Genomic DNA, 57,671 nt, shown 5'->3' with positions numbered 1-57,671 from the left:
GGCACGGCGTGCTGAACGGCGGCAAGCGGCTGCGCCCCTTTCTGGTGATCGAATGTGCGGATCTTCTCGGCGGCAGCTTGGATGCATCCTTGCGCGTCGGGGCGGCGCTCGAATGCGTCCATTGCTATTCCCTCGTCCATGACGACCTGCCGGCGATGGACGACGACGATATCCGCCGCGGCCAGCCGACGGTGCACAAGGCCTTCGACGAGGCAACCGCGATCCTCGCCGGCGACAGCCTGCTGACCTTCGCCTTCGACATCATCGCGGCCCCCGAAACGCTGCTGACGGACGGCCAGAAAGTGGAGCTGATCCTGGCGCTCGGACGCGCCGCCGGCCACGGTGGCATGGCCGGCGGACAGGCGCTCGATCTGGCAGCAGAGAAGTCGCCGCCCGACGAGGCCGGCATCGTGACGCTGCAGGCCATGAAAACCGGCGCCCTCATCCGCTTCGCCTGCGAAGCGGGCGCCATCGTCGCTGCCGCATCGAAAGACGACCGCGCCCGGCTTCGCCACTTCGGCGAAAAGATCGGCCTTGCCTTCCAGCTCGCTGACGACCTGCTCGACCTCACTGCTGACGCGGAGACCATGGGCAAGGCGACCGGCAAGGACGCCGCCCGCGGCAAAGGCACGCTGGTCGCGCTGCACGGCCAGGCCTGGGCAGAGGAGCGGCTGGAGCAACTGGTCGCAGAAGCCGAATCCCTGCTCGCGCCCTATGGTGAGCGCTCGGCCATCCTCATCGAAACCGCCCGCTTCGTCGCCAACCGCAGGAATTAGCCCCGTGAGCAAATACTGGTCGCCGATCGTCTCGAAGCTCAAGCCCTATGTGCCGGGCGAGCAGCCGCGCATCGCCAATCTGGTGAAGCTTAACACCAACGAATGCCCCTACGGTCCCTCGCAAAAAGTGCTCGACGCGATCGGCGCTGCAGCAAGCAGCGATCTCCGCCTTTATCCCGACCCGCTGGCGCTCAAGCTTCGCCAGGCGATCGCCGCGCGCTATGGCGTGACGGCGGAGGAAGTCTTCGTCGGCAACGGCTCGGACGAGGTGCTGGCCCATATCTTCGCCGGCCTCCTGAAGCACGACTCGCCGCTGCTCTATCCGGATATTTCCTACAGCTTCTATTCGACCTACGCGCGGCTCTTCGAGATCGACACGGTCGAGGTCCCGCTCAACGACGCCTTCGAGATCGACATCGCCGACTATGATCGCCCCTGCGGCGCGATCATCCTGCCGAACCCGAACGCTCCGACAGGCATCGGCCTGCCGCTCGCCGAAATCGAGCGGCTCGTCGCAAGCCACCCGGACCAGCCCGTCGTCATCGACGAGGCCTATGTCGACTTCGGCGGCCAGTCGGCAGCAGAACTCGTTTCGAAATACGAGAACCTGCTGGTCGTCCAGACCTTCTCCAAGTCGCGCGCGCTTGCAGGCCTTCGTGTCGGCTTCGCCATCGGCCAGCGGCCGCTGATCGAGGCGCTGGAGCGGGTGAAGGACAGCTTCAACTCCTATCCGCTCGGCCGTCCGGCGCAAGCAGGCGCCATCGCCGCGATCGAGGACGAGGCCTGGTTCGAGGAAACGCGCGCAAAAATCATCGACTCCCGCGAACTGCTTGCGGCGGACCTCACTCAACGCGGCTTCGAGGTATTGCCATCTCAGGCCAACTTTGTGTTCGCCCGGCATCCGGGCCATGACGGCGAGGCATTGATGAAGGCGCTGCGCGAGCGGGCCGTGCTGGTCCGCCATTTCGCCAAGCCCCGCATTTCCGATTTCCTGCGCATCACGATCGGCACCGATCAGGAATGCGCGCGACTGATCGAAGCGCTGGACGAGATCCTCTAGAGCGTCTTTCCGCTTCGAGTGATTCCACCTGAGAGCGGGCTGACGTCGCGGCGATAGGCCCCAAGCCGCGCGCTTCCGGGCGGCAGGAGCCTTGTACGTCGCTTGGAACTGCCCGGAAGAAACCGCCTATTCGGCAGCCGCCTGGCCGCGGCCATAACGCTTCTCGATATAATCGGAAACCAGCGTCTCGAAGTCCGCGGCGATGTTCGGGCCGCGCAGGGTCATCGCCTTCTGGCCGTCAACGAAAACTGGGGCGGCCGGCATTTCACCGGTGCCCGGAAGCGAGATGCCGATGTCCGCATGTTTGCTTTCGCCCGGGCCGTTGACGATGCAGCCCATCACCGCGACCTTCAGGCCTTCGACACCGGGATATTTCTCGCGCCAGACCGGCATGTTGCGGCGGATGTCGTCCTGGATCTTCTGCGCGAGCTCCTGGAACACGGTGGACGTCGTGCGCCCGCAGCCGGGACACGCTGCAACCACCGGAATGAACTGGCGGAAGCCCATGACCTGTAGCAGTTCCTGCGCCACCTGCACCTCGCGGGTGCGGTCGCCACCGGGCTCCGGCGTTAGCGAAATGCGGATCGTGTCGCCGATGCCCTGCTGCATCAGGATGCCGAGCGAGGCCGAGGAGGCGACGATGCCCTTGGTGCCCATGCCGGCTTCCGTCAGCCCGAGATGCAGCGCATGGTCGGAGCGTGCCGACAGCATGGCGTAGACGGCGATCAGGTCCTGGACACCCGAAACCTTGGCGGAGAGAATGATGCGGTTGCGTGGCAGGCCGATCTCTTCTGCGAGATCCGCCGACAAGAGCGCCGACTGCACGATGGTCTCGCGCGTCACCTGCTGGGCCGTCAGCGGAAAGCCGTTCGCCTGGTTCTCGTCCATCAGCCGCGTCAGCAGTTCCTGGTCGAGCGAGCCCCAATTGACGCCGATGCGCACCGGCTTGTCGTAGCGGATCGCCATTTCGACGATCTCGGCGAACTGCTTGTCCTTCTTGTCCTTGAAGCCGACATTGCCCGGGTTGATGCGGTACTTGGCGAGCGCTTCGGCGCAGGCCGGATGATCGGCGAGCAGCTTGTGGCCGATATAGTGGAAGTCGCCGACGAGCGGCACGTCCAGACCGAGGCGCTCGAGCCGCTCGCGGATCTTCGGCACGGCGGCGGCACTCTCGTCGCGGTCGACGGTGATGCGCACCAGTTCCGAGCCGGCCTTGTGAAGGGCGGCAACCTGCGCCACCGTTCCGTCGATATCAGCGGTATCGGTGTTGGTCATCGACTGGACGACCACCGGCGCGCCACCGCCCACTATGACCCCGCCGACATCGACGGCGACGGACGCACGGCGGGGCTGCGGATCAAAATCGAAGGCGGCAGACATAAAGGCCTCTTGGTCCCCAGGTCACGCCAGTGACCTGGTCTCATCGTTTCAGCGCGGGATGCGGGCGGAAACCGCATGGACTTCTGCCGTCCCGCTCTTGCTTTTCGTCCATCAGGTGGATGAGGAAAGCACCGTTGTCAACGGCGACATCATGCCCTGACGGCGATTTGATGGCAGGCGGCCGGCATCAGTGTCCCTTTGCGTGGTCGGCATGATGAGCATGATGCGACAGCATCAGCACCACGATGAACAGCACCGGCACCGAGGCAAAGACGATGGCAAAGCCCGTATGCTCGGCGACGAAGCCGATCACCGATGGCGCAAACAGCATTCCCGAATAGCCCATGAAGGTCGCGACCGAAAGGCCGATGCCAGGCTGCAGGCCCGGCATGTTGCCGGCCGCCGAAAAGGCGATCGGCACCATGTTGGAGATGCCGACGCCGGCAATCGCAAAGCCGAGGATGGCGATATAGGCATTCGGCGCCGTGCCCGCGATGATCATGCCGATGAGCGCGGTGACCGTGCAGATGCGCAGCGTCTTCTTGGCACCGAAGCGGTCGCGCACGAGGTCGCCAGCAAAGCGCATGGTCGCCATGGTGGCGGAGAAAGCGGCAAAGCCGAAGCCGGACAGTTCCACCGAGGCACCAAGCTCGTTGCGCAGGTAGAGCGCGCCCCAATCGAGCACCGTGCCCTCCGGCACCATCGAAAACAGCGCCATGATGCCGATCAGCCAGGGTAGCGGCGTCATCGGCAGGCGGAGCTTTTCCTTGGCGGCGGCCGGATGTGGCTTGTCGGCAAGGATCATCGGCCAGGCAATCGCAATCAACGTCAGGCAGATCACGGTGACGACGAAGACATGCGGCAGCACGCCGACGCGCGCCATGAGGAATCCGCCGATGCCGGCGCCGATCAGGCCGCCGAGGCTCCAATAGGCGTGGCAGGAGGACATGATTGCCCGCCGCATCGATTTCTCGACCTCGACCGCATTGGCGTTCATGGCGACATCCATCGCGCCGACGAAACCGCCGAGCACGAACATGCCGATCGCTGCCGCCCAGACGTTTGGCACCAATGTCAAAAGCAGAAGCAGCGGCGACAGGATGATGGCTGTGACCTTGACCACCTTCTGCGAACCGACGCGGGCGATATAGCCGCCGGCAATCGGCATCAGCACCAGGGAGCCGATGCCAAACATCAGGATCAGGAGGCCGAGTACGCTTTCGCTGATGCCGAGCCGGTCCTTGAACTCGGGGATCTTCGGCGCCCAGCTGCCGGTGACGAAGCCATTCATCAGAAAGAGCAGGGAAACCGCCAGCCGGTTGCGGGTCATATAGCCCTGGCGGACGGTTGCAGTGGGAGAACGTTGGTCCATGGTATTGCCTCTGTGCCGGATCGGGCCGGCTCAAACAGTGATTTCGATCAGATTTCCATCGGGGTCGCGTAGGACCGCCTCGTAGAAGCCGTCGCCGGTCCAGCGCGCCTTCGCGACCAGAATGCCTTCAGCCTCGGCGCGCGCAGCCATGGCATCGACCGCCTGCTCGCTGCCGAGCGACAGCGCCACATGGGCAAGGCCCGTGCGCTCTTGCGCCGGATCGCCCGGAGCAACCCAAGGGCCCTCCATGATCTCAATCGCTGGTCCGTCGCCAAGCCTCAGGAAGCGTGAGCGGAAGCCCGGCCGCCGCCGGCTTTGATAGACCTCGCCGACTTCAGCACCGAAGAACGTCGACCAAAAGCCGGCAATCGCCTCAAGGTCTCGGGTCCACTGCGCCACGTGGGTAATCGTCATCGTTCGGGCCCTCCCGCCATCAAGACTTCCGCCCCGGCCGCCTCGAATGCAGTACGATGCGCTGCCGGGGCATCAGCCTCCAGGACCAGCACCGCCCTTTCGTCAATACCGACGATCGCGTGGGCCGCCGCCGTCCCGAGCTTGTCGCTGGTGATGGCAACAACGAGACGCCGGCTGCGCAAGGCGACGAGCCGCTTGAATTCGGCGTCCTCGAAATAGATCGCCGTCAGGCCCGCTTCGGCATCGGCGCCGCAGGTGCCGAGAAAGCAGAGATCGGGCCTGAGCAGTTCGGCGTCGCGCTGCGCCCGCGCGCTGATGGCCGCACCGACCGCACGGTTGAGTGGCCCGCCAAGCAGGATGAGATCGACGCCAGGCTTCTCCATCAGCGCTGCAGCGATCAGCGGCGTATTGGTGACAATCGTGACCTGGAGCTCCGGCTCGATCAATTGCGCGATGGCGAGGTTTGTGGAACCGGCATCAAGAAACACGGTCATGCCCGGCTTGATCAGTCCGACCGCCGTGCGGGCAAGTGCTGCCTTGCGCTCCGGCGCCATCGCCACCCGCTCGCTCAAACTGCTGTGTGCCGCGGGAACGACCGGGAGCGCGCCACCATAGACCCGCTCGCAAAGCCCCGCTGCCGCCATTTCGCGCAGGTCACGGCGGATCGTGTCTTCGGAAACATTGAGCTCGGCAGCGAGATCCGCAGCCAGCACCCGGCCGTTGGCCTTCAGCCGCTCCTGGATCAGCGTCTTTCGCTCACGAAGTAAGAGATCGCTCGACATTTTTGCCAATCGTGCATAAACGTGCATAAATCGCTATGAATGTGCATAACGACTTTTGAAACCGATTTCAAGTCGCGGAATAAGCCAAATCACCGCGGGCCAGCAATTCGAGCAAACCGTGCCTTTTGCGCGTGACCGACGCCATTTCGAGGAAAATTCTTCATCAAAACGCTCGGGAATTGGTGTTTTATACGCTCAGATCGCCAATCTTTTGTGCGATTGTCCGCTCAATCCGGACGACGGGCCGGACCACAAAGAAGATGGAAAATCACGATGAAGCTCCTCCCCACGCTGTTCGCCGCCGCTCTGATGCAGGTTGCCGCCCTCGCCTCCGCTGAAGCCGGCGAGAATCTCGACGCGGTCAAATCCGCCGGCGTCCTGAAGATCGGCACCGAGGGCACCTATGCGCCCTTCACCTATCACGATGCCTCCGGCGCTCTTGTCGGCTTCGACGTTGAGATCGGCCAGGCCGTCGCCGAGAAGCTCGGCGTCAAGGCCGAATTCCTCGAAGGCAAGTGGGACGGCCTGATCGCCGGCCTCGACGCCAACCGCTACGACACGGTCATCAACCAGGTCGGCATCACCGAAGAGCGCAAGAAGAAGTACGACTTCTCCGAGCCCTACATCGCCTCGAAGGCCGTGCTGATCGTCAAGACCGACAACGAGGAGATCAAGGGCTTCGCCGATCTCAAGGGCAAGAAGTCGGCTCAGTCGCTGACCAGCAACTTCGGCAAGCTCGCAACCGCCTCCGGCGCCGAACTCGTCGGCACCGACGGCTTCGACCAGTCGATCCAGCTCGTGCTCACCGGCCGCGCCGATGCCACGATAAACGACAGCCTCTCCTTCCTCGATTTCAAGAAGAAGAAGCCCGACGCGCCGGTAAAGATCGCGGCCGAACAGGCTGACGCCGACTTCTCCGGCATCATCATCCGCAAGGACGAGCCGGAACTCTTGGAAGCGATCAACAAGGCGCTCGGCGAGATCAAGGCCGACGGTACCTACGACAAGATCTCGCAGAAGTACTTCGGCGCCGACGTCTCGAAGTAACCCCTGTCCCGAGCGCCGGGTCGGTTTCTCCGCCGGCCATTCTCGGTTATGAATCGCGATCCGTTCCGGACACCGGGGCGGATCGCGCTTTTTGAAAGGCCCGCCCCTTGCCCACCTGGCTCCAACTGATGCTGGATTCGCTGCCGTCCCTGCTCTGGGCCGGCCTCACCTTCACCATCCCGCTGACGCTGCTTTCCTTCATCTTCGGCCTGATCCTCGGGCTCGCAACCGCCGTCGCCCGTCTGTTCGGACCGGCGCCGGTGGTCGCCATCGCGCGATTTTACGTCTGGGTGATCCGCGGCACACCGCTGCTCGTCCAGCTTTTCGTGATCTTCTACGGGCTGCCGAGCGCCGGCATCCTGCTCGACGCCTTCACCGCCGCGCTCATCGGCTTCTCGCTGAACGTCGGCGCCTACACCTCCGAGATCATCCGTGCCGTCATCTCGTCAGTGCCACGCGGACAGTGGGAAGCGGCCTACTCCATCGGCATGAGCTGGAGCCAGGCGATGCGCCGCACCATCCTGCCGCAGGCGACCCGCGTCGCCGTGCCGCCGCTGTCGAACACCTTCATCTCGCTGGTGAAGGACACTTCGCTTGCCGCCGCCATCACCGTGCCAGAGATGTTCCAGACCGCCCAGCGCATCGTTGCCACCACCTACGAGCCGCTGATCCTCTATATCCTGGCGGCGCTGATCTACCTCGCCATGAGCTCCGTGCTGTCGGCTCTGCAGGTCAGGCTGGAGCGGCGCTTCGCCCGCTATGGCGGCTTCCTGGAGGCACGCGCATGATCGAGCTCTCCCACATCGAAAAGCGCTTCGGCGACAATCTTGTCCTCAAGGACATCTCCGTCACGCTCGCCGAGGGCACGGTGACGGCTTTGGTCGGCCCATCCGGCGGCGGCAAGAGCACGCTGCTGCGCTGCATCAATCTGCTGGAGATCCCAACGTCCGGCGCAATCCGGCTTGGCGACGAGACGCTCGAATTTTCGCCCGGCCGCAAGGTCGGCTGGGCGGCGATCCAGCGCCTGCGCCGGCAGACCGGCATGGTGTTCCAGAACTTCCAGCTCTTCCCCCACCAGACCGCCCTCGGCAATGTCATGGAAGGTCTCGTCACGGTGCTGAAATGGCCGGCCGACAGGGCGAAGACGCGCGCGATGGAACTCTTGGAAAAGGTCGGCATGGCGCACAAGGCCGACGCCTGGCCGGCGACCCTTTCCGGCGGCCAGCAACAGCGCGTGGCGATCGCCCGCGCGCTTGCCCCGTCGCCCCGCGTGCTTCTCTGCGACGAGCCGACCTCTGCCCTCGACCCGGAACTGGCGGAAGAAGTGGTCGAAGTCCTGAGCCGGCTTGCTCGTGAAGGCACGACCATGGTCATGGCGACCCATGACCTGCGCCTCGCATCCCGCGTCGCCGACAAGGTGATTTTCCTCGACGGTGGTCTCATCGTCGAAAGCGGTGCCCCGAAGACGATCTTCTCGGCGCCCGAGCGTGAGCGTACCAAGAAGTTCATCGCCTCGCTGAGCGCCCCGCACGACTACGAAATCTGAGCGGAGGGGACGACGGATCACAGGACGATCCGGCGGGTGTGGGTCGGGCACCCTTTGCGCCAGCCTTGTCTATCTCTACCGTCATCCTCGGGCTTGATGTTCAGTCCGGGGAGCAGGACGGACGACCCCAGCAGGCTAGACGCCCCCTCTACTTCCAGAAAACAAAACGGCCGGATTCGCATCCGGCCGTTTCTGTTTGTTTGAACTTACCCTCAGGCGCCGAAGACCATCAGCAGATCCTTGGCGTCGATCTGGTCGCCGGCGCGCACCAGCACTTCGGCAATCGTGCCGTCCTTCTCCGCATGCAGCGCCGTTTCCATCTTCATCGCCTCGATCGAAAGCAGCACGTCGCCCGCCTTGACCGCCTGTCCTGGCGAGACAAAGACCGTCGAGATGACACCCGGCATCGGCGCGCCGAGATGGGCGGCGTTACCGACCTCGGCCTTGCGGCGCACCGCGCTCTGAGCGCTGCGGTTGCGGTCCGGCACTTTGATCAGGCGCGGCTGGCCGTTGAGCTCAAAGAACACCTTGACCATGCCCTTCTCGTCCGGCTCGCTCTTGGCCTGGTGCAGGATCACGAGCGACTTGCCCCGCTCGATCTCCGGCTGCAGCTCCTCGCCCGGCGCAAGCCCGTAGAAATAGGCCGGCGTCGGCAAGACGCTGACCGGGCCATAGGTGTCGGCAGCAACCGCATAGTCGGTGAAGACCTTCGGATACATCAGATAGGAGGCGAACTCGAAGTCGTCGACCTTGCGCTCAAGCTTGTCCTCGATTGCCTTGCGCTCAGCATCGAGGTCGGCCGGCGGCAGCAGCGAGCCCGGAACGGCGGTATAGGCCTTTTCGCCCTTCAGCGCCTTCTTCTGCAGCGCTTCCGGCCAGCCGCCCGGGGGCTGGCCGAGATCGCCCTTGAGCATCGAGACGACCGAATCCGGGAAAGCGATGTCCTTCGCAGGATTTTCGACGTCGGCGACGGTCAGGTCCTGGCTCACCATCATCAGCGCCATGTCGCCGACGACCTTGGACGATGGCGTCACCTTGACGATATCGCCGAACATCTGGTTGGCGTCGGCATAGGCCTGGGCGACGCGGTGCCACTTGGTTTCGAGACCGAGCGAACGCGCCTGTTCCTTAAGGTTTGTGAACTGTCCGCCCGGCATTTCGTGCAGGTAGACTTCGGACGCCGGTCCCTTGAGGTCGCTTTCGAAGGCGGCATACTGGTGGCGCACCGCTTCCCAATAGAAGGAGATGCGACGAATCCACTCGGGATCGAGACCCGGATCGCGGTCCGACCCCCGGAGCGCCTCGACGATCGAGCCGAGGCAGGGCTGCGAGGTATTGCCGGAAAGCGCGTCCATCGCCGCATCGATGACATCGACGCCGGTCTCCACGGCGGCAAGCACGGTCGCGGCCGCAATGCCCGAGGTGTCGTGGGTGTGGAAATGGATCGGCAAGTCGGTCGCCTCACGCAGCGCCTTGAACAACACGCGTGCGGCCGCCGGCTTCAACAGGCCCGCCATGTCCTTGACGGCGATCATGTGCGCGCCGGCCTTTTCGAGGTCGGCGGCAAGGGCTGTGTAGTATTTGAGATCGTATTTCGGCCGGGCCGAATTCAGGATGTCGCCGGTATAGCAGATCGCCGCCTCGCAGATGCGATTCTCCTCGGCAACGGCCTCCATCGACACCCGCATGTTGTCGACCCAATTGAGGCAGTCGAAGACGCGGAACACGTCGATGCCGCCTTTTGCCGCCTGGCGCACGAAGTATTTGACCACGTTGTCGGGGTAGTTTTTGTAGCCGACGCCATTGGCGCCGCGCAGAAGCATCTGCAGCAGCAGGTTCGGGGCATCTTCGCGAATGCGGGCCAGGCGATCCCACGGGTCTTCGGTGAGGAAGCGCATGGACACGTCGAAGGTCGCGCCACCCCAGCATTCGAGCGAGAAGAGCTGGGGAAGCGCGCGGGCATAGGTGCCGGCGACGCGGGCGATATCATGGGTGCGCATGCGGGTCGCAAGCAGCGACTGATGGCCGTCGCGCATCGTCGTATCGGTCAGGAACACTTGGCGTTCGCCACGCACCCACTCGGCGAACTTCTTCGGGCCGAGTTCGTCGAGCTTCTGCTTGGTACCGGATTTGATGTCGCCGTCGATGAACGGGACGACGGGCTTTGCCGCATCCGCCGGCGGCTTCGGGCGGCCCTTCGTCTCCGGGTGGCCATTGACCGTGACGTCGGCGAGATAGGTGAGGAGCTTCGTCGCGCGGTCCAGGCGCTTCACCTGCTGGAACAGTTCCGGAGTCGTGTCGATGAAGCGCGTCGTATAGCTGTTATCCTGGAACTTCGGATGGCTGATGATCGCCTCGAGAAAGGTCAGGTTGGTTGCCACACCGCGGATGCGGAACTCCCGCAGCGCGCGGTCCATGCGGCTGATCGCTTCGAGGGGGTTCGGCGCCCAGGCGGTAACCTTGACGAGCAGTGGGTCGTAGAAGCGGGTAATGACTGCACCCGGATAGGCGGTGCCGCCATCGAGACGGATGCCGAAGCCGGACGCCGAGCGATAACCGGTGATGCGGCCATAGTCCGGAATGAAGTTCTGCTCCGGGTCTTCGGTGGTGATGCGGCACTGCAGCGCGTGACCGTTGAGGCGGATGTCCTCCTGCTTCGGCACGCCCGATTCCGGCGTGCCGATCGCCTCGCCGTCGAGGATGTGGATCTGCGCCTTGACGATGTCGATGCCAGTCACGACTTCCGTGACGGTGTGCTCCACCTGAATGCGCGGGTTGACCTCGATGAAGTAGAACTTGCCGGTGTTGGCATCCATCAGATACTCGACCGTGCCGGCGCCGACATAGCTCGTCGCACGGGCGATCATCAGCGAATAGTCGGCAAGCTCCTGGCGCTGCGCATCCGAGAGGTAGGGCGCCGGCGCGCGCTCGACGACCTTCTGGTTGCGGCGCTGGATCGAGCAGTCGCGCTCGAAGAGATGCACGACATTGCCGTGGGTATCGCCGAGGATCTGGCTTTCGACGTGGCGGGCGCGCTCGACCAGCTTTTCAAGATAAACCTCATCCTTGCCGAAGGCGGCCTTGGCTTCGCGCTTGCCTTCCGTCACCTCGCGGATCAGGTCCTTCGGGTCGCGAATGGCGCGCATGCCGCGTCCGCCGCCGCCCCAGGAGGCCTTGAGCATGACCGGATAGCCGATCTCGGCCGCAAGGCGGTGGATTTCCTTTTCGTCGTCCGGCAGAGGATCGGTGGCCGGAACGACCGGCACGCCGACGGAAATCGCGAGGTTGCGCGCGGCAACCTTGTTGCCGAGCTGGCGCATCGTCGCCGGCCGCGGACCGATGAAGATGATGCCGGCGGCATCACAGGCATCGACGAATTCAGGGCTTTCCGAAAGCAGGCCGTAGCCCGGGTGGATCGCGTCGGCGCCCGAAAGCTTGGCGACGCGGATCACTTCTTCGATCGACAGGTAGCTCTCGATCGGACCGAGGTCGCGGGCAAGGTGCTGCCCGCGGCCGATCTGATAACTTTCGTCCGCCTTGAAGCGGTGCAGCGCCAGTTTGTCCTCTTCAGCCCATATCGCGACCGTTTTCAGACCGAGTTCGTTTGCAGCGCGGAAAACGCGGATGGCAATTTCAGAACGGTTGGCAACAAGGATCTTCGAGATAGGCAAGTCGGTCTCCTCAATGACTTGATATTGCGGGAAATGCTGCACCCGCGAAATAAAGTATTAGCGAGTCACCGAGCAGAGCGCAATTTCAGATGCGACAGGAAACCGAAAGCCTTCGACTCTAGGAGATCAGCCCGAGCCGGAAGGCGATCGCCACGACGTGATGGCGGTTCTTGCCCTTCAATTTCTCCTGGATGCCGTTCATATACCAGTCGACCGTATGGCTCGAGATATCGAGCACCTTGCCTATGTCGTTCGAAGTCATGCCGTCGGCGAGATAGTTGAGCGCTTCCATTTCGCGCCGCGTCATCTGCACCTCGACGCGCGAGCCGAGTTCGGCCGAAACCTCGGGATCGGTCAGCTCCAGAAGCTTCCAGAACAGCCGCTTGGCGATGGCGTCGAAGAGGCTGATCTCGACCGGGCTCAAGTCGACGACGCGACCGCCGACCGTCAGGTTGCCGAGCAGGCCGCGCCGGCCGTGCACCGGAAAGATGTAGCCATCGTAGAGACCGTGGTTTCTGGCCTCGATCATCATGCTTTCCATGCGCTTGCGATGTGGATCGGAGCGGAAGGCAAACAGCGTGTCACGCCAGCGGAAGCCGCGCTGCGCATGGCCGAGATAGCGGATGGTCGGATCGATCACCACGAACTTCTTGCGGATGTAGATCTGCGGCCAGCCTTCCGGCCAGCGGCCGGCGAGCAGCAGCCGCAGCGGATTGTCATGCGGTTTCGGCTGCCGAACGACACCGTAGAAGTCGAAGCCGCAGCGATCGAGCAGGCGCTCGAATTCCGGGACGATTTCCTCGCGTGTCTTCATCTCCTCCAGAAGCGCGAGAAACTGTACGAGCAGCGTAATGTTCATGGATCACCTTCCAGGTAGATGCATATGGTCGCATTTCCGAATCCGGACATAAAGGCACCGTTCAGCGACCATTCATGTTGCACCCGCGATAATCCCTCATACCACGCCCGGTCTTATGCGAAATATGCAAGAAATCGGAGTTGGCACGACAGATAGCAGACTATGAATATTCTCGCCAAGCTCGCATGCGAGCGAAACGGGAAAACGAGTGGCTGTCCATGCGTCCGGCTACGGCTTCCCTTTGCCGCAAAAGACCGTCTCAGCGCGGCCCCGAGTGTATGGGGGCGGAGCCCAAGCCCGCCAACCGTAGCTCGAGGACGCGGGTGCATCCGCCGCAGAAGGACTGCGGCGCGTCAAATCCGGTACCCGGAAGGGGTGAGACAGTGTCATTGTTCCAAGTGTATGCAAGAGCGCTCCAGTATCTTGCGGTTCACAAGTTTCGTGTCTCGGCGATCGTCCTCGCCAACGTCGTTCTGGCAGCCATCTCGATTGCCGAACCGATCCTGTTCGGGCGCATCATCGACGCCATCTCGTCGAAGGGCGAGGTCACGCCGATGCTTTTGATGTGGGCTGGCCTCGGCGTCTTCAACACCGTCGCCTTCGTGCTCGTTGCCCGCGAGGCGGACCGGCTGGCGCATGGCCGCCGCGCCACGCTCCTGACGGAAGCCTTTGGACGGATCGTTTCCATGCCGCTCGCCTGGCATAGCCAGCGCGGCACGTCCAACGCGCTGCACACGCTGTTGCGCGCCTGCGAAACCCTATTCGGTCTCTGGCTCGAATTCATGCGCCAGCACCTGGCTACGGCCGTCGCGCTGATGCTGCTCATTCCGACCGCCTTTGCCATGGACGTGCGCCTCTCGCTCGTCCTTCTCGTGCTCGGCGCGGCCTATGTCATGATCAGCAAGGCGGTGATGAGCCGCACCAAGGAAGGTCAGGCCTCGGTCGAGAACCACTATCATACGGTTTTCTCCCACGTTTCCGACGCCATCAGCAACGTCTCGGTCGTGCACAGCTACAACCGCATCGAGGCTGAAACCCGCGAGCTGAAGAAGTTCACCGAGCGGCTGATCTCCGCCCAGTTCCCGGTGCTCGACTGGTGGGCACTGGCGAGCGCGCTGAACCGCGTCGCCTCCACCATTTCGATGATGGCGATCCTCGTCATCGGCACCGTGCTGGTGCAGCGCGGCGAGCTCGGCGTCGGCGAAGTCATCGCCTTCATCGGTTTTGCCAACCTGCTGATCGGCCGTCTCGACCAGATGAAGGCCTTCGTGACGCAGATTTTCGAAGCCCGCGCCAAGCTCGAAGACTTCTTCCAGCTCGAGGACGCCGTGCGCGAACGTGACGAGCCGGCAGGCGCGACTGAACTGCCGCCAGCTGTCGGCGAAGTCGAGTTCCGCAACGTCTCCTTCGATTTTGCCAACACGAACCAGGGCGTGCACAACGTCTCGTTCACGGCCAAGGCCGGCCAGACGATCGCGATCGTCGGCCCGACGGGTGCCGGCAAGACGACGCTCGTCAACCTGCTGCAGCGTGTTCACGATCCGCGTGACGGCCAGATCCTGATCGATGGCAACGATATCTCGAAGGTAACGCGCAAGTCGCTGCGCCGCTCGATCGCCACCGTCTTCCAGGATGCGGGCCTGATGAACCGTTCGATCTCGGACAACATCCGCCTCGGCCGTGACGATGCGACGATCGAGGAAGTCATGGCTGCCGCCGAAGCGGCCGCCGCCTGCGACTTCATCGAGGGCCGGACGGGCGGCTACGACACGGTGGTCGGCGAACGCGGCAACCGTCTGTCGGGCGGCGAACGCCAGCGTGTGGCCATCGCCCGCGCCATCCTCAAGAATGCGCCGATCCTGGTGCTCGACGAGGCGACCAGCGCGCTCGACGTCGAAACCGAGGCCCGCGTGAAGGATGCGATCGATGCCCTGCGCAAGAACCGCACGACCTTCATCATCGCACACCGCCTGTCGACGGTGCGCGAGGCCGACCTGGTGATCTTCATGGATCAGGGCCGTGTCGTCGAAATGGGCGGTTTCAACGAGCTCAGCCAGAGCAATGGCCGCTTCGCAGCCCTCTTGCGCGCCAGCGGCATCCTGACGGACGAAGACGTCCGCATGAGCCACACGGCGGCATAAGACACGCGCTTGAAGTCAAGCGAACGAACCGAACCACCCGCGGTCAAACGCGGGTGGTTTTTTGCTTTTCGGCTTTCTGACAACGTCGCGTCGACCAGCCTTGCCATTCTCGAGATTGTTGGTAGACGGGAATTCCGGCCCCAATTCCAAAGGAATCATCATGCCGGACATCTCCACAATCGCAGTTTTCGCCACAGCAAGCCTCGTGCTCACCGCCACGCCCGGCCCTGACATGCTGCTCATCGCTTCTCGGAGCGTGAGCCAGGGGGGCGCAGCCGGGTTCCTCACCTATGCCGGGATCGCAGTCGGCACCTATTGCCACGCGCTGGCCGCAGCACTCGGTCTTTCCCAGCTCTTCGTCACCTTGCCGGTTGCCTATGAGATCGTGCGCTGGGCGGGCTGCGCCTATCTGCTGTACCTCGCCTACAAGACAGTCCGCTCGAACGCATCGAGCGCGTCACCGGTTTCGACGCTCAAGCGACTTTCGAACTGGCGGATCTTCGGCGAGGGGCTGATGACGAACCTGCTCAATCCGAAGATGGCGCTCTTCGTACTGGCGCTGCTCCCACAGTTCGTAGACCCAAAGAGCGGGTCGATGGTCACGCAGATGCTTCTGCTGGCGACCGTGTTGAACGGGGTCGGCTTCCTCGTGAACGGCTCGGTCATCCTGGTCGGCAGCCATCTGCGCGCGCGGCTCGCTGGCATCAGGCGTTTCCCGAAGCTGCCGCAGTATCTTCTCGCCGGCGTATTCACGGGGCTCGCCTGCCGCCTTGCCCTTGGTTCCAGAAATTAGTCGCCCAGCAGGGGCGGCGTTCTCTTACGCCGCCCGCAGCGGCTTTGCAGTAGCAATGCCGCGCAACCATTCGAGATAATAGGCATAGGCGAAATGCAGCCCGATGCCGACGAGCACGAAGAGGCTGCCGAAGATCGGGTTTCTCCCGGTGACGAACAGCAGCACCTGGCCGGACATCGCCAGGATCGTGCCGAAGATGAAGATCGGCAGCGAGTGTCGCCCGACAACCGCGAGCGGATGATCGCTGTCGAGTTTGGCGAGGTTGCTGATGCGAGGCGTCACGGCGACGATGTAGGCAAGCGCCAGCACATGGAGCAGCCGGGGGCCCGACAGGAAGGTCTTGTCAAAGCCGGTCAAGACCGCTGGAAGACCGAAGGAAAGGTCGATGCTCCAGAAGGAGAAGAGCACCCAGACAGCGGAGACCGCAAGATAAGCGCCCGACAGGACGATCAGCCAGGGCCATCGGGGGAGTGATCCACCATTGCGAACGAAGGTCATCATGACGATGCCGATGACGAACAGGAACTGCCAGGACCAGGGATTGAGGAACCAATAGCCCTCGTCGAGGAAATTCGACGGCACGAACTTGAAGATGCCTGCGGCGAGCCACAGGGCGGCCGACAGCGACAGCAGCAGTTTCTTGCTGACGCCGTTCAGCCAGAGAATACCCGGCAGCATCAGGAACAGCGCCGCATACATCGACAGGATGTTGTTGTAGCCGAGCTGATACCCCAGAAGCACCATGGCGACGATGCCCTGTTCCGTCTGTTCCACCATCGGCCGAATGTTAATCTCGCCGATCAGATCCTGCCGGCCGAAATAGATCGCCCCGGCCGCAAAAATCGCCAGCGTCACGATGCTGGTCATGATGTGGGCGACATAAAGCGCCAGCGCCCGGCGCCAGATTTTCAGCGTCATCGCCAGCCGTTCTCCGGCGGCGAACTTGCCGCCATAGGCGATCCCGACCGACAGGCCGGAGATCAGCACGAAGGCTTCGGCGGAATCGGAAAAGCCGAAGTTCTTGTGCGTCAGATATTCGAGGTACTGTCCCGGAACGTGGTTGACGAAGATCGTCAGCAGGCACAGCGCCCTGAACACGTCGAGGCGTGTGTCACGCTCGTTGGGAACCATTCGGGCGGACGTCGGGTTGACACCACCCTGAAAAGTCTTTTGCAGCATGCGGTCCGTTTTCCAGGATTTGGCGCCCCTGCCCCATCCCTGTTGAAACGGGCACCGACAGCCCGCGCCGTCATTCAAACGCGCGAGATGCCCGGCACCATGAACTAGGTGGGATGAGGAACATGTTGCAGTTCTCCGCCCCATCCCGCTCCGATGATCTAGAGCATCCCGCTTTCAAGTGAAGTCACTGGAAGCGGATAAGATGCTCTGGCTTCAAAGTGTTAGAGCGCCCTTTGTGCGTTCGTCTGAACGCCTGGCGCTCCAAGACACGACACCCGGCCGTCGGGGTCATGCCGCCCGCATTTCCGCAAAGAAAAACCGGCCTTGCCCTTGCGGGAACAAAGCCGGTCTCATCCTGTCTTCAATGCCGGCCGTTACAGCAAAATGCCTTCATGCGCGTTTTTTGTGACACTATTGTTTATGCTGACAATCGGCTCGCCACTTTTCTGGTCGCGCTGCACCGAAATCTTGTGCCGCGCGCCGTTGAGCGTCACTTCTGCGGAGTAGCCGTCCCAGGCCGCCGGCAGCACCGGCCGAATGACCAGCTTGTCGCCCTGTCTGCGGATCCCGAGAATACCTTCGACGCCGACGCGGTAGAGCCAGCCAGCCGAACCGGTGTACCAGGTCCAGCCGCCGCGTCCCGCCAGATCGCCTTCGCCATAGATATCGGCGGCGACGACATAGGGCTCGACGCGGTAGTGTTCCGCCGCCTCGCGGCTCTGCGCATGCGAGACCGGGTTCAGCATCTGGAAGACGCGCCAGGCTTCTTCCGCCCTGCCCTGTTCGGCGAAGGCCAGCGCCACCCAGGTGGCCGCATGGGTATATTGCCCGCCATTTTCGCGCACGCCGGGCGGATAGGCCTTGATGTAGCCTGGATCCTGCGACGTCCGCTCGAGCGGCGGCGTGAACAGCCGCACGATGTGCTGGTCCGGATCGACCAGTTCGGCCATGACCGCATCCATCGCCTTGAGCGAACGCTGCTCGTCGCCTTCGCCTGAGAGGACGCTCCAGGACTGGCCGATCGAATCGATCCGGCACTCGAGCGCCTCGCTGGTGCCGAGCGGCGTGCCGTCGTCGTAATAGCCGCGACGATAGTAGTCGCCGTCCCAGCCGGCGGTGTCGAGCGCCTTCTTCAGGGCTTCGAGATGCGCCTCCCAACGGGTGACGCGTGCCTGGTCCTTACGCTCGCGAGCGTAAGGCAGGAAGCCGCGGAGCGTGCCTGCGAGGAACCATCCAAGCCAGGTGCTGGTGCCCTTTCCGGCAGCACCGACACGGTTCATGCCATCGTTCCAGTCACCGCCGAGGATCAACGGCAGGCCGTTCTCGCCGGTCCGCTTGATCGCGAGGTCGAGCGCACGGGCGCAATGCTCGTAGACGTCGCCGACCTCCTCGGAAATCTCAGGCTTGTAGAAGGCGTCGTGCTGGCCCTCTTCGAGAGCCGGACCGCTGATGAAGGCGATCTGTTCTCTCAGGATGTCGGAGGTACCGGTCACCGAGCAGTAATGCGTAACGGCATGGGCGAGCCAGACGACGTCGTCGGATATCATCGTGCGCACGCCGGCGCCGGTTCCCGGCAGCCACCAGTGCTGCACGTCGCCCTCGACGAACTGACGAGCCGCAGCATTCAGGATCTGCGCCCGGGCAAGCTCCGGCCTGTGGATCAGGAAAGCCAGCGTGTCCTGCAGTTGGTCGCGGAAGCCGAAGGCACCGCTCGCCTGGTAGAAGGCGGAGCGCGCCATGATGCGGCAACCGAGGCTCTGGTAGGGCAGCCAGTTGTTGATCATGGCGTCGAAGGCCGGATCCGGCGTTTCCACCTTCACGATATCGGTGAAATCGCGCCAGAACGTCTTGGCCGCCCCGAGCACCGTGTCGAATGCAGTCTCACGCAACTCACCGAGTACGGCACGAAGCTGATCCTCATTGTCGGCATCGCCGAGAATGAAGGTGACCTGCTGCTCGGCACCGGGTTCGATGGTCAGATCGGACGCAATGACCGCGCAAGGGTCGCCGTCTACGTCGACCGAACCCGAGAGATCGGCACCCGAAAGCACCGCCTGCGGCACGAGGATGCCGCCGAGCGAGCCCAGGAACTCCCGCCGGCTCGCGGTGTAGCCGGCAGCCTGGCCGCCATCGGCGGTGAAGAACGCCGAACGACCGGCATAGTCGATGCTGTAGGGGTTGGTCGCGACCAGCGCCGCTGTCTCCTCATCCCACTTCGAGAGGATGAATGGCGCCGAGCGGGCGCGGTTGTTGCCGAGCACCCACTCGTTATAGCCGTAGAGCCTCAACCGCCGTGCCGTCGTCGCGCGGTTGCGGATCGAGACGCGGATGAGCTTTGCCGGCAGGCTGCGGTGCACCGTATGGGTCGCCTCAATCTCGAGGTCGTCCTGGGTGCTGCGGAAGCTTGAATAGCCGAGCCCATGCGCCGTTTCGAAGACGACGGAGCGGCGACGCGAGAGCGACGCATAGGGCGTCGATACCGAACCACTCTCCATGTCGCGGATGAAGATCGCCTCGCCCGGACGGTTGATGACCGTGTCGTTCGTCCACGGCGTCAACTGGTAGTCGCGCGAATTGCGGCTCCAGGAGAAGGCCGCGCCTTCCGCCGAAACGTGGAAGCCGAACTGCTCGTTGGAGATGACGTTGATCCAGGGCTGCGGCGTCGCTTCGCCGCCACGAAGACGCACGACATATTCGCGACCACCTTCGGCAAAACCACCGAAGCCGTTCCAGAAGGAAAGACGATCGCCCTTGATCTCGGCCGGGGCAACGTCTGCCTTCTCCTGCGGCGCCGCCAAAAGCGGTCCCACGAACTCGCCGCTCTTCTCCGCACCCTTCGCCGGCGCCGGCGAATAGAGCGAGTTGGCGCGGGCGATCTGGTCGGAGATCGTGCCGTTGCGGGCATGGAACACGGCGCGCGAGGCCGACAACAGTGTCGACCAGGTCTCCGGTTCCATCAGGTCGCGGCGCACCGAGAAGATATGCTGGCGCGGGCCGTCCGAAAGGCCGCGAAGCCTCAGGTTCTCGCACATGGAATCCAGCGCATGCTGCATATCCTGCGCATAGGACGAGGCCCGCTCGTTGATGATGACGAGGTCGGCGGTGATGCCGCGGGCGCGCATATATTCCTGGGCGCGCAGCGCTTCACGTGCGATGCCGAGATCGCCGTCGTCGTTGATGCGGAGGCAGAAGATCGGGTAGTCGCCCGAGATCGCCAGCGGCCAGAGCTTCGACTGGGAGTCGAGGCCTGCCTGCACCGTCGCCGTGTCGGCACGCAGATGCATGTCCGGATAGACGAGGTAGCGGCCGAGCATCTGGAAGCTCGCGGCCTCCTGCGATGTCACGCCGACATGGCGCATCTGCACCTGGCTGCGGGTCCAGGCGTGGATGAGTTCCTGGTTGAAGGTCTCCGGATGGCGATAGCGGTCGATCGCGCGATCGACCTCCTCGCGGCTCGGCGCAGCGATTGTCCAGAAGACGACGCTGACCTTCTTGCCGGCGGGCACGCGAACGACGCGGCGCAGCGACATGATCGGATCGAGCGTAAAGCCGTCCGTGCCCGAAAGCACTGCGTCCGTGTCGAACGCGGCAGCTTCGGCAAGCGTCCGGCCCGGGCCGATGAAGCGGCGACGGTCGGCCTCCGCTTCCGTATGGCGATCGCTGCCGGCATTGTCGGTGACGAGATGCGCCACTTCCATGTCCGGGTCGCTGGAGCTGCGCTTGTTGCGGCTGACGCGAATGACGTCGCCGCGGCGGCTGATTTCCGTGCGCACGAACATCTTCGAAAAGGCCGGGTGCGCGCTGTCGGCCTCGTCGATCGAAAGCACCGGCTCGGCATAGGAGGTCACTTCGATGAAGCGATCCTGGGTGCCGGTGTTGAGCAGGATGACCCGGCGCCCTTCGGCGTCGTGTTCGGTGGCGACGATGCACTCGACCTCGCTGGTGAGGTCGCCGACGGTCTTGACGAATTCGGCCTTGTCGTCGCCGAAGCGGGTCAGCACCTTCTCGCCGGCCGCACGGCGCGGCTCCGATGTCGCGGACCACCAATCGCCGGTCGTCGTGTCGCGCAGGAAGATGAAGGTGCCGGTGCGGTCCTCGACCGGATCCGGCTTCCAGCGGGTGACGGACTGGCCGTTCCAGCGGGCATAGCCGGCGCCGTTGGCCGTCAGCATGACTGAGTAATGGCCGTTGGAGAGAAACACGGTCTCCCGGTCCTGTGCCAGCGGGTTCTCGATGATGCGGACTTCCGGACGCAGGAGATCGTCCTGGCCCTTGCCGACCGATTCCGGCTCGCGCTTGGCATTCATGATCGGGATGTCGCGCGGCGCCTTTTCCTGCAGCAGCAGTTCGGCGGCCTCGATCACCGGATCGGCGTGGAACCACTCCCGCAGGCGGCCATTGAAGACGACGTTGGCGACAGCCGCGATCGACATGCCATGGTGGTGCGCATAGTAGTTGCGCACGACCGCGCATTTCTGGCCCTCGGGCACACGCGTCGGAGTGAAGTCTACGGCATCATGGAAGCCGTAGACACCGAGTGCGCCGACCTCGCGCAGGCGTCCGAGGTTGGCGAGCGCCGATTTCGGATCGTACATGCAGGCGAGGATCGAGGCGTAGGGCGCGATGACCGCGTTCTGGCCGAGGCCGCGCTTGAGCCCGAGCGTCGGCACGCCGAAGTTGGTGTACTGGTAGGTGAGCTCGTGGTCGCGCGCGTTGAACGCGGCTTCCGAAATGCCCCAGGGCGTGCCCAGACGGCGGCCGTGGTTGATCTGCTCCTTCACAATCAGATTGTTGGTCTGGTTGAGGATGCCGCCCTGCCGTTCCTGCATCACCAGCGGCGGCATAAGATACTCGAACATCGAGCCCGACCAGGAGATCAGCGCGCCGCGCGCGCCGATCGGCACGATCGGACGGCCGAGCTTGTACCAGTGCTCCGTCGGCAAGTCGCCCTTGGCGATGGCAAACAGACTGGTGAGCCGTGCTTCCGAGGCGAGAAGGTCGTAGCAGGCTTCGTCGAGCTCGTTGGCGTTGACCCGGAAGCCGATGGACAGCAGGCGCCGCTCCGGCCGGAACAGGAAGCCGAAATCCATCGAGAAGGCGATGTCGCGGGCGCGATCCTTCAGCACCAGCAGGCGCTGACGCAGCGATTCGATCGCACCGAGATCGAAGACACCGTCGGAAATATGGGCTTCGCAGGTGCTGACGAGCGCATTTGCCCACTTCGTCACTTCGGTGCTCTGCGGCGTGCGCACCTCGTGATCGAGGTTGACGGTGAGCTTGTGCATGTCGCGCGCCAGCACCGCGAGGTTGATCACCCGGATCGACGCGAACTCGCGCTCGCGCTTGACCGCGGCAAGCGCGTTCTGGAAGCCGACGATGCGTTCCTCGATCAGGCGACGCAGCGGCCGGACCGTCTTGCGGTCGTCGGGCAGATCGCGCAACACCTCCTGGAGGATCGCCACCACGTCGCCGATGCCGTCCAGGCTGCCCTGCACATGCGCCGACGGCGCCTCGGCCCAGTCGCGGCACATCGACGATACGGCAATCAGGTGACCGGCAAGGTTGCCGCTGTCGACCGACGAGATGTAGCGCGGCTCCATGGTGTCGAGCGTGTTCGTCCGATACCAGTTGAACAGGTGGCCGCGATACTTCGGCAGGCGGTCGATGGTGGCGATCGTCTGCTCCAGCCGGTTGATCGTCTCCTCGAAGCCGATCCAGCCGAAATCGCGCGCCGACATCACCGACAGCAGGTAGACGCCGATATTCGTCGGCGAGGTGCGCTCGGCCAGGACCGGCTGCGGCGTTTCCTGGAAGTTGTCCGGCGGCAGGAAGTGCTGCTCGGCGGTCACGAAGGTCTCGAAATAACGCCAGGTGCGCCGGGCAATCAGGCGCATCTCGTCGATCGCTTCATCGGAGACGACGAGCTGGTCCTCGGTTTCGGCCGATTGGCTGACGAACCAGGCGACGGCAGGCGAAAGCGCCCAGAGCAGCGCGAAGGGAATGCCGATGAACGGCAGGCCGGTGTCGGAGATCGCGGCAAGCGCCAGCGAAAGCGCCGAAAGCGCCGGCGCGATCCACATCGCGCGGTAGTAATCGCCAATCGTGCCGTGGCCGGCACTCTGCACCTGCGCGGCCGTGCGCCATTCGAGCATCAGCTTGCGGCTGACGAAGGTGCGGTAGAGCGAGCGCGCGATCGCGTCGCCCATCATCGCCGCATTGTGGGCGATGAAGACGATGCGGAGCGCCACTTGTGCATTGGCGGCGCGGACTTCCGTCAGCACCGCGTGAAGGTGGGCGCGGGCGACGATGTCGTTGCGGCGCGGCAGGAGGCCGTTGATCAGCGACAGGGTCGGAGCCACGAACAAGCTGAAGATCAGGACGATCTGCCAGATCAGCGCCTCGGTCGGCTCCATGTAGTACCAGCCCATCACCGAGGCGACGAGCCAGGCAAGCGGGATCAGCGAGCGACGCAGGTTGTCGTACATCTTCCAGCGCCCGAGCATCGACAGCCCGTTCGAGAAATTGAAGATGTAGGGCAGCAGCTGCCAATCGCCACGTGCCCAGCGATGCTGGCGCGACATCTCGACCTCGTAGCGGGTCGGGAAGTCCTCGACGAGCTCGACGTCGGTGACCAGCGCGCAACGCACATAGGAGCCTTCGAGCAGATCGTGGCTGAGAACGGCATTCTCCTGGATCCGGCCTTTCAGCGCCGCCTCGAAGGCGTCGACATGGTAGAGGCCCTTGCCGGTGAAGCTACCTTCGCCGGCGATGTCCTGGTAGACGTCGGAAACGGTGAAGACATAGGGGTCGATGCCGCGGTTGGCCGAGAAGATACGCTGGAAGGCGGAAGCTTCGCTGCCCGTTGTCAGCGACGGCGTCACGCGCGGCTGCAGCAGGCTGTAGCCGGCGATCACGTCCTGTGTCTTAGGGTCGACCACCGGACGGTTGATCGGATGGTAGATCTTGCCGACGAGCTTCGTCACCGCATCGCGCATCAGGCGCGTGTCGGAATCGAGCGTCATCACGTACTGCACGTTGTCCGGCACCGTGTTGGCGCCCTGCAGGAACGAGGTGTCGCGATCGCCGCGAAGCAGCATGTTCAGTTCGTGCAGCTTGCCGCGCTTGCGCTCCCAGCCCATCCATACGCCTTCCTGCTCGTTGAACAGGCGGCGGCGATGCAGGAGATGGAAGCGCGTCTTGCCGTCATAGGCGTAGCGCGCCGAAAGCTGGGCGATCTCGCGCTTGGCGTAGTCGAGCACGTCGGAATCGGTGCTCGACTCCTCAACCTTGCTATCGGCCCAGTCGCTGAGCAGCGCGAAATAAATCTCGCCGCGCGGGTTGGCGAGGTAGTGCACCTCGAGATTGCGCACGAGTTCGTCGACATGGTCGCGCTTGGCAATCAGGCAAGGTACGACGACGAGGGTGCGGGCATGCTCGGGAATTCCGTCGAGGAATTCATAGCCGACAAGTCGCGATGGTCTGACGAACAGCGTCACCAGCGTGTTGAACAGGCCCATCGCGCCTTCGGATGCCGGCAGCGCGAACAGAAGCAGCATGATCAGCTTCGCGCCGTTCGGAATATCCATCGGACTGACGAAGGAATAGACGGCGATCATCGCCAGGATCGTCAAGAGGATGTTCGGGCCGGCGATCGCGAACCAGTCGAGCTTGCGGCTGATACGGATGATGGTCTGCAGCAGCGACGGTCGATAGCCGATCTTCTTCTCGAGCACCTTGCGCTGCTTGCCGACGAGGAAGGATCCGACGTTCGGCTCCTGGAGCGGCACTTCGGTCTCGGCCGCAGTCTCCGCCTCGCGCACCATCTCGATGGCGATCTGCGTCACCTCGTATTCGCTGTGACCGGAACGACGCGCGAGCTTCTCGATCGTGTCGCGATACTTGTTGCGCGAGCCGAAATCGAGCGCCGCATAGTCGGAGCCCTCGCGTAGCGCCGCGTCGATCTTGCTGACGCTTTCGAACCAGACAGCCCAGTCGGTGTCGTCGATCTCACGCAGGCTGCGGATGATGTTGCTCATCGTCGCATTGCCGGACGACAGGCGGTTCTGTTCGGCGACCAGCGCGTTTTCGACGTCGCTGCCGCGCCTCTCAAGCTGTTCCTCGATCCAGCCGATAACGGCACCGGAGGTCTGCGAGCCGTCACGCGTGCGGTAGAGCAGTTGCGCGACGAAGGTGTTGTCGGCAGCCAGCGCTTCCGATTCCGCAAGCAGCGCCCGATATTTCTCCGGATCGTTCAGGCGGATGATCTGGTCGGCAATGTCGTTCGCCTTTCGGCGCATGCCGCGCGAGCGCTCGACGCGGATGGCGATCCGGCGGAGGTTCTCGATCAGCACGAAGCGCAGGATCGACGGCAGCGCCCAGAGTTCGCCGATCTTGAAGGTGTCGTGCTTCTGGAAGCCTTCGACCATCGCCGTGATGCTTTCGCGCGTCACCGTGCTGTGGGTGTGGGCGACATAGAGCCAGGCGAGCGCCATGGTGCGCGGGATCACCGTGCCGGAAACCGAAAGCGTCGGCAGCTGCCGATAGAACCGGCGCGGGAAATCGCGCCGGACTTCCTGGATCGCCTCTTCGACGACGTGGTGGTTGTCGAGCAGCCATTCGGCGGCCGGCGTGATCGTCGCCCCGGCTTCCACGTCCGCAGCGGTCGCCCGGTAGACACGCAGGATCTCGCTCTCGTTTTCGCGATGCCGCGGCCGGAACTCGAACGGGAAGAATCCCGGCAGCGAGGAGGCACCCTTCACTGCGAGATCCTCGCCGCATTGCCGGAGGTCCTCCATCGAGAAGAAGGTGGCGCGGATCGAATCGTTGTAATCGATCTGCTTTGCTTCCGGTTCGCGCGGAGAGGTGGGCGGCGTTGTTTGAAGCTGCATGGGTACGGGTTCTGAATCCAACCGGGGTTGATCGGCCCGGTCCTCGTTGGGTTGCCGGGTTGGCTGCGGACCTGAGAAGTCAGGCTGAGCCGGCGCATTGCTAGACACGGTCATGTGTCCTCCCATCCACCGTCAATTCCCGCATGTGGGGAATTGGCGGTAACAGGCACCGCCCTCGACTGGGCATCGGAGATCGCAAAGCCGGCGGCGCATTGGTTTTCAAGGCCGCGGTGATGCATGAAAATGGCATTTTTTAGCCGTGGTGCCAACAGCTTGCAAGGATTGCTCATACAAGTTCGGACGATTTGCGCACAAACGAATCAAGCCGAAACCGGCCGCTGCGCGCGCCCCCAATGGCACTTCGATACAGCTCTCTCAATTGCCCTCTTCTCAAGCTTCATCGCGAATGGCAGACGAGGCGAAACGTGAAGCGGCGAGGAAGGTTCCCTCGATTTGTAGAAAAGCGTCGATCCGCTCAGCCCACTTGCTCGGTGATCCACTCCCGGAAGGCCAGGCTGATGGGGTTTTCGAGCTTACCCTCGGGCACGGCGAGATAATAGCTGTTTTCCGTCTTCATCGGCCGGTCGAGCACGATGCTCAGCGTGCCGGCGGCAATTTCCTGCTCGATCAGGTAACGTGGCAGCAGCGCGAAACCGAGCCCCGCCGTCGCCGCTTCGATCACCATGGAGAACTGGTCAAAACGGTTGCCGCGATAGGCGCCGCGGCCGTCCATGTCGTTTGCCTCGAACCATTGTGCCCAGAGCTTCGGCCGCGTGGCGAGATGCAGCAACGGGCCGGCGACGAGATCCTCGGGGGTCTCGATCGGATGGTTCGCCAACAGGGCAGGGCTCGCAGCGGGCACGATGATCTCGCTGCACAGATAGCTGCAGGTGGCGCGCGCCCAGACCGGTTGGCCGTAATGAATGGCGAGATCGAAGTTCTGCTCGTCGAAATCGAAGGGCGCGGAACGGGAGGCGATGTTCAGCACCGTATCCGGATGGCGCTTGAGGAAGTCGGGAAGGCGCGGCACCAGCCAGCGGCTGCCGAAAGTCGGGAGCGACGCGATCGAGAGCGTCGAGTCCGCCCGGGCCGAAGCCATGGCGCGCACCATCAGTTCCTCGGTCTGATTGAGGAGACGGCGAACCTCGGGCAGGAACTTCTGGCCGGCATCCGACAGGATCACCCGCTGGCGCACGCGCTCGAACAAAAGCACGCCGAGCTGGTTTTCGAGATCCTTGATCTGCCGGCTGACGGCGCTTTGGGTAAGGTTCAGCTCGGCGGCGGCCTGCGTGAAGCTGCCATGTCGCGCCGCGCATTCGAACGCCTGCAGCGTCGTCACGTCGGGAACCAGCCTGCGGCTTAACTTCATTCCAGCCTCGCATCAACATAGTCAGAAGCAACGCGATCAATGGCCAGTTCGATCGGATATGATCCGAAATGAGAATGACCTTGTCCTTCACCCATAGCGCGAGGCGAGCCCCAGTGAAAGAGAATAGTTTCGTATCGGCCGACGACATCCGTTCGGCCTTTTCCGCAGCCATGTCGGTTATGTACCGCGAAGAGGTGCCGGCCTACGGCACGCTGATGGAACTGGTCGCCAAGGTAAACGACGATACGCTCGCCGCCGATCCGGTCCTGAAGGAGCGTCTGGACGCCACGGATTCGCTCGATCGCATCTCCGAGGAACGCCACGGTGCGATCCGCCTCGGCACACCCGCCGAGCTATCGATGATGCGTCGCGTCTTTGCCGTCATGGGCATGTACCCGGTCGGCTACTACGACCTGTCGACTGCCGGTGTCCCGGTGCACTCGACGGCTTTCCGCCCCGTTGGTGACGCCGCTCTGAAGCGCAATCCCTTCCGCGTTTTCACCTCGCTGCTGCGCCTGGACTTGATCGCTGACGAGAGCCTGCGCGCCGAGTCACAGGCGATCCTCGCCGAGCGCCGGATCTTTACGCCCGTCGCTGTCGAACTGACCGAAAAGGCTGAACGTGACGGCGGTCTCGACAAAGCCGACGCTGAGCGTTTCGTCTCGGAAGTGCTCGAAACCTTCCGCTGGCACGACAAGGCCAATGTCAGCGCCGACATGTACAAGCGTCTGCACGACGCCCATCGTCTGATCGCCGACGTCGTCTCCTTCAAGGGTCCGCACATCAACCACCTGACGCCGCGTACGCTCGACATCGACATGGTGCAGGCGCTGATGCCGGAATACGAAATCGCGCCGAAGGCCGTCGTCGAGGGCCCGCCGACCCGCAAGTGCCCGATCCTTTTGCGCCAGACCTCGTTCAAGGCGCTGGAAGAGCCTGTTTCCTTCAAGGATGCCGACGGCGCCTGGAAGGCCGGCTCCCACACCGCTCGCTTCGGCGAGATCGAACAGCGCGGCATCGCGCTGACCCCGAAAGGCCGCGCGCTCTACGACGACCTGCTCGACGCCTCGCGCAAGATCGTCCGCCCAGCCGCCGACGGCTCCAATGCCCGCGAATACGAAGCAGCCCTCGCCAAGGCTTTTGAGCCCTTCCCGGACACTTGGGCAGGCATCCGCGAAGCCGGCCTCGGCTATTTCAGCTACTCGCTAACGGAGAAGGGCCGCAAGGCCGGCGTCTCCCCGGCGCGTGACATCGAAGCGCTGATCGCGAGCGGTCTCGTCCAGTTCGACGCGATCGTCTACGAAGACTTCTTGCCGGTCAGCGCCGCGGGTATCTTCCAGTCGAACCTCGGCGACGGCGCCCAGCAGGACTTCGTCGCCAGCCCGAACCAGAAGCGCTTCGAAAGCGATCTCGGCGCCACCGTGCTCAACGAATTCGACCACTATGCCGGCATCGAGCAGGCTTCGATCGAAAGCTGCATCCGGGCCTTGACCGGCGCGATCGCTGCGGAATGATGCTTTTCTGATGATCGACAAACGGCACATCGACGCGCTGAGCGGGATCCTTGGAAACAAGGGTGTCGTTACGCGTCCTGAAGACCTGGAAGCCTACGAGACCGGCGCGCGCTACGATCGCGGCCGGACTTCGCTCGTGCTGCGGCCGGCAACGACGGAAGAAGTCTCTGCTGCGGTCGCCTATTGCGTCACGAACGGCATCGCGCTGATCCCGCAATCCGGCAACACCGGCCTCGTTTCCGGCTCGACCCCGGATCAGTCGGGCGACGAGGCCGTGCTCAGCCTCGACCGGCTGACGAAGCGCTTCGAGCTCGACCTCGACAATCGCTCGGTGCGGCTCGACGCCGGCTTTCGGCTGTCCGATCTCAACCGGCGGCTGGAAGAGCACGGCCTATTCTTCCCGATCGACCTTGGTGCCGACCCGCGCATCGGCGGCATGATCGCCACCAACACCGGCGGTTCACGCTTTCTGAAATATGGCGACGTGCGCCGCAACACGCTCGGGCTCAAGGTCGTTCTCGCAGACGAGGACGGCACCGTGCTCGACCTGCAATGCGACCTGCGCAAGAACAACACCGGCGTCGATTGGAAGCAGATCTTCGTCGGCACTTCGGGCGCCTTCGGCATCGTCACCGAATGCGTGCTGAACCTAGAGCGCCTGCCGCAACAGACGGCAACCGCGCTGCTCGTTCCGGCAAGCGGCGCCCATGTACTGCCGTTGCTCCGCGCCATGGAAGAGCGGCTCGGCGCCTATCTCTCGGCCTTCGAGGGCATGTCGAAGAACGCCGTCAAGGCCGCCTTCGCCCATGTGCCGTCACTGAAGAACCCCTTCCAGGGCGGCAACGTTCCTGACTATGTCATCCTCGCCGAGATCAGCCGCACCTGGGCACCGCGCGACGGCGAACAGTCGCTCGACGCGGTATTGGAATCGGCACTTGCCGAGATCTGGGAAATGGAAGAGGCGCCGCTCGCCGATGCTTTCGTCGGCCCGCCGCATGAGATCTGGGCGCTGCGCCACGCTCTGTCCGAGGGCGTCAAGCATCTCGGCAAGCTGATCGCCTTCGACGTCTCCTTCCGCAGGGGTGACATCATGGCCTTCTGCGACCATATGAAGGCCGAAATGCCGGCGAAATTCCCTGATGTGACCGTCTGCGACTTCGGCCATATCGGCGACGGCGGCGTGCACTTCAACCTCGTCGTGCCGAAGGACAGCGACCTTCTCAACGACGAGACCTTCGAATCCCGGCTTCGCGAATGGGTTTTCGCGGTCGCCGTTGAGGAGTATCACGGCAGCTTCAGCGCGGAACATGCGATCGGCCGCCGCAACCAGGCCTATTACGACATTTATACACCAGACAAACTCAAGGACATGGCCGCAGGCCTGAAGACGCTCACCTCGCCGGGAAAGCTCGGCAGCGTGCGCTTCGGATAGGTCAAGCCAGGAAAACGGGAGTCAGACCATGAACATCGCAACCAAAAAAGTCGACGTGACCAAGGAAGCCGCAGCGCTTCTCGAAAAGATGGGCGTCGCCAAGGAACTCTACACCGGCGGCGACATGCCGTCCTACAGCCCGGTCACCGGCGAGAAGATCGGCAACCTCAAGACGGTTTCGGCTGCGGAAGCCGCCGCCAAGATCGAAAAGGCTCATGAAGCCTTCAAGGCCTGGCGCCTGGTTCCGGCACCGAAGCGCGGCGAACTGATCCGCCTGCTCGGCGAAGAACTGCGCGCCTTCAAGGCCGACCTCGGCCGCCTGGTTTCGATCGAAGCCGGCAAGATCACCTCCGAAGGCCTCGGCGAAGTCCAGGAAATGATCGACATCTGCGATTTCGCCGTCGGTCTTTCCCGCCAGCTATACGGCCTGACGATCGCCACCGAGCGCCCCGGCCACCGCATGATGGAAACCTGGCATCCGCTGGGCGTCGTCGGCGTCATCTCGGCCTTCAACTTCCCGGTCGCCGTCTGGTCGTGGAACACGGCGCTGGCGCTCGTCTGCGGCAACTCCGTCGTCTGGAAGCCGTCCGAAAAGACCCCGCTCACGGCGCTTGCCTCGCAGGCAATCTTCGAGCGTGCACTCGCCCGCTTCGGCGATGCGCCGGAAGGCCTGTCGCAGGTTCTCATCGGCGACCGCACCGTCGGCGAAGTCCTCGTCGACAACCCGAAGGTTCCGCTCGTTTCGGCGACCGGTTCCACCCGCATGGGCCGCGACGTCGGCCCGCGCCTTGCCAAGCGTTTTGCCCGCGCCATCCTCGAACTCGGCGGCAACAATGCCGGCATCGTCTGCCCCTCGGCCGATCTCGACATGGCCTTGCGCGCCATCGCCTTCGGCGCCATGGGCACCGCCGGCCAGCGTTGCACCACCATGCGTCGTCTCTTCGTGCACGAGAGCGTCTATGACCAGCTCGTTCCGCGTCTGAAGAAGGCCTATGGCTCGGTCTCGGTCGGCAACCCGCTGGAATCGACCGCCCTCGTCGGCCCGCTCGTCGACAAGGCTGCTTTCGACAGCATGCAGAAGGCAATCGGCGAAGCCAAGACCCATGGCGGCACCGTCACCGGCGGCGAACGCGTCGAACTCGGCTATGATAACGGCTACTATGCCAAGCCGGCCCTCGTCGAAATGCCGAAGCAGGCTGGCCCGGTGCTCGAAGAGACCTTCGCGCCGATCCTCTACGTCATGAAGTACAGCGACTTCGACGCCGTCGTTGCCGACCACAATGCGGTCGCGGCCGGCCTGTCGTCCTCGATCTTCACCCGCGACATGCAGGAATCCGAACGCTTCCTGGCGGTCGACGGCTCGGATTGCGGCATCGCCAACGTCAACATCGGCACCTCGGGTGCTGAAATCGGCGGCGCCTTCGGCGGTGAGAAGGAAACCGGCGGCGGTCGCGAATCCGGCTCGGACTCGTGGAAGGCCTACATGCGCCGCGCCACCAACACGGTGAACTATTCGAAGGCTCTGCCGCTGGCGCAGGGCGTGTCGTTCGACATCGAATAATCGGCGCACTTAAGTAGGATTCGACCATGACCATCAACCAAACGGTCAAGGAGGCGGGCTTTCAGCCCGCCTCGCGGATCTCCTCGATCGGAGTCTCCGAAATCCTGAAAATCGGCGCCCGCGCGCAAGCCATGAAGCGCGAAGGCAAGCCGGTCATCATTCTCGGCGCTGGCGAGCCGGACTTCGACACGCCCGACTACGTCAAGGACGCCGCCTGCGAGGCGATCAAGCGCGGCGAAACCAAGTACACCGCACTCGACGGCACGCCGGACCTCAAGAAGGCGATCCGCGAAAAGTTCCAGCGTGAAAACGGCATTGCCTACGAGCAAGACGAGATCACGGTGGCAACCGGCGCCAAGCAGATCCTGTTCAACGCCATGATGGCGTCGATCAATCCCGGCGACGAGGTGATCATCCCGACGCCCTACTGGACCTCCTATTCGGATATCGTCCAGATCTGCGAAGGCAAGCCGGTTCTGATCCCCTGCGACGCCTCCTCGGGCTTCCGGCTGACAGCCGACAAGCTCGAAGCGGCAATCACGCCGAGGACGCGTTGGGTGCTCCTGAATTCGCCGTCGAACCCCTCGGGTGCCGCCTACAGCGCTGCCGACTACCGGCCGCTGCTCGACGTGCTCCTGAAGCATCCACATGTGTGGCTGCTGGTCGACGACATGTACGAGCACATCGTCTATGACGGCTTTCGCTTCGTCACCCCGGCCCAGCTCGAGCCGCGCCTGAAAGACCGCACTCTGACGGTCAACGGCGTCTCCAAGGCCTATGCCATGACCGGCTGGCGCATCGGTTATGCTGGCGGACCGCGTGACCTGATCAAGGCTATGGCCGTGGTCCAGAGCCAGGCAACCTCCTGCCCCTCCTCCGTCAGCCAGGCCGCTTCCGTCGCCGCGCTCACCGGGCCGCAGGAATTCTTGAAGGAACGCACGGCCAGCTTCCAGCGTCGCCGCGACCTGGTCGTCCATGGCCTCAACGCCATCGACGGTCTCGACTGCCGCGTTCCGGAAGGTGCCTTCTACACCTTCTCCGGCTGCGCCGGCATGCTCGGCAAGGTCACGCCCTCGGGCAAGAGGATCGAGACGGATACGGACTTCTGCGCCTACCTGCTCGACGATGCCCACGTCGCCGTCGTTCCCGGCTCGGCCTTCGGCCTTTCGCCGTTCTTCCGCATCTCCTATGCGACCTCGGAAGCGGAACTGAAGTTAGCGTTGACGCGCATCGCCGACGCCTGCGCGCGGCTTTCGTAACGTACTGCGGACGGCGCCCCGGCGCCGTCCGTCCTCAAAACGTCGGCGGCGTACAGGCGCTGATCACCTCGCAAGGCACCGGCCCGACGCAGCGAAAGCGATGCGGCCGCCGGCTCTCAAAGTAATACGCATCCCCCGGCCCCAGTATCCGCCGCTCGTCATCGACGGTGACCTCGATGCGGCCCGAGAGTACGATGCCTCCCTCCTCGCCATCATGCACCAGCGGCACCTTTCCGGTGTCGGCGCCCGGCTGGTAACATTCCTTCAGGATCTGCAGGCTGCGGCCAAAGAGGTTTTCGCCGATCTGCCGGTAGGAAATCGGCCCCTTGCCGATTTCGACCAGTTCCTCCGCTGCATAAAACGCCTTGCGCGGCTTCTCCGGCTCGAAGGAGAAGAACTCCGCAAGCCCGATCGGTATGCCGTCGAGAATGCGCTTCAGCGCGCCGACGGACGGATTGGAGGCGTTCGATTCGATCAGCGAGATCGTCGAGTTGGTGACGCCGGCGCGCTTGGCGAGTTCGCGTTGCGACAGATTGTGCATGAGCCTCAGATGGCGAAGCCGGTTTCCGATGTCGACTGTCATGCAGATCAAACCTTGGTGTTCAGGTTGTTCGAAATAGCGCAAACACACTGCATCGACCCGATGAAATTCAATGAGTTAAGTGACAGCAGAAAAGGACTTGTTTGGCAAATCAAATCATGGCGTCAATCGCCGACTTCAGGAGGATGCCATGAACCAGCACACCAAACCCAACGCTCCCGTACTCGACAGCTATTGGATGCCCTTTACCGCCAACCGGCAATTCAAACAGGCACCGCGCCTGCTCGCCTCGGCCGAGGGCATGCACTACACCAGCACCGATGGCCGCACGATCCTCGACGGCACCGCCGGCCTCTGGTGCGTCAATGCCGGCCATGGTCGCCGCCAGATTGCCGCTGCCGTCGAGCGCCAGCTGTCGACCATGGATTTCGCGCCCTCCTTCCAGATGGGCCACCCGATCGCCTTCGATTTCGCCGAACGTCTCGCCGAGATCGCTCCGGGTCCTGAGGGCCAGAAGCTTGACCGCGTGTTCTTCACCGGCTCCGGCTCGGAATCGGTCGACACCGCCCTGAAGATCGCGATCGCCTATCAGCGCGCGATTGGCCAGGGCACCCGCACCCGCCTGATCGGCCGTGAGCGTGGATATCACGGTGTCGGCTTTGGCGGCATTTCGGTCGGCGGCATCCTCAACAACCGCCGCGTCTTCCCGCAGCTTCCCGGTTCGGACCACCTTCGCCACACCCACGACCTCGCCAAGAACGCCTTCGTCAAGGGCCAGCCGGAGCACGGCGCCGAACTTGCCGATGATCTCGAGCGGCTGGTGGCGCTGCACGGCGCCGAAACCATCGCCGCCTGCATCGTCGAACCGGTCGCCGGCTCGACCGGCGTGCTCATCCCGCCGAAGGGTTACCTGGAACGCCTGCGCGCCATCTGCGACAAGCACGGCATCCTCCTGATCTTCGACGAAGTCATCACCGGCTTCGGCCGCTTGGGCGCCCCCTTTGCGACGGATTTCTTCGGCGTCACGCCCGATCTGGTGACGACCGCCAAGGGGCTTACCAACGGCGCGATCCCGATGGGCGCTGTCTTTGCCAGCCGCAAGGTGCACGATGCTCTGATGCATGGTCCGGAAAACGCGATCGAGCTCTTCCACGGCTACACGTACTCCGGCCACCCGGCCGCTTGCGCCGCCGGCATCGCCACGCTCGACATCTACCGCGACGAGGGCCTGATGACCCGCGCTGTCGAGCTGCAGGACGCCTGGCACGATGCCATGCATTCCATGAAGGGCCTGCCAAACGTCATCGACATCCGCACGATCGGCCTGATTGCCGGCATCGAGCTGCAGTCGCGCGACGGCGCTGTCGGCGCCCGCGCCTATGACGTCTTCGTCGATTGCTTCGAAAAGGGTCTGCTGATCCGCGTCACCGGCGACATCATCGCCTTCTCGCCGCCGCTGATCGCCGAAGAGAAGCATTTCGCCGAGATCGTTTCGATCCTTGGCGATGCGCTGAAGCGCGCCAAGTAAGTCAAAGCGAAGCAAGTCAAAACAGCGCCGCCGCCGCGGATATCGGCGGCGGCGTTTGCATTTCACATGCGGCGCCGAATCCGGCTAACATCTCTGCGAGAAAGCCGCGTCCTAGCGGATCAGCAGCGCCCGGAAATCGTTGACGTTCGTTCCGGTCGGTCCGGGCGCGAAGAGATCACCACTCGCGGCAAAGGCCGACCAGGCATCATGGCGGGCGAGGTGCAGGCGCGGATCGATGCCGGCCGCCCGCATGCGGGTTATGCTCTCACCGTCGGCAAAGGCGCCGGCATTATCCTCGGAACCGTCGATTCCATCCGTATCGGCGGCAAGCGCATCGATGCCATCCACGCCGTCGATGTCGAGCGCCAGCGACAGCAGCAATTCGCTGTTGCGCCCACCCTTTCCGTAGTCCTTGCCTGAGATCGTCACGGTCGTCTCGCCGCCGGAAAGCAGCACCACCGGCTTTTCGAAGGGGCGGCTCCTGAGCGCCACCTCACGAGCGAGCGCCGCATGCATACGGCCGATATCACGCGCCTCTCCCTCGATCGCATCGGATAGAATGCGCGCCTCGATGCCGAGTTCGCGCGCCTTGGCCGCGGCCGCTTCGAGAGACACGCTCGCCGAAGCGATCACGTGGCATTCATGTCCGGCAAAACGCAGATCGTCCGGATCGGGCGCTCTTGCCGCTTCCGAGCGCAGATGCGCCATCACCCCATCGGGCAGCGCCATGCGGTAACGGGCAACGATATCAAGTGCCTCCGCCGCCGTAGTGCGATCCGGAACGGTCGGGCCGGAGGCGACGAACGCCGGATTGTCGCCGGGCACGTCGGAGACCACCAGGCTGACGACACGCGCCGGGAAAGCCGCCGCAGCGAGCCGACCGCCCTTGATGCGCGACACGTGCTTGCGGACAACATTCATTGCTGAGATCGGTGCACCGGAAGCAAGGAGCGCCTTGTTGACCGCAATCTCGTCGGCAAGCGTCAAGCCTTCAGGCGGCGCCGGCAGCAGGGCCGAGCCGCCGCCGGAAACCAGCGCAACCACGAGATCGTCGGCTGTCAGGTTGGAGACGGCGTAAAGCAGCACGCTCGAGGCCGCGAGGCCGGCTTCGTCCGGCACAGGGTGGGCCGATTGCAGCACCGTGATCCGCTCGCAATGTTCGATCGGGCCGTGTCGTGCCACCACCGTCCCGCTCAACGGATGCTTCCAGAGCCGCTCAAAGGCGGCCGCCATCTGGCTCGCCGCCTTGCCGGCGCCGACGACCACGGTCCGCCCCTTTGGCGGATCGGGCAGATGCGCCTTGATTGCCTCATAGGGGTCGGCGGCTCTTACGGCTTCCTCGAATAGCCGGGTCAGGAACGGGCGCGCTTCGAGCATGATCGTCACTCAATCGGCAATTTCGAGGTCGTAGACGAAGATACCGGCAACGCCGCCTTCGGCCGCAGCGACGATCTTGGCGCCGGTCTTGCGGTGCGCCTCGTCTTCCAGGTAGGCGTCGCGGGCCGCCGCATCGGTGAAGTCGACGATGAAACCTAGGCCATGGCCCTTGTCCATGCCCACTTCCGGGCTGACATTGCCACCGATATGGGCTGCCATGAAACCCGGCAACCGTGATTTCAGCGCGACGATCTCGTCGAAGATCGTTGCTTTCTCCTCCTCGGAGATTTCGGGGCGGAAGCGGATGAAGACGCAATGGCGGATCATGGGGACCTCAACGGATATCGGCGCGGGCGCGCGGGCGGCTGTCGTTACGTTCGTGGGAAAAGATGGCAGGCGGCAGGGGCTGGCGCTCGCGAATGATGTCGGCGCCCTTCTCCCCCATCATGATCGTCGGCCCGTTGGTGTTGCAAGAGGGAACGCGCGGCATCACCGAGCTGTCGCAGACGCGCAGTCCCTCCAGCCCCCGCACCTTGAGATCGAGGTCGACCACCGCCATGGCGTCCGTCCCCATCTTGCAGGTTCCGACGGGGTGGTGATCCGTCTTGGCATTGGCGCAGCCGTAGTCGAAGAACTGTTCATCGCTGATGACCGAATTGCCGGGAAGACGTTCCGCCATCACGAAAGGCTTCAGCGCCGCCTGCTGCATGATCTCGCGGGCGATCTTTAGCCCCTCGATCGACATCTTGCGATCGTGCGGATCCTCCCAATAGTTGGGGTCGATGAGCGGCGCTGCCGCCGGATCCGAGGACGAAAGCCGGACCGTGCCGCGTGAGCGCGGATGCAGATAGGCGGAATTGAGCGTCACGCCGGCGTTCTTCAGCTTTTCGACGCCGGCCTCGATGCCGGAGCCAAGCCCCAGATGGAACTGGATATCCGGCGAGCGCGCATTGGGATCGGCATACCAGAAGCCCCCGGTTTCAAAGAGCGAGGACGCGACCGGACCGGAACGGAACAGCACATATTGCAGCCCGGCCCATAGCGTACGATGAAGTTTCGCCACACCGTCATAGGTGTGGTCGCCGGTGCATTCAGAAATGACGAAGAGATCGAGGTGGTCCTGCAGGTTGCCGCCGACCCCGGGCAGGTCGTGCTTCACCGCGACGCCGACCGACTTCAGGTGATCGGCCGGGCCGATGCCGGACTGTAGCAAGAGCTTTGGCGAACCGATGGCGCCGGAGGAGACAAGCACTTCACGCTCCGCCCGGATGATCTCGCTACCCTTGCCGGTGACGACTTCGACGCCGACGGCGCGGGTGCCCTCAAGCACGATCCGCGCGACGCGCGCGCCGGTCCGGACCGTGAGGTTGCGGCGGTCCTTGATCGGCGAAAGATAGGCAAGCGATGCGCTCGAGCGGCGACGGTTGCGCTGGGTGAGCTGGTAGAAGCCGACGCCCGCCTGCTGGCGGCCGTTGAAATCGTGGTTATAGGGAATGCCGAGTTCCTGGCCGGCGCGGATATAGGCGTCACAGATCGGCAGCGCCGAGACCGGCATTGAGACGCCGAGCGGGCCGCCATAGGCGTGATAGTCGTCGGCAAAGCGCTGGTTGTCTTCGCAGCGTTTGAAATAGGGAAGCACGCTGCGATAGTCCCAGCCGGCGCAGCCGTCCTCGGAAGCCCAGAGATCGTAGTCGGCGGCGTTGCCGCGGGTGTAGAGCTGGGCGTTGATCGAGGAGCCGCCGCCAATGACCTTGGCCTGGGTATAGCGCAGCACCCTGCCCTTCATGTGCTTCTGCGGGACGGTCTCCCAGCCCCAGCTGGCAACACCCTTGGTCATCTTGGCAAAGCCGGCCGGCATGTGGAACAGCGGATTCCAGTCGCCGCCACCGGCTTCCAGCAGCAGCACGCGAACCGACGGATCCTCGGAGAGCCGGTTGGCAAGAACGCAGCCGGCCGGGCCGGCACCGGTGATGATGTAGTCGTAGCTCATTCCCTGTTTTCCTCCGCCGCCGCCATTTGGAACGTTCCAAATTTTCGACGTGATAACTCCAAACCCTGCCCGCTTGCGAGCGTCCGTAAGTCCTGCCTGTTTCCTAGAGTCGGCCGATCGAAAGGCCGCCATCCGCCTGGATGACGGAACCCGTGGCAAAGCCGAAAGTGCCGCCGGCGAGACCGGCCACCATGTTGCCGATATCCTCCGGCTCGCCCCAACGGCGCATCGGCACCAGCCCGCCATCGATCAGTGTGTCGTATTTCGCCGAGACGCCCGCGGTCATGTCGGAGCGGATGATGCCCGGCCGGATCTCGAAGACCGAGATTCCGGTATTGGCGAGCCGGAGCGCCAGACCCTGGCTGAAGGCGGCAAGCCCGGCCTTGGTCATGCAATAGTCGAGCCGCTCCGGCGAACTCATCGTCGCCGAAACCGAGGTGATGTTGATGATCGATCGCGGCGTCACATCGGCCGGATCGGTCAGCATCGACACCAGAACGGCCTGGGTGAAAAACACCGTGCCGCGCAGGTTGGTGGCGACGATCGTGTCGAAATTCTCCGGCAGCAGGTCGAGAAAGTCACCCCTGACGACCGAGGCGATGCCGGCATTGTTGACGAGGCAGCGGATCGGGCCGAGCTCGGCGCGAACGCGCTCAACGGTGGCGCCATGCCCGCCGACATCGGCAAGATTGGCCTCGATGTAGATGGCCCGGCCGCTGTCGCCCGCAAGTTCGGCAAGCGTCTGGTCCGTGGCAGTGTCTGGAGCGCCGAGACCGGTGATGGCGATGTCGAAACCGTCGCGCGCAAGCGCGCGGGCAACGCCGAGCCCGATGCCGCGGCGGCCGCCGGTGACGATGGCGACGGGACGCGTCGATGACGTCATGATCGGAACTCCTTCGCAACGATATGGTCGGCGACGCGCAGCGCCTGGGCGGCAACCGTCAGCGCCGGATTGACGGCGGCGGACGTGGGCAGAAAGGCGGCGTCGACGACGAAGAGATTGGGGTGGTCGAAGGCACGGCAATAGACGTCGAGCGGCGCGTCCTTCGGGTCGGTGCCGATTCGCACCGTGCCGCATTGGTGCGACGGCGTGCGCTTGTCGAAGGCCTGGGAAAGCACGATCGGATAGCCGGCGGCCTTGAAGTGCGCGCGCATCTTCGCTTCGAGCCCGGAAAGTGCCTCCATGTTCGAGCGCCGCCACTGCATGATGATGCCCTTGCCGTCGACCATGATACGACTTTCCGGGTTCGGCAGGTCCTCGGTCATCATGTACCAGTCGACCGCATGACCGGCCATGAAGTCGAAGGCGAAGCGTGGCCCCCAGATCGGCGCATTGGCCTTGAGGATGTCGGCATTGATCTTGCCGAGCAGCTGGACATTGCCGAGTGGCAGGCCATCCCTACCGCCGGTCAGGTAATAGTCGTTCAGCATCAGCGTCTTCTGGTAGATGCTGTCGTTGCGCCTGAACGGATTGATCGCCAGCATGGCGCTGCAATTGTGGTTCATGAAGTTGCGGCCGACCTGGTCGGAAGCGTTTGCCAGCCCCTTGCCGTCGCCGGAGCGCAGCAGGATGGCCGCCGAATTGATCGCGCCCGCCGACAGGATCACCAGCTTCGGCGACAGGCGCTTCCTCTCGCCCCTGTGGGTGTAGTGGATCGCCTCGATCCGCCCGCCCGGGCCTGCCTCCAGCGTGTCGACATGGGCTGAGGTGATCAGCTCGATATTCGGGTCCTTCAGAGCGGCCGCGAGCGATGCGGTCTCGGCATCCTTCTTGCCCTTGCCGGTATTGGGAAATCCATCCCATGGCGTGCGCCCGCCGGCGAGCCACGTCTCGATATCGACACCGAGCGGCAGCGTCGCCGGGTGCAGTCCCTGCGCCTTCAACTCGGCGCGCGCGCGGGCAATCGCCGGCTCGTCCGGTACCGGGCCGTGAGGATAGGGCGAAGCGTGGAACGGCTCGGTCGGGTCCTGGCCCAGCTCGCCGCGCACCTCGAACAATTGCTCGGCCTTGCCGTACCATGGCTCCAGTTCCTCATAGGGAAAGGGCCAGGCCGGCGAGACGCCGCCAAGGTGCTGCATCTCGGTGAAATCTTCGGCCCGGTAGCGCAGGAGCACCGCGCCGAAGAGCTTGGAATTGCCGCCGACGAAGTAGAAATTTCCCGGATTGAATTCGGTACCATCGGGCTCGCGCCACATCTCCCTGGGCCGGAAATGGCCCTTGACGAAGATCGAGCTGTAGCTGCGCGCCTCCGGCGTATCGGGCAGGCGCTCGCCGCGCTCGAGGATGGCGATGCGGGCACCGGAGCCGGCAAGCCCCGCCGCAATGGTGGAGCCGCCGATACCCGACCCGATGATGACGATGTCCGGCTGCTCCTGCATCGTTCGTTACACGATCCGCTGTTGGCTCTGCGGGTCGAAGAACACCGCCTTGTCGAGGTTGAAGGCAAGGCGCGAGGTCTGGCCTGGGGCGATGCGCGCATCGGCGCGCAGGCGGGCAACGACCTCCTTGCCGCCGAGACGGGTCACCGCGAAGGTGTCCGAACCCGCGGGCTCAACCACCTCGATCAGGCATTCGCCTTCGACGATCGCCTTGGCATTGCGGTCGGCCCCGTCAGGATCGGTCAGCGCTTCCGGACGGATGCCGAAGACGACGTCCTTGCCGGCATAGGCGGCGAGCGCGCCGTTATGCGGCACCGCCAGCTTCATCGGCTCAGCGTTCGGGCGCGCGAGCGTGACGGCAACGTCGGAACCGCTCTTTTCGATGCGCGCCGTCAACAGGTTCATCGCCGGCGAGCCCATGAAGTCGGCGACGAACATGTTGGCCGGATTGTTGTAGATCTCCGCCGGCGTTCCGAACTGCTGCAGCACGCCGTCCTTCAAGACCGCGATCTTGGTCGCTAGCGTCATCGCCTCGATCTGGTCGTGCGTGACGTAGACGATCGTCGTCTTCATGCGATGGTGCAGGCGCTTGATCTCGGTGCGCATGTCGACGCGCAGCTTGGCGTCGAGGTTGGAGAGCGGCTCGTCGAACAGGAAGACCTGCGGGTTGCGCACCAGCGCACGGCCCATGGCGACGCGCTGGCGCTGGCCGCCGGAAAGCTGGCTCGGCTTGCGGTCGAGCAGATGGCCGATCTGCAGCATGTCGGCGACCTGCTTGATCGCCTTCTCGCGCTCGTCCTTCGGCACGCCGCGGATTTCCATGCCGAAGGCGATGTTTCCGGCGACAGTCATGTTCGGATAGAGCGCGTAGGACTGGAACACCATGGCGATGTCACGCTTCGACGGATGCAGATCGGCGACCGACCGGCCGTTGATGGCGATCTCCCCCGACGTGATCGGCTCAAGGCCGGCAATCGTGTTGAGAAGCGTGGACTTGCCGCAGCCCGAGGGGCCGACGAGCACGAGGAAACCACCCTTTTCAATCTCCAGGTTGATGTCCTTCAGGATCTCGAGCGAGCCATAGGATTTGCGCAGGTTGCTGATTTTCAAGAAAGACATGAGCTTATCCTTTCACGGCGCCCGACATCAGCCCGCGAACGAAGTAGCGGCCGGACACGATGTAGACGATGAGCGTTGGCAGGGCGGCAAGGATCGCGCCTGCGAAGTGAACGTTGTATTCCTTGACCCCGGTCGAGGACGAAACGAGGTTGTTGAGCGCGACCGTCATCGGCGTCGAATAGGGGCCGGAGAAAGACGCACCGAACAGGAAGTCGTTCCAGATGTTGGTGAACTGCCAGATGACCGAAACGACGATGATTGGGCCGGACGACGGCAGGAGGATGCGCCAGAAGATCTGGAAGAAGCTGGCGCCATCGATCTGCGCCGCGCGCACCAGTTCCGTCGGAAACGCCTCGTAGTAGTTGCGGAAGTAAAGCGTCGTGAAGCCCAGGCCGTAGATCACATGGACGAAGATCAGGCCCCAGATCGAACCGGCGAGCCCCAGGATACCGAGGATGCGCGCCATCGGGATCAGCACGATCTGGAACGGGATGAAGCAGGACAAGAGCAGCATGCCGAAGAAGATGTTGGCACCGGGAAAGCGCCACTTCGTCAGCACGTAGCCATTGAGCGCGCCGATGATCGTCGAGATCGCCACGGCCGGCACCACCATCAGGATCGAGTTGATGAAGAAGGGTTTCAGGCCGGTCGGCTGCACACCGATCTGCGCCGTCGACCAGGCCTGAAGCCAGGGCTCGATGGTAAAGGTTTGCGGCAGGTTGAGCATGCCGCCCTGGCGGATCTCATCGAGCGGCTTCACCGAATTCACCAGCATCACATAGAGCGGCAGCAGCGAATAGAGCGCGAAAAGGATCAGTGCGGTATAGATCAGCGCACGGGTGAGGCGGTTGTGCGAGATGATGTTGTCTGGGCTCGGAGCGCTCATCAGCGTTTTGCTCCCCGGATTTCGGAATAGAGGTACGGCACGATGATCGAGAAGATCATCACCAGCATGATGATCGCCGAGGACGCGCCGATGCCCATCTGGTTGCGGGTGAAGGTGTAGGAATACATGAAGGTCGCCGGCAGTTCGGTCGCCTGCCCCGGGCCGCCGCCGGTCAAGGCGATGATCAGGTCGTAGGCCTTGATCGCCAGGTGCGCGAGCACCACGAAGGCCGACAGGAACACCGGCCGCATCAAGGGAATGATGATCCGGCGATAGATCGTCGAGGTCTTGGCGCCGTCGATCTGTGCTGCCTTGATAATCTCGTTGTCGACGCCGCGAAGGCCGGCCAGGAACATCGCCATGATGAAGCCGGTCGACTGCCAGACCGCGGCAATCACGACGCAGTAGATCGCGTAGTTGCGGTCCTTGATCCAGTTGAAGGAGAAGCTCTCCCAGCCCCAGAGATGCATGGTGTTTTCAAGACCGATGCCAGGATCGAGGAACCACTTCCAGGCCGTTCCCGTCACGATGAACGAGAGCGCCATCGGATAGAGGTAGATCGGCCGCAGGAAACCTTCGGCCCGGATCTTCTGGTCGAGCAGGATTGCCAGCCCGAGACCGAGCACGGAGCAGATGGCGATATAGAGCGCGGCGAAGATCGCCAGGTTGCTCACCGCCCGCCACCAGTGCGGCAGCGCCCACAGTTTCGCGTAATTGCTGAACCCGACGAAATTGTAGGACGGCAGCATCTTGCTGTCCGTCATCGACAAGAAGCCGGTATAGGCAATGAAGCCATAGACAAAGATCAGGACGATAAGGAAGCTCGGGGCAAGGACCAGCTTCGGTATCAGGTCCTGCAGGCGGCTGCGGCTATCCATGAACGTTCACCACTTCTGGCGCGGCCGTCGGGAAATCCCTGATATCGGCATCCGCGCGAGGTTCTGGGTATCGAAGCGCCCTTCCCCGCGTCCTATTGGCCACGGCGGTACGACGACGCTTGCATGTCGGAATGGGTGTCCGGGGCGCTTTGAGCGCCCCGGAACGAGCCCGTTACTTCGCGGCCTCGACCGCTGTGACCAGTTCCTTGACGGCCTCTTCGGACGTCAGTTCGCCGTTGAACTCACGCGTCACGACGTCGTAGATCGCGTTCTTGACGGCAGCCGGGTTGGCATGGCCATGCGCCATGGAACCGAAAAGCTTGCCGTTGCTGTTGGCTTCGGCGAGGTCCTTGATGCCCTTCTTGCCGCAAGCGTCGAAGTCCGTGTCCGGAACGTCGGTGCGGGCCGGGACCGAACCCTTGACGACGTTGAAGGCCGACTGGAAGGTCGGGCTTTCGATGGCCGAAGCCATGGCGAGCTGCGCCGGAACCTTGTCGTCAGCAACCTTGAACATCGCGAACTGGTCGGAGTTGAAGGTGACCGAGCCTTGCGTGCCCGGGAAGCGCATGCAGACGAAATCGGTGCCAGGCACCTTCTTGGCCTTCAGGAACTCGCCCTTCGCCCAGTCGCCCATGAACTGCAGGCCGGCCTTGTTCTCGATGACCATGGCGGAAGCGAGGTTCCAGTCGCGACCGGAGAAGTTGTCGTCGACATAGGAGCGCAGCTTCGTCATGCGATCGAAGGCTTCCTTCATCTTGTCGCCGCCGAGCGCTGCCGGGTCGAGATCGATGAAGGCCTGCTTGTAGAAGTCGGTGCCGAGCGAAAGCACGACGGCGTCGAAAATCGTCGCATCCTGCCAGGGCTGGCCGCCATGAGCAATCGGGGTGATCCCTTGAGCCTTGAAGTTGTCGAGCAGAGCGATCAGCTCGTCCCAATTGGCCGGCTCCTTGCCGCCAGCCTTGTCGAGTGCGGCCTTGTTGATCCAGACCCAGTTGGTCGAATGCACGTTGACCGGAGCTGCGATCCAGTGGCCGTCATACTTCGAGAACTGCTGCAGGGCGGTCGGAACGACCTTGTCCCAGCCTTCCTTGGCAGCCGTCTCGTCGAGGTTGCCGAGCGCGCCTTCCTTGGCCCAGTCGAGAATGTCGAAGCCGAGCATCTGCACGGCGGTCGGAGCGTTGCCCGCGGTGACGCGAGCGCGCAGGACGGTCATGGCTTCCGTGCCGCCACCGCCGGCAACCGGCATGTCGGTCCAGGTGATGCCCTTGCTTTCCAGATCCTTCTTCAGAACGTCGAGCGCGGCAGCTTCGCCACCGGATGTCCACCAGTGCAGAACTTCCACATTCTCGGCTGCGCGCGCGGCGGTGGCCGCCATCATCAGCGCCACAACGGCCGTCGTCGTCATCAACTTGCGCATCGTTATCCTCCCGTTTGCAAGTTTTCGAAGTGGAACCTCCTTCCACCCCGGAATTCGCGCCGCTCTAGCCAGCGGCTGGCCATTTAAAACGTTATAAATTCAGCAAGTCAAGCATTGCGCCATTTTGTATTTTAGCACCTTCAGAACCGATTGAATTTGCTGAATTATATAGCACATATTGGCTTTTGCAGTGCAGCAAACCATGCCGCGATGCGAGATTTAAAACGTTTTCATGATTCGATTGCCTAAGCGTTCGCACCACGTTACAAAACCCGCTCTCGCCCGCTCTCAGGATGACTTGCATTGGCCGATCCCTCCAAGCCCGCCCATCGCGAAGACGGTGGCTCCACCGCCAAGCGCGGCAAGCCGACCCTTCGCACGATCGCGGAAATCACCGGCCTTGCGGTCACCACCGTATCCCGCGCGCTTTCCGATGCGCCGCAGATTTCGCTCGATACCCGCAAGCGGGTGCGCGAGGTCGCCGATGAGATCGGCTACTCGCCCGACCGCGCCGCCCAGCGCCTGAAGACCGGCCGCACCAATGTCATCGGCGTGCTGCTCGACCCGCATGAGGAAATCCTGGGCTACGGCACGTCGATCATGAGCGGCATCGCCAAGGCGCTGCAGGGCACGGCGTTTCACCTGATCGTCATGCCGAACTTCCTGAATTCGACCAATGTCGAGGCGGTCAACTACATCACCCGCAACGGCATGGCCGACGGCCTGATCTTCTCGCGCACGGAACCGCTCGATCCCCGCGTCCGGCTGCTGTCGGATCTCGGCTTTCCCTTCGTCACCCATGGGCGCACTGAGCTTTCCACCCCGCATCCCTATGTCGACTACGACAACTTCACCTTTTCCTACCAGGCGACGAAACGCCTGATCGCCAAGGGCAGGCGCAAGCCGGCTCTCATCAGCGGTCCCGCCGGTTTCACCTTCGCCGGTCATCTGCAGCATGGCTTCATGACCGCCGTGCGCGAGGCCGGCTGCGCCTATGAGATCCTCACCGGCATCGACCTTGATAGCCCCGCCGGCGCGATCCGCGACCGTATCCGGCAGCGCTACGCCGAGCCCGGTCCGCCGGACAGTTTCATGTGCGGCGGGGAGGTCTGCGCGCTCGCAACCATCACCGGCATGAGCGATTGCGGGCTGACGCTTGGCCGCGAATACGACATCGTCGCCAAGCAGACCTCGCATCTGCTGAGCGCCATCCAGCCGCAGGTCGAGACGATCTACGAAGACCTGACGGCAACCGGCGAGGACATGGGCCAGGTGCTCCTGCAGAAGATCGGCGGCGAAAGCGACGTCAGTAAGCTGCAACTGTTGCTCTGTCCGCAGATCCCCGCGAGTTTCAGCACGGCGGGCTGAGCGGGCGGAAAAGATGCGCAAGGCCGCGTCGCGTGACGCTGCCTCCTGCCGCCTCTGATCTCCGCCCTCGATCCGCATGTCTTCTCCTCCCTCAGCAGCGCCTTAACGCGGCATCCACCAGCCGGTGCGCGGCCCCATATGCATGTTGAGCGTCTTGGTCTCGGTGTAATCCTCGACCGAATGTCGGCCGAGCTCGCGGCCGAGGCCGGACTGGCGGTAACCGCCGAAGGGCAGCTCGGACGCGCCATCCATGAAGGTATTCATCCAGATGGTGCCGGCGCGCACGCGGCGGCCGATCATCAGGCAGGTGTCGAAGTCGCGGCTCCAGACGCCGGCCGAAAGACCGTAGTCGATCGCATTGGCGATGCTGATCGCTTCCTCGGTCGTCTCGAAGGTCAATACCGAAAGAACCGGGCCGAACACTTCCTCGCGCGCCACCGCCATGTCGGGGCGCACGGCCGAGAGGATCGTCGGCGCCATGAACTGACCCATGCCGAGATCGAGGGCCGTGCCGCCATGCGCGACCGCAGCGCCATCCTTGGATGCAGCAGAAACATAGCCGGCAATCTTTTCCAGATGCTGCGGCGTGATGATCGCGCCGACCTGGGTTTCCGGATCCAGCGGATCGCCGACCTTGACCTTGGCCGAAAGCTCGGCGATCCGCCGCGTCACCTCGTCGGCGATATCGCGATGCAGGATCAGACGCGAGCCGGCATTGCAGCATTCGCCGGCATTGAAATAGGCGCCGAAGACGGCCGCATCGATGAATTCGTCGAGATTGGCGTCGGGGAAGACGATCTGCGGGTTCTTGCCGCCGAGTTCCAGCGACACCTTCTTCAGCGTCTGTGCGGCATTGGCCATGGTCAGGCGACCAACGCCGGTCGAACCGGTGAAGGACACCATGTCCACATCCGGATGCGTCGTCATCGGCGCGCCGACCTCCGGCCCCGTGCCGGTGATGATGTTGACGACGCCAGCAGGGACGCCAGCCGCTTCGAGGATTTCGCCGAGCAGCAGCGTCGAAGCCGAGGTCAGTTCGGACGGCTTGACCACCGTGGTGCAGCCCGCCGCCAAGGCGAAGGGCAGCTTCTGGCTGACGATCAGGAACGGGAAGTTCCAGGGCGTGATGATCGAGACGACGCCAATCGCTTCGCGCAGCACGACACCAAGCGTGCCATCGCCGAGCGTGTTGTAGCTTTCGCCATGCAGATCGCGGGCAAGGGCCGCGGCATAGCGCCAGATATCGGCCGCGCCGCCAAGCTCGCCCTTGGCCTGGCTGATCGGCTTGCCGGATTCGATCGCGTCGAGATAGGCGAGTTCATCGGCCCGTTCCGCGATGATGTCGGCGGCCCGCAGCAACACCAGCGAGCGCTGGGAAGCGGTCATGCGCGGCCAGGCGCCTTCGTCGAAAGCACGGCGAGCCGCGGCGATCGCCTTTTCGGCGTCGGCCTTGGTGCCCGCTTGGTAGCGGCTGACGACGACGCCATGGCCCGGCGACACGCGCTCGATCATGCGCCGCTCGGCGCTGTCCACCCATTTGCCGTCGATCAGCATCTGGAAGGCGCGGACCTTGTGGTCGCCAAGCGCCTTGGGTTTCACGAGCACGGTCATTACCATTCTCCCTTGAATTGGGCTTCACGCTTTTCGGAAAAGGCGGCAACGCCTTCCTTGAGATCACCGGTCTTGGCGACGAGGATCGAGCCGAGAGCCTCGACCGCCGAGCCATTGTCTTCGCCATTCGCCGAAGCGATCATCAGTTTCGAGATTTCGAGCGCCGCCGGGCCGCGCTTCGCAACACGCGCCGCGTAGTCGCGGGCGGCGGCAAGGACCGTGCCGGTCTCGACGACGGCATCGACCAAACCTTCCTTGAGCGCAGTCTCGGCAGTGAACATCTCGCCACCCAGCACCATGCGCCGCACGATCTGGGCACCGAAGCGCGAGACCAGGCGCTGCGTGCCCGACCAACCGGGAACCATGCCGAGGCTCGTTTCCGGCAGACCGATCTTGATCTGCGCCTCGGCCAGGCGGATGTCGGCCGCGGCCGCAAGCTCCAGCCCGCCTCCGAGCGCGTGGCCGTTGAGCGCGGCGATCACAGGCATGCGCAACGTCGCCAGCCGCTCGAACACACGATGGCCGAAGCGCACCCAGTCATGACCGAATGCGGGCGCATCCATGCCGCCCCAGGCCTTGATGTCGCCGCCGGCCGAAAACGCCTTGCCCTCACCGGTGAGGATGACAACGCGGATGTTGCGGTCGGCCTCTACCGTATCGCAGGCGGCGGCCAGGGCCTTCAGCATGTCGATGTCGAAGGCGTTGAGCTTTTCCGGGCGGGCGACCGTCATGGTCGCGATCGCGCCTTCTATCTCAATTCGGATGCGCCCCTCAGCCATGGTGGCCTCCGTCGAGCCGACGCTGCGCCTTTTTCGGCAGCTCAAGCCCGATCAGTGCGTCCTGGAAGAGGGCAGCATCCATCGTTTTCAGCTGATTGGACACGATCAGCGGAAACTCCGACTGATCAAGAATATGGGTCTGCAGATCGACGCCCGGCGCGATCTCCGTCAGCATGACGCCCTCAGGCGTCAGCTTCATCACGCAGCGCTCGGTCACATAGGTGATGTCCTGGCCTTGCTCGATGCCGCGACGGCCGGAGAAGGTGACGTGTTCGACCTCGTTGACCAGCTTCTTCAGCTTGCCTTCCTTCTCGATCACCAGCTTGCCATCGCCGATCGAAAGCTTGGCGCCGGCATTGAACATGCCGGAAAAGACGATCTTCTTCGCCCGCGCCGTGATGTCGACGAAGCCGCCGGCGCCGGCCGTCACATGCGGACGGAACGAGAGCTTTGAGACATTGACCGAGCCGTGACGGTCGATCTCGAGGAAGGAGAGCAGCGACGCGTCGAAGCCGGCACCCTGGAAATAGGTGAACTGGTAGGGCGAAGGCATGAAGGCATCAGCGTTCGAGGCGCAGCCGAAAGCGAAATCGAGAAGCGGCACGCCGCCGACGGCGCCCTGCTCGATCACCCAGGTGACCGCGCCATGCAAGCCTTCTTCAAGCAGGATGCGCGGCACGTTGGCCGAGATGCCGAAACCGAGATTGACGGCGCTGCCGACCTCAAGCTCCTGCGCCACGCGGCGGGCGATCACCTTCTGGATATTGAATTCCGGCACGCGGAAACTGTCGAGCGGCCGGAAGATCTCGCCCGAGATCGCCGGATCGTAAAGCGTCTGGGTCGTCTGCTTCTGGTCCGGGTCGACGATGACATAGTCCACGAGGACACCCGGCACCCGCACGTCGTGCGGCTTCAACGAGCCTTCCTTGGTGATGCGCTTGACCTGGGCAATAACAATGCCGCCATTGTTGCGGGCGGCGAGCGCCTGATCGAGGCCGCCGAGATAAGCGCCCTCGTGTTCATAGGTGAGGTTGCCGCGCTCGTCCGCGGTCGTCGCGCGGATGATGGCCACCTGCGGCGCAATCGCCTTGAAATACAGCCAGTCCTCGCCCTCGAACGAGACCTTCTTGACCACCGGCTTGGCGGCCGCCGAAGCATTCATCGCGCAGCCCTCGCGCGACGGGTCGACAAAGGTGTCGAGGCCGACCTTGGTCATGACGCCCGGCCGCTTGGCGGCCGCCTCGCGGTGCATATCGAAGAGGATGCCGGAGGGAATGTTGTAGGCGGCCACCTCGTTGGCACCAATCATCTGCCAGATCAGCGGCGGTTCCGCACTCGACGGGCCGGAGGGATAGGAGCCGCCGATGATCTTCTTCAGGAGGCCCTTCTTCGCGATGTAGTCGACACCTTTGATGCCGCTCATGTCGCCGGCGGCGATCGGGTGCAGTGTCGTGAGATCGCGCGGATGACCGGTCGCCTCGAAGCGCTCACCGATCGCCTTCAGCATCAGGTCGGGGCAGCCGAGTCCGCTGGACGACGAGACGGAAACCACCGCACCATCCGGGATCAGGGCGGCCGCTTCGGCCGGCGAGATATGCTTGTTCATCGACATGAGTTCAAAGTCCCGTTTCGATCGCCACCGCCTGGCCGGTCGCAGCCGCCTTGACCACGGCAAGACCCGTCGCCAGCGACCACACGCCGTCTTCACCCGTGGCCGAAGGACGGCCTTCGCCCTTGACTGCGGCGTGGAAGGCGGAAAGTGCGGTTTCGTAGAGGTTGCGATGGTCGAGCGACAGCTCGGTCTCACCATCGGCATTGCGCAGCGTCACGGTTCCGACCGGTCGCTGGGTCATGACCTTGCGGCCGATCAGCGAGCCCTCGGTTCCATGCACCTCGAGGCCGGTATCGGCGAACCTGGTGGTAAAGGCGTCATGGAACTGGGCGATGACGCCGGAGCGGAAGTGCAGCACGCCCATGACGCCGTCTTCCAGGCCTTCCTTGCCCATGCCGGCGCTGTGGCTGATGGCGACCGCTTCGATCGGGTCGTCGTCGAGCACGTAGCGCAGCGTATCGACATCATGCACGGTGATGTCGAGAATGACGCCGCCGCCGGCTTCCGGCCTGTCGAGCCGCCAGCCCTGGAGGTGCGGTGGCAGATAGACGGCATGGAAGACGCGTGCCGCAATCGGCCTGCCGATTCGGCCCGCGGCGATCGCTTCACGCATGACGCGATGGGGGGCGGCATTGCGCAGATGGTGGTTGGTGGCGAGCACGACGCCCGCCTCACACGCCTTCAGCACCATCTCGCAGCCATCATTGAGGTTCATCGCCAGCGGCTTTTCGCAAAGCACGTGTTTGCCGGCAGCGATCGCCGCCAGCGTCTGTTCGCGATGCAATTCGTTGGTGGTCGAGACATAGACCGCATCGACGTCGGGATCACCGACCAGTTCAGCAACTGACGTCACCGACTTCGGAATGCCGTTTTCCTCGGCATAGGCAGCGCCGCGCTCGGCATTGGTGCTCATGACCGAGACGACCTCGCCACCGGCGGCGCGGATCGCGCCAATCACCCATTCGCGCGCAATCGTGCTTGCGCCGATCAGACCCCACCGCGTCATGCCAAAACCTCCCTTTTTCTCTCCACCGCAGCGCCGCAGCTCTGGCGAACGACGAGGCGCACCGAACTGACGATCGCTTCGGGTTCCGCCTTGCCGGCCTTGATCTGCTTCAGCAGCAGTTCGGCGGCCCGCTGACCCATGCCCTGCGGATCGACGGAAACCGTCGTCAGTGCCGGCACGGCGGTCTTCGCCTCGATCACGTCGTCGAAGCCGATGACGGCGAAATCGGCGCCTGGCTCCAGCCGCCGCGCCCTGAGGCCATCGCAGACGCCAAAGGCGACCGCATCGTTGAAGCAGAGCGCCGCCGTCGGCCGGTCGGCGAGCATCATTGCCTGTTCCACCGCCGTTACCCCGCCGGCGCGCGACGGCGCCGAACCGATGATCAACGCATCGGAGCCTGCAATACCGGTCTCGATGAGAGCATCGCGGTAGCCGCGCATGCGCGCCTCGAAGACGGCAGTATCGGGAAAGCCGCCGAGAAAGGCGATGCGCTGGTGGCCACGCTCGATCAGGTGACGCACGGCCGCCATGGCACCGGCGTGATTGTCGGATATCAATGAAGAAACGTCGGCGCCGGCAATGTCGCGCACGACAAGCACGACGGGAATGCCGCTATCGACCAGAGGCGCGAGATCGGCAACTTCCGTGCCGCGCGCCGGAGAGACGATCAGGCCGGAGACGCCGTGCTCACGCATCGACGCCACCACTTCGCGCTGACGCTCGATCTTTTCACCGGTGTTGGCAAGGAACTGCACGAAGCCAGCCGACTGCACGACGGCATCGACACCGACGGCCAGCTCCGCAAAGAAGCTGTTGGTGAGATCGTTGACGACGATGCCGATGATCTTGGACTTCGCCTGGCGAAGATTGGCAGCTCCACGGTTGTAGACGTAGCCGAGATCGCGGATCGCGGCATTCACCTTGGCGCGCGTCGCCTCGTTGACGAGCGAGCTGCCCTGCAGAACGAGCGACACGGTCGACTTGGACACGCCGGCGGCGTGCGCAATATCGATGACCGTCACCCTTTCCTTGACCACAGCATCCTCCCGAATTCTCGTACCTGCTTTTCTCTTTCATAATTGGAACGTTCCAATTTCGTCAAGAGATGATTGATCACTTTTTTCTGGACCAACGACTCTTCTAGCGATCAATCGGCATTAAATGCCAGTGATACTGGCGCCTTCCTGATGACATAAATCCATACAAAACAACGATGTAATCACACGTGAGCCGCTACCGATAACACTGTTGGCGAATTCCCAAAAACAATGCCACTTGCCATTTGGAACGATCCAAAGTATTTCAACACAAACTTCCGCGGAGGAGACCTACCCCGATGACAAGCCTGACGCTGCCGCACCAAGACGGCTCGCTCGAACACTACCGCCTGACGGGAACCCCGATCGAACGGCCGCAGACGCCGCCGACCTTCAACCGCATCGCCTATGCGGCCGCCCATGTGGTCTCGGATCCTCTCCGGGATCTCGATCCCTGGGGCAATCCGGCGATCGACTGGGGGGCGACGATGGCGTTTCGCCACCATCTCTGGAGCCTTGGCTTCAAGATCGCCGAGGCGATGGACACCGCCCAACGCGGTATGGGCCTTGCCTGGCCGGGCGCGCAGGAACTGATCCGCCGCTCGCTTGCGGACGCGCGGCAGGTTCCGGGCGCCGATCTTGCCTGCGGTGCCGGCACCGACCACCTGGCGCCGACCGATGCGCGATCGCTGGACGACGTGATTGCCGCCTACGAAGAGCAGGTCGGCTTCGTCGAAGGCGAGGGGGGCAGGGCGATCATGATGGCAAGCCGCGCACTCGCCCGCGTTGCCCGCTCCGCCGACGACTATCGCCATGTCTATGGGCGCATCCTCGGCCAGACCCGACACAAGGTCGTGCTGCACTGGCTCGGCGACATGTTCGACCCGCAACTTCGGGGTTACTGGGGCTCTGAGGACTTCGACCAGGCGCTCGATACCGTGCTCTCGATCATCGAAGCCAACCGCGACAAGGTCGAAGGCATCAAGATCTCGCTGCTCGACAACGCCAGGGAAGTGGCGCTACGCAACCGCCTGCCGGACGGCGTGCTCTGCTTTACCGGCGACGATTTCAACTATGCGGAACTGATCGAAGGCGACGGCACGAAGTTTAGCCACGCCCTGCTCGGCATTTTCGATGCGGTGGCACCCTCCGCCTCCAAGGCGCTCGCAGCACTCGCCAAGAGTGACCTCGCCACCTTCCGCGGCGTGATCGAGCCGACCGTGCCGTTGTCACGCAAGATCTTCGAGGCGCCTACGCAATACTACAAGGCCGGGGTCGTTTTCCTTGCCTGGCTGAACGGGCACCAGCGCCACTTCACCATGCCCGCCGGCATGCAGTCCGCCCGCGGGGCGCTGCACTATGCCGACATCTTCCGTCTCGCCGACCGCGCCAATGTGCTCGATCGGCCGGAACTGGCGGCGCAACGGATGCAAAGCCTGCTATCGACATTTGGCGTCGAGCAGAGCGCTTGAGCAGAATGCTAAAACGGCGCCCGAGGGCGCCGTTCCAATATCCAGCCAACCGGGCAGGTTTCAGGACACCTCAGGCCGCCAGGCCCTTCTTTGCCAGCATCGCATCCGGGCTCGGCAGCTTGCCGCGGAACGCCTTGTAAGCATCCTCCGGATCGATCGAGCCGCCGACCGAATAGATATTGTCCTTGAGGCGGGCGGCCATCGCCGGATCGAAGGCATTGCCGGTTTCCTCGAAGGCCGCGAAGGCGTCGGCGTCGAGCACTTCCGACCACATGTAGGAATAGTAGCCTGCCGAATAGCCGTCGCCCGAGAAGACGTGCAGGAAATGTGGGCTGCGGTGGCGCATGACGATGGATTTCGGCATGCCGATCTCATCGAGCTTCTTTGCTTCGAGCGCCATCGGCTCCGCCGTCTCCTCGGCCGTGTGGTAGGCCATGTCGACCAGAGCAGAAGAAGTGAACTCGACGGTGGCGAAGCCGGAGTTAAACGTCCGGGCGGCGAGCACCTTGTCAAGCAGCGCCTGCGGCATCGGCTCGCCGGTCTGGTAATGCACTGCGTAGCGCTTGAGGATCTCCGGCACCGTCAGCCAATGTTCGTAGAGCTGCGACGGCAGCTCGACGAAATCGCGCGACACACCGGTACCCGAAACGGACGGATAGGTGACGTTGGATAGCATGCCATGCAAGGCATGGCCAAACTCGTGGAAGAGCGTGCGGGCATCGTCGAGCGACAGCAGTGCCGGCTTGCCCTCGGCGGGTTTGGCAAAATTGCAGACGTTATAAATGATCGGCAGTTCGCCTTCGGCGCCGCTCTTCAGTTTCAGCTTGTGCTGCGACTGGAACGAGCTCATCCAGGCGCCGGAACGCTTCGACGACCGGGCGAAATAATCGCCGAGGAAGAGGGCCACCAGCTTGCCGGACGCGTCCTTGATCTCGAAGACCCGCACGTCAGGATGATAGGCGGCGATGCCTTTCTTCTCCGTCGCGGTGATGCCGAACAGGCGCTTGGCAACGTCGAAGCAAGCTTCGATGATCTTTTCGAGCTGCAGGTAAGGCTTGAGTTCGCCTTCGGAGAAATTGAACTTCTCGGCCCGGAGCTTTTCGGCATAATGGCGCCAGTCCCAGGGCATGACGTCGTGATTGCGACCCTCGCCGGCAACGAGCCGGGCAAGCTCCGCCTCTTCCTCGTGGGCGCGGGCAACGGCCTTTTCCCAGACCTGCATCAGGAGACCGTTCACTGCGGCCGGCGTCTTCGCCATGGTGTCGTCGAGCTTCAGCGACGCGAAGTTTTCATAGCCGAGCAGCTTCGCCTTTTCCGCGCGCAGCGCCAGCATCTCGGCGATCAGCCCGCGATTGTCGGTGTCGCCGCCGTTTTCGCCTCGCGCGACCCAGGCGCGGAAGGCCTGTTCACGGAGCTCGCGATTTTCCGAGAAGGTCAGGAACGGTTCGATGATCGAGCGCGACAGGGTAACCGCGTATTTTCCCTTCTGGCCACGGTCCTCGGCCACTGCCGCCATGGCGTCGCGAAGGAAGTCCGGCACACCGGCGAGCTGTTCCTCGCTTTCGAGGAACAGAACCCAGATCTTCTCGTCGGCAAGCACGTTCTGCCCGAACTTCGCGCCGATGCCGGCGAGCTTTTCGTTGATCGCGGCCAGCCGCTCCTGCTCGGGTTTTGCGAGCTTGGCGCCGGATTTGACGAAACCCTTCCAGTGCCGCTCGAGCACACGGGTCGCTTCAAGATCAAGCCCCAGGGACTGGCGGCCTTCCCACAGCGTGTCGATGCGCCTGAACAGCGCGGCATTCATGCCGATCTTGGAATAGTGCCGCGACATCTTTGGGGCGATGTCGCGCTCCAGCGCCTGAATCGTTTCGTTGGTGTCGGCCCCGGCCTTATTCCAGAAGATGGAGGACACGCGCGAAAGTGCATCGCCAGCGATTTCGAGTGCAACGATGGTATTCTCGAAGGTCGGAGCGGCCGAATTTTCGGCAATCGCGTCAATCTCCGCTTCGTGCTCCCGGAAGGCCGCTTCGAACGCCGGCGCGAAATCCTCGTCCTTCACCAGATCGAAACGCGGCAGGCCCTCGTGGCCTGACCATGATGTGAGCGCGGGGTTGAGCGGGGTGCTGGTGGTCATCAGAAATCCTTTCGCATGCGGTCCGGCTTAGGTCCGGGGAGGGGGCCGGCTACCTCCGACATGAGGAAGCGGCGAAAATGAAGGTGGTTGCCGGCAGGGATACCGTCAAGGTTTGCGCAGCCCGAGAAGTCCCGGCGCTGCGTGCCAGACGGCTTGAGCGGCGAAGCCCATGAACAGGAGACCGGAGAGCCTGACGATTGCCAATTCGTGCCGTCGGTAGAAACGCCGCACCACAGAGGTGCCGATGATGACGATCAGGATCAGGTCGGCAACAAGAAAGCCGATGAGCGAGACGCCAAGCAGCGCCGGAAGCGCGTTGAACTCAAGCGCGTTCGCCGAGCTGGCAAGCAGCGCCGTGAAAGTTGCGAGCGCCACCGGATATCCCTTGGGATTGGTGAGCCCAAAGATCAGGCCGCGCCGCAGCGGACGCTCGACGGTCAGGAGTGCCCGGTTCTCGCCCGCCGGCCTCGCACGGAGTGCCGTCCAGCCGATCCAGCCGAGATAGACGCCGCAAAAGAGGCCGAGAATATCGAAGATCGTGCTACCGACCGAACGCGCGCCAACGATGGCAACCAGCGCCAGGGTCGACCAGAGAACGTCACCCGCCAGGTGCCCGCCCATGAACAAGGCGCCTGCCTTGCGCCCCTGTCCGGCGCCGATACCGAGCAACGCCAGAAACGCCGGTCCGGGAATAAGGACATAGGAAAGGGCGGCGAGAAAGGCTCCGATCAGCAGCGTCTCGGACATGGCGGGTTCCCGGTTGTGTTGCCCGCATTCGATCCGGAGGCACCGATTCAGTCAAGAGGAAAGCTAAGCCAGCTATATGACGACGCGGGTGACCGCTTGCCAGCAAAGGTTAAATTCTTGGCCGTGGCGCGGATATGTGTGGCGACTGCATGGACGAACTTGCGCATGCTTTTCTCCTAGGAGGATCGATGGCCGGGCAAGATGCGCGGCCTCGAAAAGAGCATCCCACTTCCTCGGTAGAGCAGCTGTTCCGCCGGGAACGTGCCGCTCGCAGCCGCGCACAAATCTTTCGTCGCGGCGATTTCCCTCGATACGAAGTTGCGCTAGAACGCGGCCGAGTTTTCCCCCGCGAGAAGGACTATCCATGACTGTGCGCAACCTCTTCCTTCTGCCCGGCGACGGCATCGGCCCGGAAGCCATGGCGGAAGTCCGCAAAATCATCGCCTACATGAATGCCGAGCTTGGTGCCGGCTTCGTGACCGACGAGGGCCTGGTCGGCGGTTCGGCCTATGACGCCCATGGCCAGGCGATCTCGGAAGCGGACATGAAGAAGGCGCTGACCGCCGATGCGGTGCTGTTCGGCGCCGTCGGCGGTCCGAAGTGGGATGCGGTGCCCTACGAGGTGCGTCCGGAAGCCGGGTTGCTGCGTCTGCGCAAGGATCTCGAACTGTTCGCCAACCTGCGCCCGGCGATCTGCTATCCGGCACTGGCCGCCGCCTCGTCGCTGAAGCCCGAGCTGGTCGAAGG

The 57,671-nt window shown here is 63.5% G+C and carries 41 protein-coding genes (1 of these 41 running past the window's edge); 15 read left to right on the top strand and 26 right to left on the bottom strand.

The genetic code is table 11. The features are described from left to right. Both ASE60_RS28010 and hisC read left to right on the top strand, forming a co-directional pair. A protein-coding gene (locus ASE60_RS28010) for a polyprenyl synthetase family protein (RefSeq protein WP_057254878.1) crosses the window boundary here: on the top strand, positions 1-776 show its 3' portion. 139 nt of this gene lie to the left of the window's left edge; 776 of the gene's 915 nt are visible here — the last part of the coding sequence; the start codon falls outside the window, past its left edge; the stop codon is at positions 774-776. A 4-nt stretch (positions 777-780) separates the two neighbouring features. After that, positions 781-1,836 carry a histidinol-phosphate transaminase gene (hisC, locus tag ASE60_RS28005; protein ID WP_057254877.1) on the top strand — a complete coding sequence of 352 codons (1,056 nt, stop codon included), beginning with the start codon at positions 781-783 and terminating at the stop codon, positions 1,834-1,836. 126 nt (positions 1,837-1,962) lie between these two features. On the opposite strand, the gene ispG is transcribed toward hisC, so the two are convergent. From ispG to ASE60_RS27985, 4 genes are all read right to left on the bottom strand, one after another. Beyond that, positions 1,963-3,216 (bottom strand): flavodoxin-dependent (E)-4-hydroxy-3-methylbut-2-enyl-diphosphate synthase, encoded by a 1,254-nt coding sequence (gene ispG, locus ASE60_RS28000; RefSeq protein WP_057254876.1) that lies wholly within the window; start codon positions 3,214-3,216, stop codon positions 1,963-1,965. Between the two features lie 187 nt (positions 3,217-3,403). Further along, complete coding sequence (locus tag ASE60_RS27995) at positions 3,404-4,588, bottom strand: MFS transporter (protein WP_057254875.1); 1,185 nt, start codon at positions 4,586-4,588, stop codon at positions 3,404-3,406. A 30-nt stretch (positions 4,589-4,618) separates the two neighbouring features. Then, entirely contained in the window at positions 4,619-5,002 is a 384-nt protein-coding gene (locus ASE60_RS27990) for a glyoxalase/bleomycin resistance/extradiol dioxygenase family protein (RefSeq protein ID WP_057254874.1), read from the bottom strand. After that, positions 4,999-5,784 carry a DeoR/GlpR family DNA-binding transcription regulator gene (locus tag ASE60_RS27985; protein WP_082616165.1) on the bottom strand — a complete coding sequence of 262 codons (786 nt, stop codon included), beginning with the start codon at positions 5,782-5,784 and terminating at the stop codon, positions 4,999-5,001. Before ASE60_RS27985 ends, ASE60_RS27990 begins: the two co-directional genes overlap by 4 nt. A gap of 273 nt (positions 5,785-6,057) precedes the next feature. Between ASE60_RS27985 and ASE60_RS27980 the strand changes: the two genes are divergently transcribed. The 3 genes from ASE60_RS27980 (at position 6,058) to ASE60_RS27970 (ending at position 8,377) form a co-directional block, all read left to right on the top strand. Continuing rightward, positions 6,058-6,831, top strand: a complete 774-nt coding sequence (locus tag ASE60_RS27980) for an amino acid ABC transporter substrate-binding protein (protein WP_057254872.1) — start codon at positions 6,058-6,060, stop codon at positions 6,829-6,831. A gap of 107 nt (positions 6,832-6,938) precedes the next feature. Beyond that, positions 6,939-7,619 carry an amino acid ABC transporter permease gene (locus ASE60_RS27975; protein WP_082616163.1) on the top strand — a complete coding sequence of 227 codons (681 nt, stop codon included), beginning with the start codon at positions 6,939-6,941 and terminating at the stop codon, positions 7,617-7,619. Beyond that, positions 7,616-8,377 carry an amino acid ABC transporter ATP-binding protein gene (locus ASE60_RS27970; RefSeq protein ID WP_057254870.1) on the top strand — a complete coding sequence of 254 codons (762 nt, stop codon included), beginning with the start codon at positions 7,616-7,618 and terminating at the stop codon, positions 8,375-8,377. Before ASE60_RS27975 ends, ASE60_RS27970 begins: the two co-directional genes overlap by 4 nt. 212 nt (positions 8,378-8,589) lie before the next feature. Here ASE60_RS27970 and pyc read toward each other — a convergent pair whose 3' ends face one another. Together pyc and ASE60_RS27960 are read right to left on the bottom strand one after the other, a co-directional pair. Next, positions 8,590-12,048: a pyruvate carboxylase gene (gene pyc, locus ASE60_RS27965; RefSeq protein WP_057254869.1), complete on the bottom strand. Its 3,459-nt coding sequence runs from the start codon at positions 12,046-12,048 to the stop codon at positions 8,590-8,592. Positions 12,049-12,166: 118 nt separating this feature from the next. Next, on the bottom strand, positions 12,167-12,907 hold the full coding sequence (locus tag ASE60_RS27960; RefSeq protein ID WP_057254868.1) for an autoinducer binding domain-containing protein: 741 nt from the start codon (positions 12,905-12,907) through the stop codon (positions 12,167-12,169). Positions 12,908-13,290: 383 nt separating this feature from the next. Between ASE60_RS27960 and ASE60_RS27955 the strand changes: the two genes are divergently transcribed. Together ASE60_RS27955 and ASE60_RS27950 are read left to right on the top strand one after the other, a co-directional pair. Beyond that, entirely contained in the window at positions 13,291-15,048 is a 1,758-nt protein-coding gene (locus ASE60_RS27955) for a glucan ABC transporter ATP-binding protein/ permease (RefSeq protein WP_057254867.1), read from the top strand. A 160-nt stretch (positions 15,049-15,208) separates the two neighbouring features. Next, a complete protein-coding gene (locus ASE60_RS27950; RefSeq protein WP_057254866.1) occupies positions 15,209-15,841 on the top strand; it encodes a LysE family translocator in 633 nt (210 codons plus the stop codon). A 24-nt stretch (positions 15,842-15,865) separates the two neighbouring features. Here ASE60_RS27950 and opgC read toward each other — a convergent pair whose 3' ends face one another. The 3 genes from opgC to ASE60_RS27935 all read right to left on the bottom strand — a co-directional run bounded on the left by opgC (position 15,866) and on the right by ASE60_RS27935 (position 27,277). After that, the gene (gene opgC / locus ASE60_RS27945; protein ID WP_057254865.1) at positions 15,866-17,020 is read right to left on the bottom strand and encodes an OpgC domain-containing protein; all 1,155 of its coding nucleotides are present in this window, start codon (positions 17,018-17,020) and stop codon (positions 15,866-15,868) included. A 374-nt stretch (positions 17,021-17,394) separates the two neighbouring features. Further along, a complete protein-coding gene (gene ndvB / locus ASE60_RS27940) occupies positions 17,395-26,022 on the bottom strand; it encodes a cyclic beta-(1,2)-glucan synthase (protein ID WP_057254864.1) in 8,628 nt (2,875 codons plus the stop codon). Between the two features lie 361 nt (positions 26,023-26,383). Then, a complete protein-coding gene (locus ASE60_RS27935; protein WP_057254863.1) occupies positions 26,384-27,277 on the bottom strand; it encodes a LysR family transcriptional regulator in 894 nt (297 codons plus the stop codon). A gap of 113 nt (positions 27,278-27,390) precedes the next feature. Here ASE60_RS27935 and ASE60_RS27930 point away from each other — a divergent pair, with 113 nt between their 5' ends. The 4 genes from ASE60_RS27930 to ASE60_RS27915 are packed head-to-tail and all read left to right on the top strand — an operon-like array spanning position 27,391 to position 33,043. After that, on the top strand, positions 27,391-28,791 hold the full coding sequence (locus ASE60_RS27930) for a VOC family protein (protein WP_057254862.1): 1,401 nt from the start codon (positions 27,391-27,393) through the stop codon (positions 28,789-28,791). Between the two features lie 10 nt (positions 28,792-28,801). Next, complete coding sequence (locus tag ASE60_RS27925) at positions 28,802-30,223, top strand: FAD-binding oxidoreductase (RefSeq protein WP_057254861.1); 1,422 nt, start codon at positions 28,802-28,804, stop codon at positions 30,221-30,223. A gap of 28 nt (positions 30,224-30,251) precedes the next feature. Further along, a complete protein-coding gene (locus ASE60_RS27920) occupies positions 30,252-31,784 on the top strand; it encodes an aldehyde dehydrogenase family protein (RefSeq protein ID WP_057254860.1) in 1,533 nt (510 codons plus the stop codon). A 26-nt stretch (positions 31,785-31,810) separates the two neighbouring features. Then, positions 31,811-33,043, top strand: a complete 1,233-nt coding sequence (locus ASE60_RS27915) for a pyridoxal phosphate-dependent aminotransferase (RefSeq protein WP_057254859.1) — start codon at positions 31,811-31,813, stop codon at positions 33,041-33,043. Between the two features lie 34 nt (positions 33,044-33,077). Here the strand turns inward: ASE60_RS27915 and ASE60_RS27910 are convergent, their stop codons facing one another. After that, positions 33,078-33,626: a cupin domain-containing protein gene (locus ASE60_RS27910; RefSeq protein WP_057255083.1), complete on the bottom strand. Its 549-nt coding sequence runs from the start codon at positions 33,624-33,626 to the stop codon at positions 33,078-33,080. A 148-nt stretch (positions 33,627-33,774) separates the two neighbouring features. Between ASE60_RS27910 and ASE60_RS27905 the strand changes: the two genes are divergently transcribed. Further along, complete coding sequence (locus tag ASE60_RS27905) at positions 33,775-35,112, top strand: aspartate aminotransferase family protein (protein WP_057254858.1); 1,338 nt, start codon at positions 33,775-33,777, stop codon at positions 35,110-35,112. Positions 35,113-35,223: 111 nt separating this feature from the next. On the opposite strand, the gene ASE60_RS27900 is transcribed toward ASE60_RS27905, so the two are convergent. From ASE60_RS27900 to ASE60_RS27860, 9 genes are all read right to left on the bottom strand, one after another. After that, entirely contained in the window at positions 35,224-36,489 is a 1,266-nt protein-coding gene (locus ASE60_RS27900) for a glycerate kinase (protein ID WP_057255082.1), read from the bottom strand. Positions 36,490-36,498: 9 nt separating this feature from the next. Beyond that, complete coding sequence (locus ASE60_RS27895; protein WP_057254857.1) at positions 36,499-36,816, bottom strand: Dabb family protein; 318 nt, start codon at positions 36,814-36,816, stop codon at positions 36,499-36,501. 7 nt (positions 36,817-36,823) lie between these two features. Beyond that, a complete protein-coding gene (locus ASE60_RS27890; protein WP_057254856.1) occupies positions 36,824-38,479 on the bottom strand; it encodes a GMC family oxidoreductase N-terminal domain-containing protein in 1,656 nt (551 codons plus the stop codon). 103 nt (positions 38,480-38,582) lie between these two features. Beyond that, positions 38,583-39,362 carry a 3-ketoacyl-ACP reductase gene (locus tag ASE60_RS27885; protein ID WP_057254855.1) on the bottom strand — a complete coding sequence of 260 codons (780 nt, stop codon included), beginning with the start codon at positions 39,360-39,362 and terminating at the stop codon, positions 38,583-38,585. After that, the gene (locus ASE60_RS27880; protein WP_057254854.1) at positions 39,359-40,858 is read right to left on the bottom strand and encodes a GMC family oxidoreductase; all 1,500 of its coding nucleotides are present in this window, start codon (positions 40,856-40,858) and stop codon (positions 39,359-39,361) included. The genes ASE60_RS27885 and ASE60_RS27880 overlap by 4 nt, the downstream gene beginning before the upstream one ends. 6 nt (positions 40,859-40,864) lie before the next feature. After that, a complete protein-coding gene (gene ugpC / locus ASE60_RS27875; protein WP_057254853.1) occupies positions 40,865-41,977 on the bottom strand; it encodes a sn-glycerol-3-phosphate ABC transporter ATP-binding protein UgpC in 1,113 nt (370 codons plus the stop codon). 4 nt (positions 41,978-41,981) lie between these two features. After that, the gene (locus ASE60_RS27870) at positions 41,982-42,863 is read right to left on the bottom strand and encodes a carbohydrate ABC transporter permease (protein ID WP_057254852.1); all 882 of its coding nucleotides are present in this window, start codon (positions 42,861-42,863) and stop codon (positions 41,982-41,984) included. Further along, positions 42,863-43,741 carry a sugar ABC transporter permease gene (locus tag ASE60_RS27865; protein ID WP_057254851.1) on the bottom strand — a complete coding sequence of 293 codons (879 nt, stop codon included), beginning with the start codon at positions 43,739-43,741 and terminating at the stop codon, positions 42,863-42,865. The genes ASE60_RS27870 and ASE60_RS27865 overlap by 1 nt, the downstream gene beginning before the upstream one ends. Before the next feature lie 172 nt (positions 43,742-43,913). Then, entirely contained in the window at positions 43,914-45,158 is a 1,245-nt protein-coding gene (locus ASE60_RS27860; RefSeq protein WP_057254850.1) for an ABC transporter substrate-binding protein, read from the bottom strand. A gap of 303 nt (positions 45,159-45,461) precedes the next feature. On the opposite strand from ASE60_RS27860, the gene ASE60_RS27855 reads away from it, so the two are divergent. Then, positions 45,462-46,526 (top strand): LacI family transcriptional regulator, encoded by a 1,065-nt coding sequence (locus ASE60_RS27855; RefSeq protein ID WP_057254849.1) that lies wholly within the window; start codon positions 45,462-45,464, stop codon positions 46,524-46,526. Between the two features lie 102 nt (positions 46,527-46,628). Here ASE60_RS27855 and ASE60_RS27850 read toward each other — a convergent pair whose 3' ends face one another. Genes ASE60_RS27850 through ASE60_RS27830 form a run of 5 tightly spaced genes read right to left on the bottom strand, consistent with a single transcriptional unit; the run spans position 46,629 to position 52,571 of the window. Continuing rightward, positions 46,629-48,137 carry an aldehyde dehydrogenase family protein gene (locus ASE60_RS27850; RefSeq protein WP_057254848.1) on the bottom strand — a complete coding sequence of 503 codons (1,509 nt, stop codon included), beginning with the start codon at positions 48,135-48,137 and terminating at the stop codon, positions 46,629-46,631. After that, positions 48,137-48,916 carry an enoyl-CoA hydratase/isomerase family protein gene (locus tag ASE60_RS27845; protein WP_057254847.1) on the bottom strand — a complete coding sequence of 260 codons (780 nt, stop codon included), beginning with the start codon at positions 48,914-48,916 and terminating at the stop codon, positions 48,137-48,139. The genes ASE60_RS27850 and ASE60_RS27845 overlap by 1 nt, the downstream gene beginning before the upstream one ends. Further along, positions 48,909-50,528 carry an acyl CoA:acetate/3-ketoacid CoA transferase gene (locus ASE60_RS27840; protein ID WP_082616160.1) on the bottom strand — a complete coding sequence of 540 codons (1,620 nt, stop codon included), beginning with the start codon at positions 50,526-50,528 and terminating at the stop codon, positions 48,909-48,911. Before ASE60_RS27840 ends, ASE60_RS27845 begins: the two co-directional genes overlap by 8 nt. 4 nt (positions 50,529-50,532) lie before the next feature. Next, the gene (locus tag ASE60_RS27835) at positions 50,533-51,534 is read right to left on the bottom strand and encodes a Gfo/Idh/MocA family oxidoreductase (RefSeq protein WP_057254846.1); all 1,002 of its coding nucleotides are present in this window, start codon (positions 51,532-51,534) and stop codon (positions 50,533-50,535) included. Then, positions 51,531-52,571 (bottom strand): LacI family DNA-binding transcriptional regulator, encoded by a 1,041-nt coding sequence (locus tag ASE60_RS27830; protein ID WP_057254845.1) that lies wholly within the window; start codon positions 52,569-52,571, stop codon positions 51,531-51,533. The genes ASE60_RS27835 and ASE60_RS27830 overlap by 4 nt, the downstream gene beginning before the upstream one ends. Positions 52,572-52,870: 299 nt before the next feature. Here ASE60_RS27830 and ASE60_RS27825 point away from each other — a divergent pair, with 299 nt between their 5' ends. Further along, positions 52,871-54,043 (top strand): dihydrodipicolinate synthase family protein, encoded by a 1,173-nt coding sequence (locus tag ASE60_RS27825; protein WP_057254844.1) that lies wholly within the window; start codon positions 52,871-52,873, stop codon positions 54,041-54,043. A gap of 70 nt (positions 54,044-54,113) precedes the next feature. Here ASE60_RS27825 and ASE60_RS27820 read toward each other — a convergent pair whose 3' ends face one another. Both ASE60_RS27820 and ASE60_RS27815 read right to left on the bottom strand, forming a co-directional pair. Next, positions 54,114-56,177, bottom strand: a complete 2,064-nt coding sequence (locus ASE60_RS27820) for a M3 family metallopeptidase (RefSeq protein ID WP_057254843.1) — start codon at positions 56,175-56,177, stop codon at positions 54,114-54,116. 105 nt (positions 56,178-56,282) lie between these two features. Then, positions 56,283-56,924, bottom strand: coding sequence for a LysE family translocator (locus ASE60_RS27815; protein ID WP_057254842.1), 642 nt, complete (start codon positions 56,922-56,924; stop codon positions 56,283-56,285). A 364-nt stretch (positions 56,925-57,288) separates the two neighbouring features. Here ASE60_RS27815 and ASE60_RS27810 point away from each other — a divergent pair. Next, a partial coding sequence (locus tag ASE60_RS27810) for an isocitrate/isopropylmalate family dehydrogenase (RefSeq protein ID WP_244495721.1) occupies positions 57,289-57,671 on the top strand: 383 nt, incomplete at its 3' end.

Origin of the sequence: Ensifer sp. Root278, assembly GCF_001429285.1 — a bacterium.
Lineage (GTDB): Bacteria > Pseudomonadota > Alphaproteobacteria > Rhizobiales > Rhizobiaceae > Ensifer.
Note: the sequence above shows the minus strand (reverse complement) of the source record. Positions and strands in the feature narration are given on the sequence as shown.

Coding starts and splice junctions, on each gene's coding strand:
- ispG (WP_057254876.1), bottom strand. CDS start 3,216: ATGTCTGCCGCCTTCGATTTTGATCCGCAGCCCCGCCGTGCGTCCGTC.
- ASE60_RS27995 (WP_057254875.1), bottom strand. CDS start 4,588: ATGGACCAACGTTCTCCCACTGCAACCGTCCGCCAGGGCTATATGACC.
- ASE60_RS27990 (WP_057254874.1), bottom strand. CDS start 5,002: ATGACGATTACCCACGTGGCGCAGTGGACCCGAGACCTTGAGGCGATT.
- ASE60_RS27985 (WP_082616165.1), bottom strand. CDS start 5,784: ATGTCGAGCGATCTCTTACTTCGTGAGCGAAAGACGCTGATCCAGGAG.
- ASE60_RS27980 (WP_057254872.1), top strand. CDS start 6,058: ATGAAGCTCCTCCCCACGCTGTTCGCCGCCGCTCTGATGCAGGTTGCC.
- ASE60_RS27970 (WP_057254870.1), top strand. CDS start 7,616: ATGATCGAGCTCTCCCACATCGAAAAGCGCTTCGGCGACAATCTTGTC.
- ASE60_RS27960 (WP_057254868.1), bottom strand. CDS start 12,907: ATGAACATTACGCTGCTCGTACAGTTTCTCGCGCTTCTGGAGGAGATG.
- ASE60_RS27950 (WP_057254866.1), top strand. CDS start 15,209: ATGCCGGACATCTCCACAATCGCAGTTTTCGCCACAGCAAGCCTCGTG.
- opgC (WP_057254865.1), bottom strand. CDS start 17,020: ATGCTGCAAAAGACTTTTCAGGGTGGTGTCAACCCGACGTCCGCCCGA.
- ndvB (WP_057254864.1), bottom strand. CDS start 26,022: ATGACCGTGTCTAGCAATGCGCCGGCTCAGCCTGACTTCTCAGGTCCG.
- ASE60_RS27935 (WP_057254863.1), bottom strand. CDS start 27,277: ATGAAGTTAAGCCGCAGGCTGGTTCCCGACGTGACGACGCTGCAGGCG.
- ASE60_RS27925 (WP_057254861.1), top strand. CDS start 28,802: ATGATCGACAAACGGCACATCGACGCGCTGAGCGGGATCCTTGGAAAC.
- ASE60_RS27920 (WP_057254860.1), top strand. CDS start 30,252: ATGAACATCGCAACCAAAAAAGTCGACGTGACCAAGGAAGCCGCAGCG.
- ASE60_RS27915 (WP_057254859.1), top strand. CDS start 31,811: ATGACCATCAACCAAACGGTCAAGGAGGCGGGCTTTCAGCCCGCCTCG.
- ASE60_RS27910 (WP_057255083.1), bottom strand. CDS start 33,626: ATGACAGTCGACATCGGAAACCGGCTTCGCCATCTGAGGCTCATGCAC.
- ASE60_RS27905 (WP_057254858.1), top strand. CDS start 33,775: ATGAACCAGCACACCAAACCCAACGCTCCCGTACTCGACAGCTATTGG.
- ASE60_RS27900 (WP_057255082.1), bottom strand. CDS start 36,489: ATGCTCGAAGCGCGCCCGTTCCTGACCCGGCTATTCGAGGAAGCCGTA.
- ASE60_RS27895 (WP_057254857.1), bottom strand. CDS start 36,816: ATGATCCGCCATTGCGTCTTCATCCGCTTCCGCCCCGAAATCTCCGAG.
- ASE60_RS27890 (WP_057254856.1), bottom strand. CDS start 38,479: ATGAGCTACGACTACATCATCACCGGTGCCGGCCCGGCCGGCTGCGTT.
- ASE60_RS27885 (WP_057254855.1), bottom strand. CDS start 39,362: ATGACGTCATCGACGCGTCCCGTCGCCATCGTCACCGGCGGCCGCCGC.
- ASE60_RS27880 (WP_057254854.1), bottom strand. CDS start 40,858: ATGCAGGAGCAGCCGGACATCGTCATCATCGGGTCGGGTATCGGCGGC.
- ugpC (WP_057254853.1), bottom strand. CDS start 41,977: ATGTCTTTCTTGAAAATCAGCAACCTGCGCAAATCCTATGGCTCGCTC.
- ASE60_RS27870 (WP_057254852.1), bottom strand. CDS start 42,863: ATGAGCGCTCCGAGCCCAGACAACATCATCTCGCACAACCGCCTCACC.
- ASE60_RS27865 (WP_057254851.1), bottom strand. CDS start 43,741: ATGGATAGCCGCAGCCGCCTGCAGGACCTGATACCGAAGCTGGTCCTT.
- ASE60_RS27860 (WP_057254850.1), bottom strand. CDS start 45,158: ATGCGCAAGTTGATGACGACGACGGCCGTTGTGGCGCTGATGATGGCG.
- ASE60_RS27850 (WP_057254848.1), bottom strand. CDS start 48,137: ATGACCGTGCTCGTGAAACCCAAGGCGCTTGGCGACCACAAGGTCCGC.
- ASE60_RS27845 (WP_057254847.1), bottom strand. CDS start 48,916: ATGGCTGAGGGGCGCATCCGAATTGAGATAGAAGGCGCGATCGCGACC.
- ASE60_RS27840 (WP_082616160.1), bottom strand. CDS start 50,528: ATGTCGATGAACAAGCATATCTCGCCGGCCGAAGCGGCCGCCCTGATC.
- ASE60_RS27835 (WP_057254846.1), bottom strand. CDS start 51,534: ATGACGCGGTGGGGTCTGATCGGCGCAAGCACGATTGCGCGCGAATGG.
- ASE60_RS27825 (WP_057254844.1), top strand. CDS start 52,871: ATGACAAGCCTGACGCTGCCGCACCAAGACGGCTCGCTCGAACACTAC.
- ASE60_RS27820 (WP_057254843.1), bottom strand. CDS start 56,177: ATGACCACCAGCACCCCGCTCAACCCCGCGCTCACATCATGGTCAGGC.
- ASE60_RS27815 (WP_057254842.1), bottom strand. CDS start 56,924: ATGTCCGAGACGCTGCTGATCGGAGCCTTTCTCGCCGCCCTTTCCTAT.